The following is a 46,788-nucleotide window of genomic DNA, read 5'->3' as shown; positions in this document are numbered from 1 at the left end:
TCCTTTGTACTCACCCTCTCGGGCTTTCCTCCGGGCTTTCGTTCTGTTCTTGCGTTTCCGACTCTATCAGACTCTTTCGGGCCCGATTTCCTCGGCGCTTTCCAGGTCAAGCGTTTTTCGCGCTTTTCCCTTTCAGCGGTTCCGACCCTAGCAGTGATTTTCCGTCTCTCTGACCACTCGCCGTTTTGCCGGAAGGCATGCGGGAAGCAATCGAGTTCAGGCATCTGATACTGAAGTGGAAGGAGCCCGTCCATCCAGCGTTCGCGAGAAGTTCACACGACGCGCCGTGGCGGGAGTCACGACAGTACAGGCCGTGAGGTGCCCAAGCAAATCGATTCAGGCGTATGGTCTAGTCCACCGGTCTAGTCCACTAGTCTCCGTGCCGAAGGGCCAGTCCGGATCAGGACCAACATCGGGCGAACCCGAACATCTTGTGACTTATCCTTCTGAAGAGTACGCCGTTCGCGACAGGTAGTGACGGCGACACTGAGAGCTCCACCCCTGGGAGGCCCCCATGACCAGCGTGACGTCCCCACTTGCCGGGCGCGCCATCGGACTCGCGGCAGTGCCCGATCCGGTGTTCTCCGGCGCCATGGTGGGACCGGGCACCGCTATTGATCCCGTGCGCGAGCCCTCGGAGGCGGTGTCCCCCGTTGACGGTGTGGTCGTCTCCCTGCACCCGCACGCGTACGTCGTAGTCGACGGCGAAGGCCACGGTGTGCTCACGCACCTGGGGATCGACACCGTTCAGCTCAACGGCGAGGGCTTCGAGCTGCTCGTCAGCAAGGGCGACACCGTGAGCCGCGGCCAGGCCGTCGTCCGCTGGAACCCGCAGGCCGTCGAGGAAGCCGGCAAGTCGCCGATCTGCCCCGTCGTGGCGCTGGAGGCCTCTGCGGAGTCCCTCTCCGACGTCGTCGAGTCCGGGGACGTGAAGGCCGAAGAGGTCCTCTTCAGCTGGAAGTGACCTCGTCCGCCTTTACGGGCGATTCGGACATCCACCGCGGCGGCTGGGCCCGCCGCCCAATCGGAGACGGGTGAAATGGAGACAACGCTGCGAGGCGTCGGCGTGAGCCACGGTGTGGCGATCGGCGAGGTTCGGCACATGGGTACGGCGGTGCTCGAACCGCCGGCCAAGCAGATCACCGCTGCTGAGGCGGAGCGCGAACAGGGGCGCGCCCGCAAGGCCGTGGAGGCTGTATCGGCCGACCTGATCGCGCGCGGCCAGCTGGCCGGTGGCGAGGCTCAGCACGTGCTCGAGGCCCAGGCGATGATCGCGACGGACCCCGAGCTGATGGCGGACGTCGACCGGCGGATCGCCGTCGGCAGCACCGCCGAGCGCGGTATCTACGACGCGTTCGCCGCCTACCGGGACCTCCTCGCGGGGGCCGGCGAGTACATGGCCGGCCGGGTGGCCGACCTGGACGACGTACGGAACCGCATCGTGGCGCGCCTGCTGGGCGTGCCGATGCCGGGCGTGCCGGACAGTGACGAGCCGTACGTACTGATCGCGCGGGACCTGGCTCCGGCTGACACCGCTCTGCTCGACCCGGCCCTCGTCCTCGGCTTCGTCACCGAGGAAGGCGGCCCGACCAGCCACAGCGCCATCCTCGCGCGGGCGCTGGGCGTGCCCGCGATCGTGGCGCTTCCCGGTGCCGGGGAGATCGCCGAGGGCACGGTCATCGCCATCGACGGCAGCACCGGCGACCTGTTCGTCGAGCCCAGCGATGAGAAGCGGGCCGAGCTGGAGGCCGCGGCCGCCGAGCGGAAGGCGGCGCTGGCCGCGTCCTCCGGTCCGGGGGCGACCTCCGACGGTCACAAGGTGCCGCTGCTGGCGAACGTCGGCGGGCCGGCGGACGTGCCGGCCGCCGTCGAGGCGGGCGCCGAGGGTGTGGGCCTGTTCCGCACCGAGTTCCTCTTCCTGGACGACAGCAAGAAGGCTCCGTCCGAGGAGAAGCAGATCGAGTCCTACCGCAAGGTGCTCGAGGCCTTCCCCGAGGGCCGTGTCGTCGTACGTGTGCTCGATGCCGGCGCCGACAAGCCGCTGGACTTCCTCACGCCGGCCGACGAGCCGAACCCGGCGCTGGGCGTCCGCGGTCTGCGCTCCCTGCTGGACCACCCGGACGTACTGCGTACGCAGCTGACCGCGCTGGCCAAGGCGGCCGAGGGGCTGCCCGTCTACCTCGAGGTCATGGCCCCGATGGTGGCGGACCGGACCGACGCCAGGGCGTTCGCGGACGCGTGCCGCGCGGCGGGGCTGCGGGCGAAGTTCGGCGCGATGGTGGAGATCCCGTCCGCCGCGCTGCGGGCTCGCTCGATCCTCCAGGAGGTCGAGTTCCTGTCGCTGGGCACCAATGACCTGGCGCAGTACGCCTTCGCCGCCGACCGTCAGGTCGGTGCGGTGTCGCGGCTCCAGGATCCGTGGCAGCCGGCTCTGCTCGACCTGATCGCCATGTCGGCGGAGGCCGCCCGGGCCGAGGGCAAGAGCTGCGGCGTCTGTGGCGAGGCTGCCTCCGACCCGCTGCTCGCGTGCGTGCTCACGGGTCTGGGTGTCACCTCCCTCTCGATGGGTGCTGCGTCCATTCCCTACGTGCGGGCGACGCTTGCCAAGTACACCCTCGCCCAGTGCGAGCGTGCCGCTGCCGCGGCGCGTGCGTGCGACAGCGCCGAGGAGGCCCGCGTGGCCGCCCAGGCGGTGCTGTCCGGCGAGTAGCCGGTGCGTGTGTGCGATCCGAGGGGCCTTCGCCGGTGGCCAGGGCCCCTCGGCCGTGTGCGTATGTCCGTGTTCCGGTGCTCGGCCGGTCAGTGGTGCGGGCCCGGGCCGTCCACCTCGTATCCGGGGCAGTACTCGACGCCCGGTTCGGGGGCGACCGGCTCCCCGGTGTCGACGTCCGTGCAGTAGGCGTTGAACACGGCCGCGGCCGAGAGCACGGTGAGGCGGCCGCGGTCCAGCCGCCAGCCGTGGACCCGGTCCCGGCCGTCCTCGGTGGTGCTCCGCAGGACCAGTCCCCCGGATCCGCCCAGGGCGAGTCCGGCGGCGAGGACGGTCACGAAGTCCAGGCCGTCGCGGCCCTCGATCCGGGGCGGTGCCTCGGGGTCGGTGCCGGTCTCGGCGTGGAGGACGGCGACGAGTTGTTCCGCAGGGGTCGGGACGCTGCAGACGAGGTGGTGCCGGCCGGGGCCGGCTCCCGCCGTCAGCCGTCGCAGTGCGGCGGCTGCGCGCTCGAAGGAGGCGTGGCCGATGTCCTCGCCGCAGTCCGCGCAGGTGCCGGCGTCGGCCAGGAGCATCGACGCGTACTCCCAGGTGGCCTGGCGGACGGCCTCGTCCACGACGAGCGGGACGAGTTCGTCGATGGGCTGGCCCGCGTAAGGCAGGCCGGCGCCGCTGCCCGCCAGTTCCGCGGTGAAGCGGGTGCGGGTCTCCGCCGTGTCCGGATCGAGGCCGCTCTCCGTGCAGAAGTCGGCGTACTCCTCGGGATCGAAGAGGGCGACCGTGGTGTGGATGCCCTGGGCCGCGAGGGACCGCAGCAGGCCGTCGACGTGGTGGAGGTAGTCGAGGTGGTCGTCGAAGGCGAAGCTGCTGTAGTCGCGCATGGCCGCGAAATCCCCGGCGTCGGCGAGGAGACCGACGGTACTGGGGACCTCGCGGCGCAGCCTGCGGCGCCGGTCGGCGCCGGCGGTCCGCGTGGCCGTCTTACCGCTCGTCGTGCCGGCCGTCGCGCCGGTCGTCGTGCGGTGGTCGTTCTTCCTGTCGTTCTTCGGTGGCATGGCTCCCCCTGAGTGGTGCAATCACTTGCTCACTCAGAGTAGTCATCGCCACTGACAGTGGCCTCAGCCGCGGGTGCGGGCCAGCTCCTCGTAGAAGTGGAGGAGGTCGAGGTTGTCGACGGAGCCCGGGTTGACCGCCTTGGCCAGGGGCGCGCCCTGGAGGAGGCGCTTGACCGGGACCTCGATGCGCTTGCCGGTGAGGGTGTGCGGGATGCCCGGGACCTCGATGATCTCGTCGGGGACGTGGCGGGGGGAGAGTTCCTCGCGGATCGTCGCCTTGATCCGGGTGCGGAGGTCCTCGTCGAGGGTGGCGCCGGGTGCCAGGTGGACGAAGAGCGGCATCCAGTAGCCGCCGTTCGGCTCCTCCAGGCCGATGACCAGGGATTCCCTGATCTCGGGGAGGCGCTCGACGGCCTCGTAGATGTCCGCGGAACCCATCCGGACGCCCTGCCGGTTCAGGGTGGAGTCGGAGCGGCCGTGGATGACCACCGAGCCGTGGTCGGTGATCGTGATCCAGTCCCCGTGGCGCCAGACGCCGGGGAACATCTCGAAGTAGCTCTCGCGGTAGCGGCTGCCGTCGGGGTCGTTCCAGAAGCGGACCGGCATGGACGGCATGGGGTTGGTGACGACGAGCTCGCCGACCTCGCCGACGACGGCCTTGCCGGAGGGGTCCCACGCCTGGAGGTCCGTACCGAGGCAGGCGGCCTGGAGCTCGCCGATGTGCACGGGCAGGGTGGGGACGGCGCCCGCGAAGCAGCTGCACACGTCGGTGCCGCCGCTGACGGAGGCGATCCACAGGTCCTCGGCCACCTCGTCGTGGAGCCAGCGGAAGCCGTCGGGCGGCAGCGGGGAGCCGGTGGTCGCCACGCACTTCACGCGGGAGAGGTCGAAGTCGCGCGAGGGGTGGACCTCGGCCTTGCGGCAGGCCATGACGTATGCGGCGGAGGTGCCGTAGAGGGTGGCCCCGGTCCGCTCGGCGATCCGCCACTGGGCGCCCGTGTCCGGGTAGCCGGGGCTGCCGTCGTACAGGACGACGGTGGTGCCGGTGAGCAGGCCGGAGACGAGGAAGTTCCACATCATCCAGCCGGTGGAGGTGTACCAGAAGAACCGGTCTTCGGGGCCGAGGTCGCAGTGCAGGCCGAGCTGCTTGAGGTGCTCGAGGAGGATGCCGCCCTGGGACTGCACGATGGCCTTGGGCAGGCCCGTCGTACCGGAGGAGTACAGGACCCACAGGGGGTGGTCGAAGGGGACCGCCTCGAAGACGGGCTCGGTGTCGGCGGAGGTCAGCTCCGACCACGCGAGGGCGCCCTCGGGGGCCGGCGTACCGAGCAGCGGGATGTGGACGACGGCGCGCAGGGAGGGCAGCTCGGCGCGGAGCTCGGCGACGGTGTCGCGGCGGTCGTGCTCCTTGCCGCCGTAGCGGTAGCCGTCGACGGTGAACAGGACGACCGGCTCGACCTGCTGGAAGCGGTCGAGGACGCTGCGGGCGCCGAAGTCGGGGGCGCAGGAGGTCCAGACACCGCCGACGGCGGCGGTGGCGAGGAGGGCGACGACGGCCTCGGGGATGTTGGGGAGGTAGCCGCTGACCCGGTCGCCGGGCCGTACGCCGAGGGCGCGCAGCTCGGCGGCGAGGGAGCCGACCTGGCGGCGGAGCGCGGCCCAGGTGACGGGGGTGGGCTCGTGGGTCTCGTCGACGTACAGCAGGGCGGGGTCGCCGGCGCGGGCCGGGTCCTCGGCGGCGCGCAGGGCGTGCTCGGCGTAGTTGAGGGTGGCGCCGGTGAACCAGCTCGCCCCGGGCATGGAGCGGTCGGCGAGGACGGACGTGTACGGGGTGGTGAAGCGGACGTCGAACCATTCGGCGACGGCCTGCCAGAAGGTGTCGAGCGCGTCGACGGACCAGCTGTGCAGGGCGGGGTAGCCGCCGTCGGCCGGGGCCCCGAAGCGTTCGGCGGCCCAGGCCTGGAAGGCGGTGATCCGGGCCGCGGCGATCCGGTCGGGGCCGGGGGCCCAGAGGGGTTCCGGCTGCGTGGCTGAGGTCATGGGTCGGCTCCCGGTCAAGTCTGCGGCTCGCGCTTCGTGTGCGTACGGTGCCATCGCGCGGGGGGTGGGTGCGCGGCGGCTCACAGGGACGATGCCATGTGATCGACATCCGCACCAGAGTCGTCATCACCGCCCACGGGGTCGGCGGCATGTGGGCGGCCACCAGTCGCCGGCGGTCGGGCGGTGGCGGGGCGGGGCCGGGGCGGGGACGGCACGGAGGCGGTCGCCCGTGGGTGAACGGCAGTTGAACGCAGCGTCCTCGCTCGGGGGCCGGTGGCAAGGTGATCTCCATGAACGGTCGTGATCTGGTGCGTGCGGTGAAGGACATCGGTTCGGAGCGCGGACGGCGCGCCTGGCTCTCGGCGTGGCGCCACCGGAGGGCGGACGCGGTGGGGCTGCCGCGCCGGGGCCCGGAGCGGGCGCGGGTCCCGGGACTGCTGACCGGTACGGAGCCCCGGCCGGGCGGGGGCGTGCTGCGGTTCGCGCGTTCCGAGCTGCTGGTCCGGGTCAGCGTGGGCGGGGCGGTGTTCTGGGGGTGGGACGGGGCCGGGCCCGCGCCGTCGTACGCGGTGGTGGGCGAGGGCCCGGAGCCGGATCCGCGGGCCGTGCTGGAGCCGGACACCGGGGGCGGGTGGCGGGTGGTGTCGGAGCGGGTGACGGTGGCGGTGTCCCGGCACGGGGCGGTGGAGGTGCGCACCCGGGGCGGGACGGTGCTGCGGCGGGAGCTGCCGCCGCGCTGGTGGGAGCCGGTGTCCGCCGCCGCGGGGGCCGTGGGAACGGGAGTGGCCGGGGAGGCCGGGAAGGCCGGGGCAGGCGCCGGGAAGGCCGGGGCAGGCGCCGGGGCGCGGTGGTTCCAGCGGAGCGAGGTGCCGGCGGACGCCCGGTTCTTCGGGCTGGGCGGGCGTGCGGCGGGCCCGCGGCTGCGGGACGGGGTGTACCGGCTGTGGAACACGGACCCGAAGGGCGGGTTCGGGCCGGGTGACGATCCGCTGTACCTGACCATGCCGGTGCAGATGGTGGTGGCGGACGCCGGGACGCACCTGGCCTTCCACGACAACTCCTGGGACGGCCGGGTGGTGTTGCGCGAGGGCGAGGAGGGCGCGGGTTCGGGGGTGGACCGCCCGGGGGTGAGCGAACTGCGCATGGAGGGCGGGCCGCTGAGGTGCTGGGTGCTGGTGGGGACGCCGGCGCGGGTGTTGCAGGGCTGGTCGGGGCTGACGGGCGCGGCGGCGGTGCCGCCGGAGTGGGCGCTGGGGTACCAGCACGCGCGGTGGGGGTTCGGGAGCGCGGAGGAGGTGCGCCGGGTGGTCGGGAGCTATGCGGAGCGCGGGTTCCCGCTGTCGGCCGTGCACCTGGACATCGACCACTACGAGGGGCACCGGGTGTTCACCGTGGACCGGGAGCGGTTTCCGGATCTGCCGGGGCTGGCCCGGGAGTTGGGTGAGCGGGGGGTGCGGCTGGTCTCGATCGTCGATCCGGCGGTGAAGGCCGGCGACGCCCTGCACGAGGCGGGGCGTGCGGTGGGGCCGCGGGGTGCCTTCGTACGGGACGCGGAGGGGGCGGAGGTGCGCGGCGAGGTGTGGCCGGGCGAGTGCGCGTACCCGGACTTCACGGATCCGGCGGTGCGGGAGTGGTGGGGCGGGCTGTACGAGGAGCGGCTCGCGCAGGGGTTCGGCGGGTTCTGGCACGACATGAACGAGCCCGTGGCCTTCACCCCGTTCGGCGACATGACGCTGCCCCGCTCCGCGCGGCACTCGATGGACGGTGCGGGCGGGGACCACCGGGCCGGACACAACGTGTACGCGCTCGGGATGGCGCGGGCCGGCTGGGAGGGGCTGGTGCGGCTGCGGCCCGCCGAGCGGCCGTTCCTGTTCTCCCGGTCGGGGTGGGCGGGGATGCAGCGGTACGGGGGCACGTGGTCGGGGGACGTGGAGACGAGCTGGGAGGGGCTGCGGGCCTCGCTGGCGCTGGTGCTGGGGCTGGGGCTGTGCGGGGTGCCGTACTCCGGGCCGGACGTCGGCGGCTTCGGCGGGTCGCCCTCCCCCGAGCTGTACCTGCGGTGGCTGCAGCTGGGGGCGTACCTTCCGCTGTTCCGGACGCATTCGGCGATCTGGGCGGGGCGGCGGGAGCCGTGGGAGTTCGGGGCCGAGGTGGAGGAGCACGCGCGGCAGGTGATGGCGGAGCGGGAGCGGCTGCGGCCGTACTTCGTGACGCTGGCGCACCTGGCGCGGCGGACCGGGGCCCCGTACGTGCGGCCGCTGTGGTGGGGTTCGCCGGAGGAGCGGCGGCTGCGGGACTGCGAGGACGCGTTCCTGCTGGGTGACGCGCTGCTGGTCGCCCCGGTGCTGGAGTGCGGGGCGGACCGGCGGGCGGTGCGGCTGCCGCGGGGGCGGTGGTACGACACCGCGACGGGGGCGGCGCACGAGGGCCCGGGGCAGATCCTGCTGGACGCTCCGCGGGGCCGGATCCCGGTGCTGGCCAGGGCGGGCGCGGTGCTTCCCGTGGGGGGTGCGCCGGGCGGCGCGGGGCTGGAGGTGTGGGCGCCGGCGCGGGGGCGGACGGGCGGCGGGGTGGTGATCCGGGACCCGGGGCCCGGGTTCGAGGCGGGGCAGGTCGAGCGGTACACCTCGCGGTGGGCCGGGGACGAGGTGGTGGTGGAGGACGAGACGGGGGCACCGGTGGCGGGTGTGGTCGTGCGGGGGCTCCAAGGGCGTGGTTGAGACCGGTGGCCCGTCAGGCGGCCGTCCCGCCGGCGTTGCGGATCAGCTGCTGGAGCACTTTCAGTGTGGTGACGTAGTCCGTGTCGTCGATGCCCTCGTGGAGGGCGGCGCGGATCGCGGGGGCGTTGCGGGAGAGGTCGACGCGGGCCTGTTCGCCCGCCTCGGTGAGCCACAGCCGGTGGTCGGCGTCCCGGGTCAGCCAGCCGCGCTCCAGGAGCACTTCGGCCTCCGCTGCGAGATCGTCCTCGGGGCGGATGTAGGAGGTCATGGCCTCCCGCAGCTCGGGCAGGGTCATCCCCTCGCCGTCGGGGGAGATGTCGTTCGCCGACAGGTTGCGCAGCAGCCAGAACTGGGGCTGGGTGCAGCCCTTTTCGGCTATCCGGGCCCGGGTGTACGCGATGAGCGCCTCGTAGGCGACGCCGGTCCAGTACGCGGCGGGCTGTCCGGCGAGCTCGGCGTCGGAGATCTGCTGGGTCGTCATGGGATGTCCCCTCCTGCGTTTCGGTACGCGGCCTGCACGCCGTGCAGGTCATGGGGAGAACGTACGACCTCACGTGCGCTTGAGGGCAAGCCGGCCGGTCAGGTGTAGCGGCCCGCGAACCAGGCGTTGGCGGCCCGGGTGTGGAGGGGGAAGGCCAGTTCCGTGGGCGTGCGGAGGATGTGCCAGCCCGTGGTTTCGTCCGTGGGGGTCGAGGCGGGGAGGGTGGCGGCCGGGCGGAGGGGGAGGAGGCCGAAGAGGAGCAGGTGGCCGGCCGGGGAGCTCAGGGCGTCGGCCAGGGTGACCTCCGAGGCGGGGGCGGTGATGCCGGTCTCCTCGCGGAGTTCGCGGACGACCGCGTCGCGCCAGTCCTCGCCGAAGTCGATGAAGCCGCCGGGCAGGGCGATACCGCCGAGAGCCGGTTCGATGGTGCGGGTGATGGCCACGAGGCCGGTGCCGTCCGCGTCCTCGACCGGGAGCAGGGCGACGGCCACCGGGAGCGGGTTGCGGTAGGCGACTGCCCCGCAGGCGGCACAGGTGCGGGGCCACGTCCGGGTGGCGTAGGGCGCTCCGCAGGTGGAACAGTGTGAGTTGGTCAGGTGTGCCGGCATGCCGCGATGGTATGCCAAGGGGTATGCGGATGACGGCTGTTGTAGGTGCTGCGGGTGTTGCCGGTGTGCTGGCGCTGCTGGCCGGCGGGGACGTGCCCGCCGGGTTCGTGGCGCTGCGCGAGGTGGATCCGAGTGTCCGCCAGGACATGCGGTACGCGGGCGACCGGAACTTCACCGGCCGGGTGGTGGACGGGTACGAGGAGCCGGTGTGCCTGCTCGCCCGTCCCGCCGCCGAGGCGTTGCGCAGGGCGCAGCGCGGGCTGTTGCGGCGCGGGTACTCGCTGAAGGTGTACGACTGCTACCGGCCCCAGCGTGCGGTGGACCGGTTCGTGCGCTGGGCCGGGGACCTGGACGATCAGGCGACGAAGGCGGAGTTCTATCCGGCCGTGGACAAGAGCCGGCTGATTCCGGACGGGTACATCGCCGAGAAGTCCGGTCACAGCCGTGGGAGCACCGTCGACGTGACGCTGGTGCGGATCGCGGGCCGGGAACGCGGGGAGGTGGACATGGGGACCCCGTTCGACTTCTTCGACCCGCTCTCGCACACCGACGATCCGCGGGTGACGGGCGCCGCCCGTGCCAACCGGCAGTTGCTGAAGCGGGTGCTGGGCGAGCAGGGGTTCGTGAACCTTCCCGAGGAGTGGTGGCACTTCACGTACCGGCCCGAGGCGTTTCCCGACTCGTATTTCGACTTCCCCGTGGCCGCGAACCGGTGACCCGGCCCGCCCACCCGTGACACACTCCTGACGATGCGTCAGGTTTCTGGGAGGGGAGGGGTTGTGGCACTCACACGTACACCCGTCGTGAGCGGGTGGTTCACCGAATCCGCGGCGGACGGCGGCGGCTTCCGGCTGCTCGGCACCCGGTGTTCGGCCTGCACCGCGGTGTTCTTCCCGCGCGAGGACGCGTACTGCCGCAATCCGCGCTGCCCGGGCGGCGGGGAGATGGCCGAGGTGCCGCTGTCCCCGCGCGGACGCGTATGGTCCTACACCGACGGGCGCTACCGGCCGCCCGCGCCGTACGTGTCCGACCCGGCCGAGCCCTGGGAGCCGTACACCCTGCTCGCGGTGGAGCTCGAGGCCGAGGGGATGGTGGTGCTGGGGCAGGCGGCGCCCGGGGTGGGCGTCGCCGACCTGGCGGTCGGGATGGAGGTCGAGGTGGTGGGCGGCGTGCTGAACGAGGACGCGGCCGCCGGGACGGCCTGGACCACCTGGCGGTTCAAGCCGGTGGGAGGGGACGCGTGAGCGCCGACATCGCCGTCCTCGGGGCCGGGATGCACCCGTGGGGCAAGTGGGGCCGCAGTTTCGTCGAGTACGGGCGGGCCGCCGCCCGGGCCGCGCTGGCGGACGCCGGGCTGGACTGGACGGACGTGGGGTCGATCGTCGGCGCGGACACCGTGCGCTCCGGATACCCGGGCTACGTGGCCGGGGCCACCTTCGCCCAGGCCCTCGGCTGGCAGGGGGCCCGGGTGACCAGCGTGTACGCGGCCTGCGCGTCCGGTGCCCAGGCGATCGGGACGGCCCGGGCGCAGATCCTGGCCGGCCTGGCCGACGTGGTCCTCGTGGTGGGCGCGGACGCGGCGCCCAAGGGGTTCTTCGCCCCCGCGGGCGGCGACCGGCCCGACGATCCGGACTGGCTGCGCTTCCGCGTGCTGGGCGCCACCAACCCGGCGTACTTCGCCCTGTACGCACGGCGCCGGATGGCCGTGTACGGGGACACCCCGGAGGACTTCGCCCAGGTCAAGGTGAAGAACGCGGCGGCCGGGACGCTCAACCCGAACGCCCGCTACCGCAAGGCCGTGTCCGCCGAGGAAGTGGCGGCCTCGGCGGTGGTCGCCGATCCGCTCCGGCTGCTCGACATCTGCGCCACCTCCGACGGGGGCGCGGCGCTGGTGCTCACCAGCATGGACTTCGCGCGCTCGCGCGGGATCGCCGACCCGGTGCGGATCCGGGCCGTCTCGACGGTGACGCCCACCTATCCCCGTACGGTGCTGGACCTCCCGGACATCGCCACCGATTCGGCGGTGGCCGTCCGGCCCGCGGACGGCTCCTTCCGCGCCTCGATCGCGCGCGCCGCGTACGAGGAGGCGGGGCTCGGCCCGGACGACCTCTCGCTCGCCGAGGTGTACGACCTGTCCACCGCCCTGGAGCTGGAGTGGTACGAGGACATCGGCCTCTGCGGGGAGGGTGAGGGCGCGAAGCTCGTACGGGAGGGGGCGACGGCTCTCGGCGGGCGGATCCCCGTCAACGCCAGTGGCGGACTGGCCTCGTTCGGGGAGGCGGTGCCGGCGCAGGCCATCGCCCAGGTGTGCGAGCTGACCTGGCAGTTGCGCGGTACGGCCGGGGAGCGGCAGGTGCCGGGGGCACGGGCCGGGATCACCGCGAACCAGGGGCTGTTCGGGCACGGGTCGGCCGTGGTCGCGGTGCGCTGAGCGGGCGCGGGCGCCGGGGTGTTGCCGGAACGCTTGACGGCCCCCGGTGGCGGGTTCACACTCGCTCCACGGTCCCGTACGGCGCCAGGGACCCCCCATCCCCCCATGAGAGCTGCGGCCCGTACCCCAGTCGGCGGGGGTACGGGCCGCCTCCCTGTCAGGTTCCCGCGGTCAGGCTCCGGCGCCGTTCCCGGGCCACCGACATCGCGTGCTCGACGACGCCGACGAGGACGTCCTTGACGGATTCCCGGTCCCGCGCGTCGCACAAGAGCACCGGCACCCCGGGGTCGAGGTCGAGTGCCTCCCGTACGGTCACCACGGGGTGCCGGTCCGCGCCGTCGAAGCAGTTGACCGCGACGACGAACGGGATCTCACGGCGTTCGAAGTAGTCGACGGCCGCGAAGCAGTCGGCGAGGCGCCGGGTGTCCGCGAGGACCACCGCGCCGAGCGAGCCCTGGGCCAGCTCGTCCCACAGGAACCAGAACCGGTCCTGTCCGGGGGTGCCGAACAGGTAGAGGACCAGGTCCTCGCGCAGGGTGATGCGCCCGAAGTCCATGGCCACGGTCGTGGTGTTCTTGCCCTCCACTCCCCCGGTGTCGTCGATGCCGGCGCCCGGCTCCGAGAGCAGTTCCTCGGTCCGCAGGGGTTTGATCTCGCTTACCGCACTGACCAGGGTGGTCTTGCCCACCCCGAAGCCGCCCGCGACCAGGATCTTCAGGGTCAGCGGCTCGACCGGTGACACGGCGTGCATGGCACCGGTGCGGCTAGAGCGCCCGAAGGCCATCGATCACCTCACGCAGAATGGATTCATCGGGCAGTTCGGCCGGGGGTACCGGCCGGGTCACGTGGACCAGTTGGTCTTCGGTCAGGTCCCCGATCAGGACGCGGACGACGCCGACCGCGAGGTCGAGGTCGGCCGCGAGTTCGGCGACCGATTGCGGCCGGTCCCGGCACAGCTCCAGGATGTGGGCGTGTTCCGGCGACAGGGTCATGTCCCAGACCGGGTCGTCGGCGGCCGGTTCGGCGACGACGAGCGCGATCAGGTCCAGCCGGTGCTGGCCCGCGTGGCTGGTCCGGCCGCGGGTCATGGCGTACGGGCGCACGACCGGGCCCGCGTCGTCGTCGAACCAGTGCGCGTGGTCGGGCGTCGGGGCGTGGTCCCCGGCCGGGGTGGGGGCGGGGTGGTCCTGGCCTGGATCGCTCATGCCGTACGTCTCACCCTCCGGCTGGCAGCCCGGTGCGCGGGGCGGTGGCCAGGTGGTCGCCCACCCGCTTGACCATGAGGGTCATCTCGTACGCGACCTGGCCGACGTCGGATTCGGAGTCGGCGAGCACGGCCAGGCAGCTGCCGTCGCCGGCGGCCATCACGAAGAGGAAGGCCTCGTCGAGTTCGACGACGGTCTGGCGGACCCGGCCGGAGTCGAAGTGCCGTCCGACCCCCTTGGCCAGGCTGTGGAAGCCGGAGGCGACCGCCGCCAGGTGCTCGCTGTCCTCGCGGGTCAGGTCCTTGGAGCTGCCCGTGGGCAGGCCGTCGCCCGAGAGGACCACCGCCTTGCGGATGGAGCCGACCTTGTCGACGAGCTCGTCCAGGAGCCAGTTGAGCGGGCCGGAGCCGCGGCCCCTGGTGTCGTTGCCGGTCTGCGGTGCGGTCATCGACCGTCCCCTTCGTTCTCGTTCGCGGGACCGGTGGCGGCGGGGGTGCCTGCCCCGGTCTCGGACTTCTGCTGTGCGTGCTGGCTGCGGCCCGCCGTCCAGCCGCGCTGGAGGGCGGACATGCGCGTGCGTACGTCCTCCGCGTCACGGTCCCCGAAGGGGACGGCGGCGGTGCTGTCGGGGGCCGCGGCCGGGGCGTTCTTGAGCTGCGGCGCCAGGCTGGCCTGGCGGACCCTGCGGGGCAGCCCGGTGCCGGCCGGGGCGTCCCCGGCGGCGGCGGGGGCAGGCGCAGGTGCGGGGGCAGGCGCGGGGGCAGGCGCGGGGGCAGGTGCGCGCTTCGGGACCGCGGACACCGGGCGGGGGTCCACGCGGCGGCCGTGATCGGCGACCAGGGTCGGGGCGGGGCGGCGGCGCGGCAGCGGTACGGCTCCCGAGGAGCGGGGGCCGTCGGGACGGGGGGCCTCCACCCGCTGGGGGTCGAGCCGGACTGGGCCGGTGGGACGGTCCCGGTGGCGCTCGGCGTGCGGCTTGTCCGCCGGGCGCAGGCCCAGCAGGGCGCTGCGGGGGATGCCGTTGGGCGGGGTCTCGTCGTCCAGGGTGGCCATGACGGGACGGACGCCCGTGCCGGTGCCGGTGCCGTCCAGGGCGGCCGGATCCACGTCGAGGCCGTCCACCGCGTCCAGGCCGAGGACGTCGATCGGCGCCTCCAGCTCGACCGGGCCGCGCAGGTCGCCGGCGGGCAGGGAGCGGCCGGAGCCGGCGGGGACCGCCCGTTCCACGGCGGGCGCGGACCGCGCGGAGGGGATCGCGCCGGTCCGCCCGGCGGCCTTGGCGGCGGGGCCGTCGTCCAGCCGGATGCCCGTGCCGTTGGTCTCGGGGGCCTCGGTGAGCAGGGCCGCCGGGATGAAGACCACGGCGGTGGTGCCGCCGTACGGGCTGGGCTGGAGGACGACCTTGACGCTGTGGCGCCGGGCGAGGCGGCTGACGACGAACAGGCCGAGGCGGTCGGTGTCGGAGAGTTCGAACTCGGGGGTCTCGGCGAGGCGGAGGTTCGCGTCGAGCAGCGCCTCCGGGTTCATGCCGAGGCCCCGGTCGTGGATCTCCAGGGTGAAGCCGTTGGCGACGCGCTGGCCGAGCACCTGGACCGCGGTGTGCGGCGGCGAGAACACGGTGGCGTTCTCGAGGAGTTCGGCGACGAGGTGGGTGATGTCGGCGACGGCGGGGCCGGCGATGCCCAGGCGCGGCAGCCGGCGCACCTCGATGCGCTCGTAGTCCTCGACCTCGGCGACTGCGGCCCGTACGACGTCCATCAGCTGGACGGGCTTGCGCCACTGGCGGGAGGGGGCGGCGCCGGAGAGGATCACCAGGCCCTCGGCGTGGCGGCGCATGCGGGTGGTCATGTGGTCGAGGCGGAAGAGGTCGGCGAGCTCCTCGGTGTCCTCGGTGCGGCGCTCCATGCTGTCGAGGAGGGTCAACTGGCGGTGCAGGAGCACCTGGTTGCGGCGGGCCAGGTTGACGAAGACCTCGGAGACGCCGCGGCGCAGGTCCGCCTGCTTCACGGCGGCCTCGACGGCGGCGCGCTGGAGGGTGTTGAGGGCCAGGCCGACCTGGCCGACCTCGTCCTTCTCGTACTCCAGGCGGGGCGCCTCGGTCTCCACGTCCACGTGCTCGCCCGCGGCGAGGCGGCGCATCACGCTCGGCAGGCGGACGCCGGAGACCTCGTGGGCCTCCTTGCGGAGCCGGGAGAGGTCGCGGATCAGGTCGCGGCCGATGCGCACGGAGAGGACCAGCGAGACGACGAGGGCGATGAAGCCGAGGACGCCGGCCACCGCGGCCTGGACCAGGACGTCCATGGCGACGGGCTCGACGCGCTTCTGGTAGCGGTCGCCGGCTTCGGTTCCCATGGTGGCGAGTTCGTCGAGGACCTTGCCGGCGGCCTCGTCCCACTGGGCGGCGGTGACGCGCGGGTTCTTGCCCGCGCCGCCGCTGAGGAACCGTTCCTCCGCGTCGCGCAGCATCTTGCTGTCGGGGCCGCCCCAGTACTGCTCGAAGCGCCGGCGCTCGGCGTCGGGCAGGATCGCGAGGTTGAACTCGTACAGCAGCGCGCGGTTGGCGGCGAAGTCGGAGACGTGCCGCAGGTCGGCGGCGCTGACGTTGCGGGCGGCGAGGGCGGAGGCGATGACGGCGTCCTCGCGGGAGAGCGTCTCGCGGGCCCGGGTGATGCCGACGAGGGCGCGGCCCTGCTTGTCCATCTCCACGTTCTCCAGGGCGTGGAGATTCATGAGGAACTCGTAACAGGGGTCGACGAGCCGGCTGTAGAGGTCCAGTGCCTGACTCGGGTCGAGGGTGTTCTGGTCGACCGAGCGGCGCAGGGCGCTGATGCCGTGGAAGGCGGCGAGGATCGAGCGCAGACGCTGGGCGTTGTCGGCGCTCAGCTGCTCGATGACCTCGGGGTCGCGGGCGTTGGCGCCGATCTGTTCGACGGCCTGGTCGGTGGCGGCGCGGCGCTTGGCGAGTTCGGTGGTGGCCGCGGAGGCGGTGGGGTCGCCGACGACGACGAGGGTCTGGCGGCGCTCCTTCTGGATGACGCGGACGACGTCCTCGATGGGGTAGCCCACCTTGTCGATCACGTAGGCGACGTCGAGGAGTTGGACGGCCTGACGACCCGTGATGACCGTGGCGAAGGACCAGAGTGCGGTCAGCGAGACGAGCGGCACAAGGAGCAGCGCGACGATCTTCCGGCGGATGGACTTCCCGCGAAAGCGCATGGCCTCCCCAGCCTCCCCCAGCTCATCCCCGATGTCGGGGGGTCGGTGTTCCGTCGGTGTTCCGTGGGCGTTCCGTCGTTTTAAACCGGCGTGAGCCTACTACTGCCGCGCAGCGGGTTCGAAGGCGTGTCCGGACGTTTTCGGCCGGACCTCCGGACGAAGATCACGAGTTGTCCGATAATTCCGGTCAGGAGCGGCCCGATATGTGGCACATGACACTTGGTGGGGCGTCAGTTCCCGCACCTGCATGGATGGCTGGAATTATTCGTTCCGCGATCATTGGGGCGGGGGGACGGATCCGCGGTCCGGAAAGGCCCGGTGCGGGAATCTCTGTGCGGCGCCGTACGTCTTCTGTTCAGGGGGACACGTCGGGGTAGACGTGTGGGGGTAGGCGTGCGGACCGCGCGGTGGGGAGTGAGCGGACCATGAACAGGTATCAGGACGGCGGGACCGAGGACGGCGGGACCGAGGACGGCAGGGGCGGGAACCGGCGCGGGCTGTGGGTGGAGGAACCGGCCCGGCGGCGCCGGATGCCCGATCCGGTGCGCGCGTCCGCGGTGCGGGCGGTGCTGATCGTGTCCCTGACCCTCATCCAGGCGACCGTCAGCTTCTTCTTCACGCTCACCGGGTCCTGGCTGGCCTTCCCGATGGTGCTGGGAGCGGTCGCGGGGACCATCGTGGCCACGTGGGGCGTGCTGGACGTGTGGATCACCCGGCAGATGTGGAACCAGCGGTACGGGGTGGTGTCGGAGCCGAGCAGCACGGCGCGGCGCCGCCGCCGCGAGGAGCGCCGGGCCGCCAAGGCCGCCCGCGCGGAGCGGAAGGCGGGCCCGGCCCGAATAACCCGCGAGGACGGCCCCCTCGCGGCCTTCGGCCGGCGCTGAGGGGGCCGCCTCCGAGGGGTGCCGCCGGGGCGGTGCCGGGCGACGCCGGGCGGCGCCCGCCTCAGCTCCGGCGGAACATGCGGGTCGCCGTGATCTCGCCGTGGATCGTCTCCTGCTCCGGGGACTGCTGCGGGAGACCCGGGCGGAGGTGTTCCTCGACGCTGATGTACTTCAGCCCCGCCCGCAGGTCCGCGTCGTTGCGCAGCCGGATGACCAGCGGGAACTCGGCGAGGGCCGTGGTGTCGAACAGGCCCGTCGTGTAGAGCAGCTGGACGCCGAGCGCGTCGGACACCGCCCGCTGGAGCTCCAGCAGGTAGGTGGCGTTCGCACGGCCGATCGGGTTGTCGAGGAACAGCGTGCCCGCGTGGCGGTGCTTGTCACGGCCGCGGTCGTTGCTGCGCAGCGCCGCCATCGTGCAGTACAGGGCGATCGCGGCGGTCAGCAGCTGCCCGCCGGAGAACACGTCGCCCATCTGCCCGACCGGCACGCGCTCGGCGCGCAGGACCGCGTCCGGCTTGAGGATCTCCACGGAGATGCCCTTGGGTTCCAGCGCCGCCTGGACGCCCCTCAGCAGCAGGGACATGCCGTCGCGGCGGCCCTCGCCGAAGGAGGCGGTGCTGTTCTTCTTCACCGCCGCACGCGTGGCCTCGTCGATGACCTCGCCGAGCCGCTCGGTGAGCGTGGCCTGGTCCGGCTCCTCGAAGCGAATCCGCAGGAACTCCTGCCCCGACCACTCCCCCAGGCCCTCCGGCAGCTGGGAGAGGCGCTGCGCCGAGCGGAGGGTGGCCAGGGCCGATTCCACCAGGCCGCGCAGCCGGTCGACGATGCTGTCGCGGTTGCGCTCCAGCTGCGCCAGTTCGTCGGTGAGCACCCGCAGCCGCGGGGCGAAGGCCGCGGCCCAGGCCGCCGCGTGCTCGGGCAGGGCGGAGGCGGGCAGTTCCCGGATCTGCTGGCGCGCGGGGGTGCGTACCTGCTCGTACCGGGTGGCGTTGGCGTGCCGCACCAGGATGTCGCTCGCCTCGCGCACGGCGGACTCGGCGGCCGAGAGGTCGGCGGCGCAGGCGCGCAGCGAGCGGCGGGCCTCGGTGGCCGACTGGCGGGCCTCCTCCAGGGTGCCCGCGTGGGGTGCGGGCTCCTGCTCGTCCTCGGCGTGGGTGTGGTCGCGCAGGAGGTCGCGCAGCAGGGCGGCGGTCTCGTCGAAGCCGCCGGCTCCGTCCTCGGCGGCGCGGTGGGCGCGCAGCAGGTCGGCGTGGGCGGCCCGGGCGGTTTCCACCGCGGCGCTGTGGGCGGCGAGCTGGGCGGTGGCCGTGCGCAGCAGGACCTGCGCGTGGTCCACGTCCCCGGGGACCAGTTCCTCGGGCAGTTCGGTGTGCGCCCCGCCCTCGGCGGGGGCGTGGCGTTCGGCCTCGCCGCGCAGGCGGCCGAGCTGCTCGCTGGCGGTGGAGGCCCGGCTCTCCAGCATCTGGACGAGGGACTCCGCGCGGGCGGCGGCCGCCTGGCGGGAGGGGCCGTCGGCTCCGTCGGGGCTCTCGAGGAGCTGGGCGGCGCGCGTACGGACCTTGTTGGTGAGCCGGTCCAGTTCGGCGAGGGCGGCGCTCTCGTCGCTCTCGGCGCGGGCCTGTTCGGCGCGCAGGTCGGCGCCGACGCCGACCTTCTCGTACAGCTGGGAAGCGGCGCGGTAGGCCTCGCGGAGGTCGGGCAGCGGCGCCTTGGGCGCGCCGTCGTCCTCGGGGAGCGGCTCGGGGGCGCCGGCGATGTCGGCGCGCTCGGCCCGCAGGGCGCGAGCGGTGCGGCGGGCGTCGTCGGCGGCGCGCTGGGCGGCGCGCCGGTCCTCGTCGGCGGCGCGGGCACGGTCCAGGCACACCTCGGCGCGGGCCTCGGATTCGGCGGCTTCGTCGGCGAGTTCGCGGAGCCTGGCCTGCCAGCCGGCGCGTTCGCGCAGGCGGAAGGCGAGCCCGGCGAGGGCGTCGGCGACGCGGCGGGCCCGCTGGGCGGTGTCCTGGCGCTCGTCGCGCACGCGGGCGGCGTCGGCGGCGGCCTCGTCGGCCTCGGCGCGTACGGTACGGGCCTCCGCGAGCTCGGCGTCGGCCTCCTCGGCGAACGCACGGGCGGCCGCGGCCTGCTGCGCGAGCTCGGCGAGCCGGCCGGGCGGGCAGCCGGTGCGCCAGGAGGCGAGGCGGGCGGCAAGCTCCCGGTCCCCGGCCAGGCGCGCCGCGAGGTCGCGGATCTCGGTGTCCCTGGCCGTGGCGCGGGTGCGCAGCGCCTGGCGCTCCTCGTCGGCGGCGTGCTCGTCGTGCATGGCCGGGTTCGGCGGTACGAGGAACACCGCGTCGTCGTCGGTGTGCGGGACGGGGGCCAGCAGGGCGGCGGCCGTACCGACGGCGACGGTGGAGCGGGGCAGCAGGGCCGCGGCGGAGAGGACCTCGCGGGCGCGGCTGTGGGTGTCGGGGTCGGTGATGACGACGCCGTCGACGAGTTCGGGGCGGGCGGCGAGGACGGCGGCGTGGTCGGCGGGGTCCACGGACTGGGCGAGATAGCGCCAGCCGGGGAGGGCCGGGATGCCGTGTTCGCCGAGGTACTCGACGGTGGCGAGCACGTCGGGGCCGGGTGGCAGCAGGCCGCCGTCGCCGAGCGCCCCGAGGATGCGGGCGTCGTCGGCCGCGGCGGTGCGCAGTTCGAACAACTGCCGTTCGGCCGAGGCGACTCCGTCGGTCAGCAGCTGGTGGAGGTCCTCGGCGTTCCGGTCGAGGTCCTCGGCGGTGAGCCGGCCGCCGGTGGCGGGGTGGTCGTGGGCCGCGGCCGGGAGTCCTGCGTGCGGGTCGGTGCCCGGCGCGGTCCGGCTGCCGGGGGCCGCGCCGCGGGGGCCCGGAACCGTGGCGCCGGGCGCGGACGGGAGGCCCAGGAGGGCGGCCAGGCGGGGGGATTCGGCGAGGGAGGCGGCGGCGCGGTGTTCCGCGTCGTAGGCGGCTTCGGCGGCGTCGGCGGCGTCCGCGGCGCGGGCGGCGGTGAGTTCGGCGCGGGATTCCGCGGCGGCGCCCTCGCGGGCGGCTTCGGCGGCGGCGCGCGCGGCCTCGCGGGACTCGTCCCAGGCGGCGACGGCGGTCTTCTCGGCGTCGGTGGCGGCCAGGGCGGCCCTGGCCGGGTCCGCGTCGGGCGCCGAGTCGTCGAGCCAGCCGGCGCGGACGGCCTCGGCGGTCTCCTGCTGGACCTCGCCGAGGCGCGAGCGGAGGTGCTCGGCCTCGCTGCGGGCCCGCTGGGCGGCCGTCGCGGCGGCGGTGGCGTCGCGGTGTGCGGCCTCGCCGGTGGCCTGCAGGGCCGCGGAACGCTCTTCCTCCTCGTTGGCCACCCGTTCGCCGTGCTCGGCGGCGGTGTGCAGGGCCCGTACGAGATCGGCGGCGGCCGTGGCGCGGGCGGCCAGCGCCGGGGCCGCGTCGCGCTCGGCCTCCAGGATCGCCGCGGCGACCCGGGCGGAGCGGTCGGCGGCGGCGCGGTGGCGCAGGACGGTCTCGGCGGCCTGCCACGCGGAGTGCAGCGTGCGCGCTTCGAGGAGTTCGCGGCGCTGGGCGGTGGCGGCCTTGTCGGCGACGGTCAGGGCCAGCGAGGCGTGCCGGTAGGCGAGTTCGGCGGAGACGGCGGCACTGCGGGCGCGGGCGGTTTCGGCGGCGGTGACCTCGTGGGCGGCGCCGGTGACGCGCTGGGCGAGGTCGGCGGCGCGGCCGCGCTCCTCGGTGGCGCGGGCGGACAGCCGCCGGGCGAGGGTGCGCGTGCGGCGTTCGGCGCCCGCGTGGACGTCGCGCAGCCGGGAGCGGGTCTCGGCGGCCTCGACGATGCGTCCCAGGAGGTCCGCCGAGCCCGCGGTGAAGTCGCGTTCGGCCATCAGCTCGGCGCGGCGGCCGAGCTTGTTGCCGAAGCCGTGGACGAGGTCGGCGAGGCCGTCGGTGTCGCGGGTGTCGGTGACGGCGCGCAGCAGCAGGTCGGTGAAGTCGGAGTCCTTCTTCACCGCGAACAGGCCTGCGGCCTCGCCCTCGTCCGCGTTCATCTCGCGCTGGTAGCGGAAGAGTTCGGGGTCGAGGCCGAGTTCGGTGAGGTGCTCGTTCCAGCGGTCGTGGATCTCCTCGAAGTACACCTCGAGGTGCGGGTACGCCTTGCCCGACTCGGTGAGGGCGTCGCGGAAGCCCTTCATCGTGCGGCGGCGGCCCTGGGCGCCGGACGCGCCTTCGACGGGCGGGCGTACGGCGGTGGCCTCGGCGACGGGCAGGCTGTCGAGGCTCAGGCCGGGGCCGGGGCGGAAGGAGTACCAGGCTTCGGCGAACTTGCGCGGGTCGTTGGAGACCTGGCGGCCGCGCCATTCGCTGACCTTGCCGACGACCACGCACTCGCCGGTCTGGGTGTGCTGCCACTCCAGGGCGACGTGGCCGCAGTCGTCGGCGAGGAGGAACTTGCGCAGCACGCCGGAGCTGGCGCCGCCGAGGGTGTTGCGGTGGCCGGGCAGCATCACCGAGAAGATCAGCTTGAGGAGGACGGACTTGCCGCCGCCGTTCTCCAGGAAGAGCACGCCGGCCGGGGCCGGGCGGCGCGGCGGGCCGGTGGGCTCGTCCTCGAAGAACTCCGCCTGGGCGGGCGCCGGGTGGGGCACCGGCTCACCGACTCCGCGCAGGTCGAGCACGGTGTCGGCGTAGCGCGCACCGGCGGGCCCGATGGAGTAGAGGCGGATCCGGGACAGCTCGTACATGGCGGCGGACTCTCGTTGCTTCTCGGTGGTCTCGGGGTGTTCCCGGTACGGAAGGGCGGGTGGCTCAGGCGTGGAACGGCAGGCCGGCGTCGGCCGCGAGTTCCAGGTCGTCGCCCTCGGGCGGCGGCAGCAGGGTGGCGGAGCCGTCGCTGACGGGCACCACGCCCAGTTCCAGGAGTTCGGCCATGGCCGCGCTGCCCGCCATGTCGCGGACCTGGAGCTGGTAGCGGGGCGTGGTGCGGTACGTGCCTCCGGCGTCGTCCCCGGTGCGCTGGAGGAAGCCGGATTCGGTGAGGAAGGCGGCGGCCTTGCCGACGATGCCGGTGGTGGAACCGGCGAGGCGGCGGGCGTCCTTGGTGGCGCCGGTCGCGCTGCGGCGGGCGTAGACGCGCCAGGCGGCCTCCAGGCCGGGGGCGTCGGAGGCGGGGTCGGTGTTCTCGCCGAGCTCTTCGGCGCGCTCCTCGAGGCGGCGGCAGGTCTGCCGGACGAAGGCGTCGACGCCGTTGACGGTGACGCGGCCGATGTAGCCGTCGTCGGCGAGGTCCTCGGGGCGCGGGAAGGCGAGGGCCGCGACGGCGAGGTGGGCGAGGCCGTGCAGGAAGCGGTCGGCGGAGTCGGCGGTGGTGCGGCGGGCGTAGTCGCCCATGCGGACGGCGAAGACGGAGTCCTCGCCGGCGGCCACGGCCATGCCGGCGCGCGGGGACACCTCCAGGACGACGAGGCCGAGGCCGGTGGCGACGGCGTCGGCGAGCCGGCCGAAGGCGGGGTCCTCGCGGTAGCGGCGGAGCAGTCCCGCGTACTCGGCGTCGCGGGCGGGGAGCAGCTTGGGCTGCAGTCCGTACGCGACGAGCCGGGCCGCGTCGGCGGCGTCCGCCGGGGTGACGGCCGGGGCCGCGGCTGCGGGCGCGGCGGAGGCGGGAGCCGCGGGCTCGCTCCACGCGGGGTGCTCGGCGTGGTGGTCGCTCACGGGCGGGTCTCCTCGGCGGTGCGGGGGGTGATGTCGGCGGGCGGGGCGATGTCGACGGCAATGCCGTGGCTGCCTTCGGCAGCGGCGCTGCGGGTGGGCTCGGCGGCCGTGACGGGGCTGCCCTCGGCGGCAGTGCGGCGGGTGGCCTCGGCGGCGGTGCCGGGGGTGCCCTCGGCAGCAGTGCGGCCGGCGCCCCCGAGGGCGGTGCCGGGAGTGCCTTCGGCAGCGGTACAGCGAGTGCCCCCGGCAACGGTGCGGCGGGTGGCCTCAGCAGCGGTGCCGCGAGTGCCCCCGGCAGCAGTGCGGCCAGCGCCCCCGAAGGCGGTGCCGGGGCTGCCTTCGGCAGCGGTACAGCGAGTGCCCCCGGCAGCAGTGCGGCGGGTGGCCTCAGCGGCGGTGCCCCGGGTGCCCTCGACAGCAGTGCGGCCAGCGCCCCCGAAGGCGGTGCCGGGGCTGCCTTCGGCAGCGGTACAGCGAGTGCCCCCGGCAACGGTGCGGCGGGTGGCCTCAGCGGCGGTGCCCCGGGTGCCCTCGACAGCGGTACGGCGGGCGCCCCCGAAGGCGGTGTCGGGAGTGCCTTCGGCAGCGGTACAGCGGGTACCCCCGGCAACGGTGCGGCGGGGGGCCTCAGCGGCGGTGACGCGAGGGCCCTCGGCGGCAGTGCCGCGGGTGCCCTCGGCGGCGGTGCCGCGGGTGCCCTCGAGCGCGGCGCCGGGGATGGCCTCGGCACCGGTGCGGCAGGTGCCCTCGGCGGCCGTGCGGCGGGTTGCCTGAGCGGCGGTGCCGCGAGTGCCCCCGGCAGCGGTACGGCGAGTGCCCTCGACACCGGTGCGGCAGGTGCCCTCGAGCGCGGCGCCGGGGATGGCCTCGGCACCGGTGCGGCGGGTGGCCTCGGCGGCGGTGCCGGGGGTGGGCTCGGCGGCCGTGCCGCGGGTGGGCTCGGCGGCGGTGCCGGGGGTGGGCTCGGTAGTGGTGCGGCGGGTGGGGTCGGCTGCGGTGTTCATGCTGCCTCCGTGCGGTCCGCGGCCATGCCGGCCGCGTCGAGGAGGGCGGTGCCGACGATCAGGTCGGCGCCGCCGAACTCGGGGTCGTCGAGCTGGGTGCCGTCGTCCACCGCGAACAGCAGCCGCTCCTCGCCCTGGCGGTAGGCCGTGCCGACGGCCGGGCTCGCCGCGTGGACGGCGAGCAGGGCCACCAGGTACGGCAGCTCGGGGTCGCTGCGGCGGGCCTCGGCCAGCAGGCCGGACAGTCGGCGCGGGGCGTCGTGCGGCAGGTCCAGGAGCTCCATCGCGGCGGCGAGCTGCTCCTCGCTGAAGCGGCTGTCGTCCGGGGTCGCGATGAGGTCCGGCTCGGGCATCTCCGCGCCGAGGTGCTCCCGCTCCACGGGCGGGGTGAGCAGTATGTCGACCAGGTCGCCGATCCGTACCGAGACCGGGGTGCGCAGTCCGGCCCCGGAGGCGAAGAAGGCGTCCGTGACCCGGCGGGCCTGGGCGACCGGCAGCGGCAGCAGCGGGGCCACGAGCTGTCCGTACAGGTCGATGCCGGAGCGCGGCGCGGGGGCGGCGAAGGCCTGGCGGTCCTGCTCGGCGCGGAAGAGCGGCCCGGCGTCCAGCAGCCGGGACTGGAGCTGGGTGTGGCGGCGGATGCAGTCCTTGACGATGTCGACGAGCTCGGCGGCGCGCCGCTTGCTCTCGGGCTCCTCGGCCTCGTCGCGCGCCTTGCGGATGTTGGTCAGGATCGCGTTCTCGTGGCGGTAGCGGTCGGCGACGTGGTCGAGGGCCTCCTCGATCATGTCGGGGACGGACTGGAGCCAGTCCACGGCCCGCACGTTGCGCCGCGTCGCGTCCAGGGTGCGGCGCAGGGTTTCCGCGTACTGCACGGTGCGGTACCGGGCCTGCTCGGCGGCGAGTTGGGCGTCCGCCAGCCGGCCCCGGCTGATCAGCACCTCCAGCTTGACCTCGGCCGCGATCTGCGCGCTCGTCACGTCGGTGTCGAGGGCGCCGACCAGGACGTTGACGGCCTCGTCGGTCGTGCGCAGGTAGACCGCGCCGCCGTAGCCGGGCACTTCTTCGATCAGCTTGAAGTCGTAGTCGCGCCGGACGTAGACGCCGTCCGGGCCGAACGTGCCGTATATCGCGCGGAAGCCGCGGTCCACGCTGCCGACGTTGATCAGGTTCTCCAGCACCCAGCGGGCCACCCGCTCGTGCTCGGCGGCGGGCCGGGACGGGGCCTGTGCGGCGACGCGCGGGAGGAGCCTGGCCACTATCTGCTCGTGGTCGGCGCCCGTGTCGAAGTCCATGTTGAGCGTGACCAGGTCGATCGCGGCCAGCGCGACCTCCGCCATCGCGTAGACCCCGTACTCGCCCGCCAGGTTGGCCTTGCGTACGTCGAGGTCGTGCAGCGGGGCGGTGCAGGCGAGCGCGCGCAGCCGCCGGGCCAGGCCCTCGTCGGCGGCCGGGCCCGGCGCCGGGGACGGAAGGGTCTTCGCCGGGGCAGGGAGAGTCACGGACAAAGACTAGGCGCTGACCCTGACAACATCCCAAACGGCATGGTTCGGCCGGATCGTCCCCGCCTACCGGGATGACGACGGCGGGCCTGTTCTACGCTCACCGCATGGCTTCCATGATCACATCCTCCGAGGCGGCGATCGACCTCAACGCCGATCTCGGCGAGGGCTTCGGACGCTGGACGCTCACGGACGACGAGGCCCTGCTCTCCGTCGTCACGAGCGCCAACGTCGCCTGCGGTTTCCACGCCGGGGACCCGTCCATCATGCGCCGGGTCTGCGAGCTGGCGGCGGAGCGGGGCGTACGGATCGGCGCGCAGGTCTCCTACCGCGACCTGGCGGGCTTCGGACGGCGCTCCATGGACGTGCCGGCCGGCGAGCTGGCGGACGAGGTGGCCTACCAGATCGGGGCGCTGGAGGTGTTCGCGCGCGCGGCCGGCTCCCGGGTGTCGTACGTGAAACCGCACGGCGCGCTCTACAACCGCACGGTGCACGACGCCGAGCAGGCCGCCGCGGTGGTCGCGGGGGTCCTGACGGCCGGGGGCGCCCTGCCCGTACTCGGCCTCCCGGGCTCCCTGCTGCTGGAGGCCGCCGCAGAGTCCGGGCTGGTCCCCGTACCGGAGGCCTTCGCCGACCGCGCCTACACGCCCGCCGGGACGCTGGTGCCGCGCACCGAGCCGGGGGCGGTGGTGCACGATCCGGACGCCGTGGTGGCGCGGGCCGTACGGATGGCTGCCGAGGGGACGGTCGCTGCGGCCGACGGCTCCGCGGTCCTCGTCGCCGCCCGCTCGCTGTGCCTGCACGGGGACACTCCGGGGGCCGCGGACCTCGCGCGCCGGGTCCGGGCGGCGCTGGGCGCGGCCGGGGTCCGGGTGGAGGCCTTCGCGTGAGGCCGCTCGTGGTCGGCGGGGAGGCGCTGCTGATCGAGGTGGAGTCGGCCGCCGAGGTGGCCGCGCTCCACGCCGAACTGCTGCGCCGCCGGGACGCGGGCGAGCTGGGTCCCGTACGGGACCTGGTGCCGGCGGCGCGGACCGTGCTCCTCGACGGCGTACGGGACCCGGCCGGGCTGGGCGCCCGGATCACCGGCTGGGAGGTGCCTCCGCTGGCGGAGTCGGACGGGCCCCTGATCACCGTCCCGGTGCGGTACGACGGGCCGGACCTTGCGGAGGTGGCCGGGCTGTGGGGCGTGGCCCCCGGGGCCGTCGCGGAGATCGTCGGCGACACCGTCTTCCGGGTGGCGTTCTGCGGGTTCGCGCCCGGCTTCGGCTATCTGACCGGCCTCCCGGAGCGCTTCCACCTGCCCCGGCGGGCCACGCCCCGGACCGCCGTCCCGGCCGGCTCGCTGGCCCTCGCCGGGGAGTACGCGGGGGTGTACCCGCGCTCCTCCCCCGGCGGCTGGCAGCTGATCGGGTCCACGGACGCGGTGCTCTGGGACCCGGAACGGGAACCGGCGGCTCTGTTCGCCCCCGGCGTCCGGGTGCGGTTCACGGAGGCGGGCCGATGAGCGGGGCGGTGAGCGGGCCGGTGAGCGGGCTGCTGGTGGTACGTCCGGGAGCCCTGACCACGGTCCAGGACCGGGGCCGCGCCGGCCACGCGCATCTGGGCGTCCCGCGCTCGGGGGCGCTGGACACGGCGGCCTTCGCACTGGCCAACCGGCTGCTCGGCAACGCCCCGGACGCCGCGGCGCTGGAGACGACCCTCGACGGGGTCGGGCTGCGGGCGCTGGCTCCGGTCACCGTGGCGGTCACGGGTGCGCCCTGTCCGGTACGGGCGGCCGGCCGGCCGGTGGCGTGGGGAGCCGCCGTCAGGCTGCCGGCCGGTGCGGAGCTGGAAGTGGGCCGGGCGGAGTCGGGGCTGCGCAGCTACGTCGCGGTGCGGGGAGGCCTGGCCGTCCCGCCGGTCCTGGGCAGCCGCTCGACGGACCTCCTGTCGGGGCTGGGGCCGCCGGTCCTGTCGGCCGGGACGCTGCTGCCGGTGGGCTCCGGCCCGGCGGACCAGCTCCCGGGGGCGGACGACTGCCCGCTGCCCGGGGCGCCTTCGCAGCTGCTGCTCCCGCTCCGGCCGGGGCCGCGGGCGGACTGGTTCACCGAGGGCTCGCTGGCCGGGCTGTGGCGTTCGGTGTTCCGGGTGTCGCCGAGGTCGAACCGGATCGGCCTGCGCACGGAGGGCGGGGCACCGCTGGTCCGCGCCCGGGAGGGCGAACTGCCCAGCGAGGGCATGGTGCTGGGCGCGGTCCAGGTCCCGCCGGACGGCCTGCCGGTGGTGTTCCTCGCCGATCATCCGGTGACGGGCGGCTACCCGGTGGTGGGCGTGGTCCCGCCGGGCCCGGCCCTGGACGCGGCGGCGCAGGCCCGGCCGGGGACCCCGGTCCGGTTCCTCCGGTCCCGTTGACCCGATGACCCGATGATGCCCCGTTGCCCCGTTGCCCCGTTGCCCCGATGAAACGCTTGCGGGGGCTTCGGCCAAGTACTGGGTGAGGGGGCCGACCGGGTCCCCTGCGCAGGGGAGGAACCGGGTGCACAGCCCACGACACGAGACCGGGCCACCGGATCTCACCACACCCGAGGGGTTCGGGGCGTTCTACGAGGACCACATCGACGCCGTGCTCGGCTTCGTCACCCGCCGGGTCGCCGACCCGCACCTGGCGGCGGACCTGACGGCGGACATCTTCCTCGCCGCGATGGGATCGGCCGGCACGTACCGGGGCCACAGGGGAGCCCCGGTCGCCTGGCTGTTCGGGATAGCCCGCAACGTCCTGTCGGGCCACGCCCGCGGTCTGGCCCGCGAGAGCGGCGCGCTGGCGCGGCTGAGCGGCCGCCGCCTGCTCGACGACGAGGACGTGGCGGCGCTGGAGGAACGGATCGACGCCCAGCGCGCCTTCCACGACCTGGCCGAGCGCCACGCCGCGCTCTCCGAGCCCCTGCGCGCCGCCCTCGACCTCGTGGTCATCGACCAGCTCACCCCGGCCGAGGCCGCCCAGGCCCTCGGCGTCACCCAGGCAACGATCCGCGTCCGCCTGCACCGGGCCCGCCGCGCCCTGCGCCCGTCGGGCTCCTTGGGCGAGTCACAGTTGGAGGTAGCCCGATGAGCAGCAGGCCCCACGGGTTCGAGGACCGGCTGAAGGCCGCGCTCCTGGCCCGCCTCCCGGAGGCCGCGCCGGCAGCCCCCGCGCGGTCCTTCGCACGGCGGTACGGCATTCCGCTCGCGGTGGGCGTCGCCACGGCCGCCGTGGTCGCCGTCATGACCCTGACGGGCAGCACCCACACCGGCTCGCTGCCCGCCGGCACGCCGAGCCCTTCTGCCACGGACGCGCCCAGGATCACGAAGGAGCCGGACGGGTCGCTGCGGTTCGCTCTGCCCCGGCAGGAGCAGGTCCCAGCCCTGGTCGACCGGCTGAAGGAACTGGGGGTCGAGGCCGTCGCGGTCCAGCCGGTGCCGGAACGCGAGTGCGTGTCGTACCGGGGCTGGAGCCGCGTCCCGCAGGCCGATCCCGCGGCCGGCCTGTCGCCCGGCGGTGACGGACGCACCCTCAAGGTCAACCCGAAGGCGGTCCCCCCGGGACACACACTCGCGCTCACGTGGACGTACTACCCGCCGTGGTGGGAGGGGCGGCAGGGACTCGCCTTCGGAATCCTGCGGAACGAGCACGCCCCCTACTGCTCGGTCGACCACACGGAGGCCGCCCTGGAGGCTCAGCGGTTGGGGCCCCGCACCCCGCCCCCCGGCGTGACCCCGCCCACCGGCGTACCGCCCACCATGTCGCCCTGATCGCGCTCCGCGGCCGCACGCACGCCGCCACAGCACGCGGCCCGGCCCTCTTCCAGGGGGCCGGGCCGCGTGTGTGTCGGGCAGGGGGTCGGCGGAGCTACACGGCCGACTCCGGGGTGATGCGGCTGCGGACGGCCGACTGGACGTCCTCCTCCTCCGCCGGGTCGGCGGCCAGGCGGCGCAGCCGGGGTGCGACCCGGGCGTCGGCGGTCTCGGCGTGGAGGGCGGCCACCTCGCGGGTGGTCTCCTCGCAGTCCCACAGGCATTCGACGGCGAATCCGGCCGCGAAGGAGGGGTCGGTGGCGGCCAGGGCCCGCGCGGCGCGGCCGCGCAGGTGGGACGAGGCCGTCTCGCGGTAGATGTGACGCAGTACGGGGGCCGCGCAGGCGATCGCGAGGCGGCCCGCGCCGTCCACCAGGGCGTACAGTGCGCGGGTGTCGGGGCCTTCGCCGCGGACGGTGGAGCGCAGGGCTTCGAGGACCAGGCCGGCGTCCTCGGCTCCGCCCCGGGCGGCCAGGACGGCCGCTGCGGCCGCGCCGAGGGCGTCGGGCCGGTGGACCCAGCGGCGGGCGCGTTCGACGGCGCCGGGGCCGCACATGCGCTCGTACGCGGCCACGGCGGGCTCGTCGGCGGCGGCTTCGATGAGGTCCAGGACGGCCGGGTTCTCCGGTTCGGCGAGGACCAGGTGGTGCAGGGCGGTGGCGCGGGCGGCCTCGCCGCACGCTCCGGCCGCCGCCGCGAGGATGGCGGGGCGGTCCTCGGTCTGGGCCACGGCGGCCAGACAGCGGGCGGCGGGCACGTGCAACGGGGTGCCGCGGCGCAGCCCGTCGGCGGCCCAGTCGAAGACGGCTTGCACGCCCCAGCCGGGCCGGGGGCCGCTGGGGGTCAGCTGGCGCTGCCAGCGGTCGAAGGAGCCCTGCCGGCGGGCGGCGCGCAGGCGCTCCCCGTGGCGCGGTGACTCCTCCCACAGGCACCAGGGCCTGGGTTCGTACGCGTCGCGGATGGCGGCGGCCAGCCGCGCCTCGCCTTCCGCCGTGGCGGGGAAGCGGGCGATGACCGGCTCGGCCAGGGACCGCAGTCCCTCGTCGTCGTCGCGCAGGGCGAGCTCGTCGAGGGCCCAGGCCCAGTTGGCTCCCGAGGCGGCGTACCGGCGCAGCAGCATGAGCGCGTCGTCACGGCCGTAGGAGGCGAGGTGGCCCAGTACGGACAGGGCGAGGCCCGTCCGCTCGTCCGCTTCGTCGAGGAGGTCCTCGGCGGCGAACAGGTGGGCCTCGATGGCGCCGAGGGGGCCGTCGAGATCCAGGTACAGCCGGGCGTAGTACAGGGAGCGGTTCTCGACCTGCCAGTCCTGGCGCGGGTCGCGGATCACGCACTGGTCGAGGGCCGCCAGGGCCTCCGCCCTGGGCGCCGCGAGGGCGTGCAGCGTGCCGTCACCGCGGCCCCGCTGGAGCATCCCGAGCAGCGTGCCGCTCGGCGCTATGACTGGTTCGAACATGGGAATGGCCTCAAATCAAGCTGGGGACGCAACCGGGAATCGGGATTCACAGGGCCGCGTAACAGCATGTGAGGACGTCCGCCGTCAGGTTCCGCTCGATGTAGACCATTGCCTTCTCACTCTCGTCGGTGCTTCGCGGCCATGGCGGCCGGTGCGGCAGGGGGTGGGTGGTGGACACCCTTCGTGTCCAGCCCGCTCCTGCCCGTCCGTCATGTTCGCGAATCGAATCCGACGCCATGATGACCCAGCCGGTTTGTGCGCCGCGACCACATTTACGGCCGCCGTGACCAACCTGTGAGGTCGGACACCGGCCGGACCCGGCCGCCGCCGGGCAAAAAGCGGACTACTTGGCTCCGAAGAGTTCCAGCAGGTCGGCCTTGGCGAACATGCGCGCCGTGTCCACGGCGGAGGGGGTTCCGGCGGTCGGATCGGCCCCGCCGTCGAGCAGGGCGCGGATGACGGCCCCCTCGCCCTTGAAGACCGCTCCGGCGAGGGGGGTCTGGCCGCGGTCGTTGGCGCGGTCGGCCTCGGCGCCGCGGGCCAGCAGGGCCGTGACGGTGTCGGCGTGGCCGTGGTAGGCGGCCAGCATGACGAGGGTGTCGCCGCGGTCGTTGGTGAGGTTCGCCGGCACTCCGGCGTCGAGGTACGCGGCGAGCGTCGCGGTCTCGCCCTGCCGGGCGAGGTCGAAGATCTTGGTGGCCAGTTCGATGACGTCCTCGTCGGGGACGTCCTGGGAACCGGGGCCGCCTTCGGTGTGCTCGCTCATCGTTCGTACCGCCTTTCACTCGCTGCCGGCATGGGGTTCGCCCCGGCGGACCCGGACGGGGACCGGGACCGGGACCGGGACCGGGCCGGCCGGGCAGGGGGGTGTACGGCACTGCGTCCGCACGGGTGAATCGTCAGAGTAGCGCCCGGACCTGGACATGCCGGGGCCGGGACCGAGGCAATGATCACCCTTGCCCCCCTTCACACCGGACGCGCCAGCCGGAGTGACCCGGTCCAGTGAAAAACGCGCGCATTCACCCGTATGCACCTTTTGTCGCATTGATACTTGCTGTGAGCCTGGAAGAACTGATGGTGACTGTCCCCACCCACCAGGAGAACCTCTCATGGTCCTTTCCATCTCAGGCGTGGTCCTGCTCGGCATCATCTGCTTCCTGTTCTTCAAGAAGGACGGGATGAAGCTGACCCACGCGTTCGTCTGCTCGCTGTTCGGCTTCTTCCTCGCCGGCTCCGCCATCGCTCCGAGCATCACCGCGAGCACGGCGAGCCTCGCGAGCCTGCTCGGCGGGATCAAGCTCTAGGCCCGCCGGGACACGGCGACACCAGCCGCACCCGAAGTACCCGAACACCCACAACTCCAGGAGACGCCCGTGGCCCGGCGCCCACTTCCCCGCATCCTCAGCAGCGGCACCGCGTCGCTGGCACGGGGCCGCGACCTCGCTCGCACGGCCGCCGACAGCGCCACGGACGTCCTCCATCCGCTCCTCACCATCGGACGCGGCCTGCGCATCCTGGCCTCGGCCGGGCGGCGCAAATGGTCCGAAACCCCCAAGGACAAGCGTGGTCCCGCGCTGTTCCTGGGGGCCGCCTGCGTCCTCGTGGTCGCACTCGTCCCCTACGGTCCGCTCCTCGCCCTGATCACCCTCATGGCGGCGGCGGCCTGGCAGGGACGCGACCGCACCCCGGTGAAGACCGGGCCCAGCGATGCCGAGACCGAACGGCTCGGCTCCCTCTACGAAGCACTCGTGCCGTACTTCTCCACCCCGGAGGACCCGAGCCCCCTCTTCGCCCACGGCGGCGACTGGGACAAGGCCTTCAGCGGCTACGAGTTCGACGAGGCGGGCCGCATCACCCGGCTCCACATCCGCTACCCGGCCTACTTCACCGATGGCGAGGCCGCCTCACGGGCCCGGATCGAGGCACTGCTGCACGCCAAGTCCGGGCGCGGACGGGAGTATCTCTTCGAATGGGACGAGGAGGGCAACCAGCTCGACCTGAGCGTGCTGGCGGCGCTGCCGACGGGCATCGCCGCCCAGCCGTTCGTCACCTCCCCCGGTGAGACCGTCCTCGGTTTCACCGACGCCGGCAGCGTCCAGCGCACCCTGCCCGTCCTGGCGGGCGACGAGCCCCGGGACGTGCCCCCGGTCATCTGGCGCACCGGCCCCCGCGCCACCGAGCCCCACCTGCTGGCCGTCGGCCAGCCCGGCAGCGGCACCTCCACACTGCTGCGCTCGATCGCCCTGCAGGCCCTGCGGCACGGGGGCGACGTACTGATCGTCGAAGGCGGCGGCAGCGGCGAGTACTCCTGCCTGACCGGCCGCAGCGGCGTCATCGCCGTGGAATGCGGGCCGGTCGGGGCACTGGCGACGCTGGAGTGGGCCGCGAAGGAGACCGAGCGGCGCCTCATCGCCACCCACCGGGCCCGCGAGGCGGGCCGCCCCGCACCCGAGGACGCCCGCCGCCCCCTGTGGATCCTGCTGGACCGGCCCAGCGTCCTGGCGCACCTCGCGGCCGCCGAGGGCGGGCCCGATCCGCTCGCCCAGCTCCAGGTGCCGCTGCGGCACGGGCGGGCCGCGCACGTCACCGTGGCGGTGACCGAGCAGTTCGACCACCTGGAACTGCTGCACGACGCCGTCTGGCAGCACACCCGCGCCCGCGTCGTGCTCGGGCCCGCCGCGATCCAGCAGGTGGCCGACGTCCTGGGGCTGCCGCCGCACACCACCCCGCCGTCCCAGGTCCCGCCGGGCCGCGGATACGCCCGGCTCGGCTCGGGCCCGGTGCACCGGCTCCAGGTGCCCGCCACCCCGGACCCGTACGACGACGCCGCGCATCCGGCGTTCCGCCAGGCCGTACTGGAGCTCCTGCCGGAGCGGCTCACGCCCGGCGGGGGCGGCGGGCGGGGTCCCGAGCCCGGCTCGCCGGCCAAGCCGATGCAGCCGCCGGCGCAGGGCTCGGCCGTCGACGCGTCCGGGATTCCGGCGATGCCGGCCGAGACGCCGTAGGCGGGCCGCGTGCGGGGCGGGGCCGGGGGGTTACGCCACGAACGTCCGCGGCGGCTCCGCGCCGCTGCCGCCCGCGCCCGTGCCGACCAGGGCCGCGGCCGCCGCCAGCCGGGCGGCGGCCTCCTCCGCCACCGGGCCGCCCACGGTGAACGGCAGGCGGACATAGCCCTCGAAGGCTCCGTCCACGCCGAACCGGGGCCCCGAGGGGACCCGTACGCCGACCCGCTCCCCGACCTCGGCCAGCCGGGAGCCCGACAGACCGCCCGCGCGTGCCCACAGCGTCAGCCCGCCCCGCGGAACCTCGAACTCCCAGTCCGGCAGCTCCCGGCGCACCGCCGCGACCAGCGCGTCCCGGTTCTCCCGGGCCTGCTCCCGGCGGATGCCGACGGCCTCCTGCCACCCGCCGGTCCGCATGAGCCAGTTCACCGCGAGCTGTTCCAGCACCGGCGTGCCCAGGTCGGCGTAGGCGCGGGCGGCGACCAGGCTCCGGATCACGTCGGGGGCCGCGCGGACCCAGCCGATCCGCATGCCCGCCCAGAAGGCCTTGCTGGCGGAGCCCACGGTGATGACCGTGCTGCCGGCCGGGTCGAAGGAGCAGACCGGGCGGGGCATCTCCATGTCCGGGTCGAGGCGGAGCTCCAGCATGGTCTCGTCGACGACCAGGACGGTGCCCGCGGACCGGGCGGCCTCGACCATGGCCCGTCGCTGCTCCTCCGAAGCCAGGGCTCCGGTCGGGTTGTGGAAGTCGGCCACGACGTAGGCGAGGCGGGGGGCGGAGTCGCGCAGCACCTGCCGCCACACGTCCATGTCCCAGCCGGTCAGCCCGTCGGCCATCGCGACGGGTACGAGCCGCACCCCCGCCGCGCGCATGAGCTGCAGGATGTTCGCGTAGGAGGGTGACTCGACGGCGATCCGCTCGCCGCGCCCGGCGAACAGGCTGCAGATGGCGTCGATCGCGCCCATCGCACCGGTGGTGACCATGATCTGCTCGGGCATCGTGGGGATGCCCGCCTCGGTGTAGCGGTCGGCGAGCATCCGGCGCAGCGCGGGCAGGCCGGCCGGGTAGTCGCCGTGCGTGTGCGCGTACGGCGGCAGCTCCTCCAGGGCGCCCTGGACCGCCTTGGTGAGCCAGGGCTCGGGGGCGGGCAGCGCGGCGCAGCCGAGGTCGATCATGGAGCCGAGGGACTCGGGCGGCAGCGGTTCCAGGCCGCGGGCGGGCAGGGGGTTCCCGGCCGGTACGGAAGTCCAGCTGCCCGCGCCCCGGCGGGACTCCAGGAACCCCTCCCCCCGCAGGGCCTCGTACGCGGCGGCCACGGTGGTGCGGCTGAGCGAGAGCGCGCCGGCCAGCTCGCGCTCGGCGGGGAGCCGGGCGGCGACCGGAACGCGGCCTTCGAGGACGAGGAGCCTGATCCCGTCGGCGAGCGTGCGGTACGCGGGCAGCTTGCGGGAGCCGGGCACGGCGGGGCGGCCCTGCTGGGAGGTGATCAGGCGGGCGAGTTGCGCGGCACCGACCGCTGAGGTCCATTCGGCCATTGCGTCCGGTCCACCTTCGTCGGATTGGCCTCGACTGGGCGTGCCGGAGGCCGGGATTGGATTGAAGTCCGTGGGGACAGAGTGTCACGCGCCGGTCCACCTGCGCCAGCGGGCCTGCCCGGCGGGGGCCTGTCCGGCGGGGGCGCGCTCGGCACCCGTTCACCTCGCGGACCACCGGCACCCCTCGCCCCGGGGGATTCGGGGGATACTGCGGCCGTGACGCACGTACGCCTTCGCCATCCCTATCTGGACCACCCGGCTCCGATCCCCTTCGCACACCGGGGCGGGGCCTCGGACGGGCTGGAGAACACCGCCGCCGCCTTCCGGCGGGCCGCCGACGCGGGCTACCGGTACTTCGAAACCGATGTGCACGCCACGGCCGACGGGAAACTCGTCGCCTTCCACGACTCCACCCTGGACCGGGTCACCGACGGACAGGGCCGGATCGCCGAGCTCCCGTGGAAGCGGATCCGCGAGGCGCGGGTGGGCGGCAGCGAGCCGCTGGCGCTCTTCGAGGACCTGCTGGAGGAGTTCCCGGACGCCCGCTGGAACATCGACGTCAAGGCCGAGTCCGCGCTGCACCCACTGGTGAACCTGATCGCGCGGGCGAGGATCTGGGACCGGGTGTGCGTGGGCTCCTTCTCCGAGAACCGGGTGGCCCGGGCGCAGAAGATCGCCGGGCCCCGGCTGGCGACCTCGTACGGCGTGCGCGGGGTGGTCGGCCTGCGGCTGCGCTCGTACGCGATCCCCGCGGCGCTGCGCGTGGGGGCGGTGGCGGCCCAGGTTCCGGAGACCCAGGCGGGCATCCGCGTGGTCGACCGGCGCTTCGTGCGGACCGCGCACGAGCGGGGCCTGCAGGTGCACGTGTGGACCGTGAACGAACCGGAACGCATGGAGTCTCTCCTCGACCTGGGAGTCGATGGCATCATGACCGACCGGATCGACATCTTGCGCGCGGTGCTGGACCGGCGCGGGGCCTGGGCCTGACACGTCCGCGGGTCCCCGTGCGCGGTCCGTGGACCGCGCGGTACGGGGACCAGCGAGGGGGCACTCATGAGTGCGCAGACGTCAGACGAAGCGGAATCCGGGGCCGAGGACGGCAGATCGGGCGTCGCGGCCAAGGCCGCGCGCAAGCGCGAGCAGCAGGGCTGGTACTTCTACGACTTCGCCGTCTCGGTGTACTCGGCGAGCGTGGTCACGGTGTTCCTCGGGCCGTACCTGACCGAGATCGCCAAGGCCGCCTCGGATGCCGAGGGCTTCGTGCACCCGCTGGGCATTCCGGTGCGGGCCGGATCCTTCTTCGCCTACTCGGTCTCGATCTCGGTGATCCTGGCCGTCCTGCTCATGCCGCTGGTGGGGGCGGTCGCCGACCGGACCGGCCGCAAGAAGCCGATGCTGGCGGCGGCCGCGTACACGGGCGCCGCCGCGACGGCCGCCATGTTCTTCCTGGGCGGTGACCGCTACCTGCTCGGCGGACTGCTGCTGATCGTGGCGAACGCCTCCCTGTCCGTCTCGATGGTGCTCTACAACGCCTACCTGCCCCAGATCTCCACGCCGGACGAGCGGGACACCGTCTCCTCGCGCGGCTGGGCCTTCGGATACACCGCCGGCTCCGTGATGCTCGTGGTGAACCTGGTCCTCTACATGGGGCACGACTCCTTCGGCCTGTCCTCGGGCGAGGCGGTACGGATCTGTCTGGCCTCGGCGGGCCTGTGGTGGGGGGCCTTCGCGCTGATCCCGCTGCGCAGGCTGCGGGACCGGGCCGTGGTCCGGGACCCGGGGGCGGGTCCGGCCGTCAGCGGCTGGAAGCAGCTCGTCGCCACGCTGAAGGACATGCGGCGCTATCCGCTGACCCTGTCGTTCCTGCTGGCGTACCTGATCTACAACGACGGCGTACAGACGGTGATCTCCCAGGCCTCCCTCTACGGCAAGGAGGAGCTGCAGCTGGAGCAGTCCACGCTGATCGGGGCGGTGCTGCTCGTACAGGTCCTGGCGGTGGGGGGCGCGCTGGGGATGGGGCGGCTGGCCCGGATCTACGGCGCCAAGCGCACGATCCTGGGCTCGCTGGCCGCGTGGGCGGTGACGCTGGCAGTCGGATACTTCCTGCCGGCCCGCACCCCGGTGTGGTTCTTCGCACTGGCCGCGATGATCGGGCTGGTGCTGGGCGGCAGCCAGGCGCTGTCGCGCTCGCTGTTCTCGCACCTGGTGCCGGCGGGCAAGGAGGCGGAGTACTTCTCGGCGTACGAGATGAGCGACCGGGGGCTGAGCTGGGTGGGACCGCTCGTCTTCGGCCTCACCTACCAGGTCACGGGCAGCTACCGGGACGCGATCATCTCTCTGGTGGCCTTCTTCGCACTGGGTTTCGTGCTGCTGGCCAGAGTGCCGGTGCGGCGCGCGGTGGAGGCGGCAGGCAATCCTGTACCGCAACGGATCTGAGAGCGGGTCCGCGCGTGCGCCCGCCCCGGATCCACGAACGAATTCCGAACGGATTTAGACGTTGAAGCAAAGGGCCGGTAGTGTACGCCTTTGGCCTGCCAGGCGGACCGTTACTGCGCGCATAAGAAGTGTAGACGTTGGGTGACATCTGCTGCCAGATGTGACAAAACGGGCATTGGTGGGTACAACAAGGGGCGGCACGACGGGCGACGCGTGACCCGGAGCGGGAATCTATACCGCCGACCGGACGTTGACCGGATGACGACGACAGCGACACCTGTCCTGTGGGCGACAAGCCCGGGAGGCACGATTCATGAGTGAGCGAGCTCTCCGCGGTACGCGCCTCGTGGTTACCAGCTACGAGACGGACCGCGGCATCGATCTGGCCCCGCGCCAGGCGGTGGAGTACGCATGCCAGAACGGACATCGATTTGAGATGCCGTTCTCGGTTGAGGCAGAAATTCCGCCGGAGTGGGAGTGCAAGGCGTGCGGCGCCATGGCACTCCTGGTGGACGGGGACGGGCCCGAAGAGAAGAAGGGCAAGCCTGCGCGAACGCACTGGGACATGCTCATGGAGCGGCGCACCCGCGAGGAGCTGGAGGAAGTGCTGGCCGAAAGGCTTGCGGTCCTTCGTTCCGGCGCCATGAACATTGCCGTGCATCCGCGGGACAGCCGCAAGTCCGCCTGACAGCCGGACGAGACAACAGCCGAGGGGCCCCGCCACACCGTGTGTGGCGGGGCCCCTCGGCTGTTCGGTCCGGCTGTTCGGTCCGGCTGTTCGGTTCTCAGGGGGCGAGCGGCGGGCGGTAGCCCGTGTCCGGGCCCGTGTGCTGCCCGGGCCCGTCCTCGCGGATGACCTCGCCCTGGACGACCTTGCCGTCCGGGTAGTGGATCCGGGCCTGCTGGAAGGCGTCGCCGAAGCTCCCGGCGCGCGCCGAGGCCATCTTCCGCTCCAGGGAGCGGGCCGTCCTGCGCCCGATCCACACGCGGACGGGGGGAAGCAGGCAGAACAGGCCGACCACGTCGGACACCAGGCCCGGCATGATCAGGAGCAGGCCCGCCAGCATGGTGAGGCCATTGCCCTGGCCCGGCTGCTGCGGGGTGGGCGGCACGCCCTGCTGGGCCTGCTGGAAGGTGTCGGTCAGGTTCTTGAAGGCACGACGCCCCGCACGCTTGATGACCACCACGCCCAGGACCATCCCGCCCGCGAGCAACGCGGCTACGGTGAGCCCGCCGGCCGCGCCCGCGACCAGGCCGAGCAGCCAGATCTCCAGGATCAGCCAGGCGGCGACCGCCAGGGGAAGGAACGTACGGGCGGGTGAGCGCCGCTGCCGGGGGGCCGTCGAAGGGGGAACGCCGGTCGTCATACTCCCCAGTGTGCCTGGACCTGCGTAAGAGCAGCCTCAGCCGGAGGTACCGGGCGTCCCTTAGGGGGCGCCGTCCGGCCGGTCAGGCCCTGCCGGTGCCCTGGCCCTCGTCCTTGGCCGTGCCCTTGGCGGACTTGCCGAGCAGCTTGGCCGCCTGGGCCTTGAGGCCCCACTGGGTGACCCGCCACAGGGCCTCCACCACGATGTCCTTGCTCATCTTGCTGTCGCCGAACTCGCGCTCGACGAAGGTGATCGGCACCTCCACGACGCGGAAACCCTTCTGCACGGCCCTGCGCGCCAGGTCGACCTGGAAGCAGTAGCCCGCGGAAGCCACCTGGTCGAGCCCGAGGCCCTCCAGGGTCGCGCGGCGGAAGGCCCGGTAGCCGCCGGTCACGTCGCGGATCGGGACGTCCAGCATCAGCCGGGAGTACGTCGAACCGCCGCGCGAGAGGAACTCGCGGCTCTTGGGCCAGTTGACGACGCGGCCGCCCGGCACCCAGCGGGAGCCCAGCACCAGGTCGGCGCCGGCCAGCGCGGTGAGCAGCCGCGGCAGCTCCTCCGGCTGGTGGGAGCCGTCGGCGTCCATCTCGACGATCACTCCGTACCCGGCGTCCAGGGCCCAGACGAAGCCGGCCAGGTAGGCGGCGCCGAGCCCCTCCTTGCCCTTGCGGTGCAGGACGTGCACGTGGTCGTCGCCGGCCGCGAGCTCGTCGGCGAGCTTGCCGGTGCCGTCCGGGCTGTTGTCGTCCGCGACCAGGATGTGGGCCTCGGGCACCGCCGCGCGGACGCGGCCGACGATCAGCCCGATGTTCTCCGCCTCGTTGTAGGTCGGAATGATCACCAAGGCCGTACCGAGCGGTCCGTAGGTCCGCTGTCCGCCGTCGCTCACTGAGTCCCCTTTTGTGCTCGTGCACGTCCTGTAGGTCTGGTCGCAGTCAATGACTTTAGAACAGTGATCGGGGCCCGCGGTCCTTCGGGCCGGTCGGACTCCCGCTGGCTGCGGGCCGCCGTGACCGTTGTCTACTGGACCGCCGGGCCCCGAACTGGGGCCACCCTCCCCCAACTGCCGCTAGGGGTGCCCCCACCGGCGAAACCTTCCCTCGCCCCCGAGGCGCGGGCGCGCTGAGCAGACGGATCCGTCCGGCACGGACGTCCTGATGGTGGACCCGGCCGAACCTATCCGGGTCCGGGCGCCCGCACCGAACCCAGGCCCACCGGATCACCCCTGTGGGCGTACGAATACCTCCCGCCCGCCGACCACGGTCGCCAGGCACACCGGCAGCTCCGCGCCGGGGCTCAGATCGGGCAGTCCCGGGGTGCCGGAGCGGGGGTCGGTGGACCAGCGGGCCACCCGGTCGTCGGGGGCCTGGACCACCAGTTCGTCGGTCTGCCACACGGCGTAGTCGGCCGGGGCGCCGGGAACCAGGACCCCCGCGTCGTCGCGGCCCAGCGCCCGCCAGCCGCCCCGGGTGTGGGCCGTGAAGGCGGCCCGGACGGAAATGCGGTGCTCGGGGGTCCGGTGGAAGGCGGCCGCCCGGACGGTGCCCCACGGATCGAGCGGGGTGACGGGCGCGTCCGACCCGAAGGCCAGCGGAACACCGGCCTTGAGCAGGGCCGCGTACGGGTTCAGGGTGCGGGCGCGCTCGGCGCCCAGCCGGTCGGCGTACATACCGTCCTCGCCGCCCCAGGCCGCGTCGAACGCGGGCTGCACGGACGCGGTCAGACCCAGCTCGGCGAAGGCGGCGATGGTGGCGGGGGTCATCATCTCGGCGTGCTCGACGCGGTGCCGGGCGGCGCGGACACGGGCCAGACCCACCTTCTCCGCCGCGGCCCGGACACCCTCCACGACGGCGGTGATCGCCGCGTCGCCGATGGCGTGGAACCCGGCCTGCAGGCCCGCCTCGGTGCAGGCCGCGACGTGCTCCGCGACCGCGCGCGCGTCCAGGTAGCCGGTGCCGGTGTGCGGGGCGTCGGCGTACGGGGCGTGCAGGCACGCGGTGTGCGAGCCCAGGGCCCCGTCGACGAACAGGTCCCCGGCGGCGCCGACCGCGCCCAACGCCTTGGCCTGGTCGAGGTCCCGGTCGGCCCAGTACCCGAACACGCGCGGGCCGGGCCGCTGCGCCGCCAGCGCCAGCAGGGCGGTGAAGTCCTCGGCGGAGGAGATGCCGGGCCCCCCGCACTCGTGCACGGACCCGATGCCCAGCGAAGCGGCCCGGTCCAGGGCGGCCCGCTGCGCCTCGGCGCGCTGGGCGGGGGTGACGGCTGCCAGCGCGGCGGCGCGCACGGCGTGGTGCGCATCGCGCGTCAGCGGCTCGTCCCCGTCGGGGGTCACTCCGCGGACGAGGTCCAGCAGGGCGGTGGTGACCACCGCCGAGTGCACGTCGATGCGGCTGAGGTAGAGCGGGCGGCCGGCGGCGGCCTCGTCGAGCTCGGCACGGCGCGGCGCGCGCCGCTCGGGCCAGCGGGCGGCGTCCCAGCCGTGCCCGAGGAGCACCCGGTCGGCGGGACGGCTCGCGGCGTACGCGCGTACGAGGTCCAGCGCGGCGGAGAGGGAGGGCGCGGCGGAGAGGTCCAGCCCGGTGAGCGCGAGGCCTGCGGAGGTGGTGTGGACGTGGGCGTCGGTGAAGGCGGGCGTGACGAGCGCCCCTCCCAGGTCGACGACCTCGTCCACGCCCTGCGCGAAGGCGTCGGCCGCGCCCTCGGAGCCGACCCAGGCGATGTGACCGCGCTCGACCACCATCGCCGTGGCGAAGGGGTCCGCGGGGCTGTGTACCTCGCCCCCGCGGAGGAGGACGGTCCTGGTCGGTGCTCCGGCGGCATCGGCGGAGTGGGCGGTGCGGTCAGTCATGCGGACCAGTCTCGCGCGTCACCCCGCCCCGCCCGACCGCCGGGTCCCCGCAGCGGCCCCCTCCGGGATTGCTAGACCCGGGGCGGGCGCGCCTCGTACGGAGTGGACAGGACCACCGTCGTGCGCGTCGAGACGTGGGCCAGGGCGCGCAGGCGGCCCAGGAGGTCCTCCAGCTCCAGGGGCGTCGCGACGCGCACCTTGAGGATGTAGTTCTCGTCGCCCGCGACGCTGTGACAGGCCTCGATCTCGGGAACCCCGGCCAGCCGGTCGGCGATGTCGTCCGGGGCGCTCGGGTCGAACGGCTTGACCGAGATGAACGCCGTCAGCGGCAGGCCGACGGCCTCGGGGTCGACCACGGCCGCGTAGCCGCGGATCACACCACGCTGTTCCAGCCGGCGTACCCGCTGGTGGACGGCCGACGTGGACAGTCCGGTGGCCTTGCCCAGATCCGTGTAGCTCATCCGCCCGTCCCGCACGAGCAGATCCACGATCTGGCGGTCCAGCTCCTCCATTGCGCTCATAGCCGCTCAACCTAAGGCCCAACGCCACTCCAGGCACAGTGCTGTCCATCCACTGGAGGCATCTGCGCCGGGCATGTGACCAAAGCCACAAGCGTATGCGGGCGTCCTGGGGGCTGTTGTGGTTACTCGTGCCGCGCGACGGGAAGTGCTTGGTGTGGCCGAGGCCGAAGAACCTGCCCGCCCGGCCCACCCAAGGGGGAGTACATCCATGCTGAACAACAAGCGCGCCGGTCGCACCGAACCGGAGCCTCTGGAACCGCTCGATCCGGGCGAGGACCCGTACGCCGAGGACGCCGAATTCCTCGACGACGCCGAGGGTTTCGAGATCCACCACGCAATCTGCCCCGACTGCGGCCAGTCGATCGCCCTCGTCGCCGACGAGGAGCACCTGCCGCAGCACGCCCTCTGCCTGACCCCGTGGAACCCCTTCGGGCTCACGGTGTGCGCGGGCACCGGGCGGCCCGTGGGCGACGCCCTGCCCACCGTCGGCATGATCCAGCCGGTGGGGACGCAGGAGCTGGAGCCCGTGGTCCTGCTGAGCCTGCCGCAGGGGCTCGACTGGCGGACGCAGCCCTTCTCGCACGTCGGCGGTCCGGGCTCGCGTCCGGTGCGCGTGCCGGGCCCGCTGCTGCCGCAGACGCGCGGGCAGCACGCGCAGGCGGCCTGACCCGGCGTTCTGCTACCAGTACGTTCCCTGCACCATGGCGGCCAGACTGGCATGGTGCAGGATCAGGCTGTCCGGATCCGAGGGGATCTCGACCTCGCCGAAGTGCGCCTGCCGGTAGGCGATGCGCAGCATCACGATCCCGTGCCGCAGCGCCGCGTACAGCGTGTGGAACTCCATGTCGCGCGGGGTGTGCCCGGTGAGTTCCGCGTAGCGGCGTTCCAGGTCCTCGCGGCGCAGGAAGTCCGGCAGGCCGGGCTGGCCGAAGCCGACGGTGAGGTCCTGGAAGAACCGGTGCAGGTAGACGGTCCAGCCGAGGTCCACCTCGCGCGGGGCGTACGCCGCCATCTCCCAGTCCAGTACGGCCACCGGCGTGAAGCCGTCGTAGATGACGTTGCCGATGCGCGCGTCACCCCAGTTGAGGACCGCCGGACCCTCGTCCTGCGGCCACAGCTCCTCGAGACGGGTGAACGCCCGCTCGATCAGCGGGGACGGGGCGAGTCCGCCCACCACCCAGGAGTAGTAGGCACGTTGGGCGTCCACGTGTCGGCGCAGTGAGCTGCCGGTGCCCTCCGGCAGCAGGAACTCCGCCTTCTTGCTGGGGAATTGGTCGTGCAGGCGGGCCAGCAGGGAGATGCTCGCCTCCTGCAGCTCGGCGCGTTCGGCGTCGGTGGCGGAGTGCAGCCAGTTGCCCTCGTAGGTGTAGGGCATGACGTCGGGCGGGACCCGGCCCTCGGCGCGGGCCATCACGAAGAACGGTGCCCCGAGCGGCCCCGGATCCTCCTCCAGCCACTGCACGCGCGGGACGGGCAGGTCCGTGTGCTCGGCGACCAGGCGCATCACGCGGTGCTGGCGCGGCATGTCGTAGGTGGGGAAGACGGTGTAGGCGGCCGGGTCGGCGGCGAGTCTCAGCGCGCAGGCGCGCAGCGGGGTGTCCGGGTGCTCTATGTCGAAGAGAAGGGTCTCGCTGGACATGCCGTTGGACCCGGGGACGGAGACGTCGGTGACCTTCGCGCCGGGGAGTTTGGTGTCCAGCCAGGCGGCGAGCCGCCGGCCGAGCTCCTCGGGCTCCCGGGTGGAGGTACGCGGACGTGGTGCGGTGGCCATGGATGAGCCCCTTTCGGCCTACTGGGCGACGGAGGAGTAGTCGGCGAAGCCGCTGGGGTCGTGGCGGCCGAAGCTGCCGTGCTCGAAGATGCCGTGACCGACCTGTCCGTCGAGGGTGAAGCGGGCCGAGTGGTCGGTGACGCCGAAGGCGGCCATGGGGTGGGCGGCGGGGTCGGAGAGGTCGTAGACGCGGCGATCGGTCCAGCCCCGCCCCTGCCAGGTGCCGTGCTGCCAGTCGGCGGCGGGCGGGTAGCCGGCGCCGACGGCGAGCGGGGAGGAGTTCAGGATCCGCACGCCGAGCTCGAGGGGTTTGCGGGCCGGGTCGGTGAGGTGGACGACGGCGCTCTCGGGGTGCCGGGTTCCGGGCCGGTAGCGGATCTCCGTGTGCGGCCAGCCGAGTTGTACGTCGTGGCGGCCGCTGCCCTCGGGGAAGACCTGGACGGCCTCGCTGAGGGTGCGGTGTCCGTCGGCGTCCTCCTGGGCGATGACCATGACGAACCGGTCCTCGAAGCGGACGGGTATCCAGAGCCAGTGGAAGCCCTCGGGGCGGTACTCCTCGGCGGCCCGGCCGCCCTCCTCGCCGGGGATCGGGCGCACGCCCCAGCTGCGGTCGCGGGTTCCGGTCCACTCCCCCGCGGTGACGGTGAACTCCTCGCCCCTGGCGCGGATGGTGCCGGTGACGTTGCCCGCCTGAACGAAGCGGCGCCCTTCCAGGATGAGCCGGTCACCGCGCCGCTGGGTGTGGTGCGGCTCCCACACGGCGGGGAACTCGGCGGTCCAGGTGAGGTCGTACGAGAGCCCGTCCGGGTCGCCGCCCGGATCGGCGGCGCAGCGCAGGGTCAGCTGCCGGAGCGGCACGTCGACGGTGAGGGAGAACGGCCCCACCGAAAGGTTCATCCGGTCGTCGGAGAGCGCGTCGGAGGCCCGCACGGCGAGGAGTTCGTCCCCGACACGGAGGGTGGCGTAGGCGTCGATCACTCCGGCGTTGGGGTAGACCCCGAGGCCGAGGATGAGGACGGCACGGCCGGCGTGGTCGAAGACGTGGAAGATGCAGCGGTCGTAGGCGTTCCGGTCGCCGCTGACGACGTGCTTCATCGACAGGGGCGCCTGGTGGATGGGGTACTCGTCGAGAGCGACGGGCCGATCGGCGGACATGGCGGACCTCCGGGAGAGCGGGCGAAGGCGGGGGTGGGGGCGGGGGGCGGGGGCGCGGCGGGTGGGTGCGGCTAGAGCGGATATGACGGTACGTCAGAATGGCGAGCCTGGGCCAGACTTCTGGCACAACCTGACAGGGCGGCACGGTTGGGCGGGGGCTCGGGGGGGCTCGGGGGTGCTCGGGGGCTTCGGGGGGCCTGATGCCCTCGAGGCTCATCAGGGAGGGTTTGGGGGTTTCCCGTCAGTCCCACTGTCTCTCCGGGTCGGGCCGCCCTATCAAGGGCGCTCCTTCGTCGCGTCGCTGCGCGATGGCCTTCGGCCACCCTTGACAGGCCGTCCCGCCCCGGAAAGCCAAGGACTGTCGGGAAGCCCCCAAAAGAACGGTCCACTGGTTCACGATCACGGGCAGGGGGCATCAGCGATCCAGGGCCTGGGCACGGGTGCCACACCCCGCCCGGCCCGACCGGAAAGCGAAGGCGAGGCGCTGCCTACGCGCCCGATCGCTACGCGCTCCTCCCTCTCAGCGTCCGGCGGCCGTCTGGGGTCCACCCCGCACCGGAGGGTGAAGACAAGCCCCGGGGAGCGGGTGGGCGCGCCCGATCGCTACGCGCTCCTCCCGTCCCGGCGTCCGGCGGCCGTCTGGGGCTGGACATAGGCCGCCCACGGTCGCCACGGATGCCCTCTCGCGCGACAGCGGGCGGTTTGTCCCAATTTATTCGGGAGGGGGAGGTGAACGGATCAGCTGGCGGAGTCTGATGGCGGAAATACCGGCGCCAGACTCCGGTAGGGCGCTTCCTGCGCCTACGGCCACCCGCAGGGGCGAGGAGAGGGGCCGAAGCGCCCCATTCGGTGCGCGTTGGGCCCCAGACGGCCCCCGGACGCCGAGACGTGAGAAGCGCGTAGCGATCTGACGCGCCTACCCGCTCCCCGCGGGCTTCTCGTCACCCTCTGGTGGGGGTTGGACCCCAGACGGCCGCCGGACGCTGAGACGTGAGGAGCGCGTAGCGATCTGATGCGCCAACCCGCTCCCCACGGCCTTCTCGTCACCCTCTGGTGCACGTATCAGCCCCAGACGGCCGCCGGACGCTGAGACGGGAGGAGCGCGTAGCGATCTGGAGCGCTGGCGGCGCCCCGCCCCCCGGCTTTCCGGCTGGCCCGGGTGGGGATGGGCCACCCGTGGCCAGGCCCTGGATCGCTGATGGGCCCGGGTGGTCCTCGTGGAACCAGTGGACCGTTCTCTTGGGGGCTTCCCGACAGTCCTTGGCTTTCCGGGGCGGGACGGCCTGTCAAGGGTGGAGCGCAGCGACATCGCGAAGCGACGCGACGAAGGAGCG

At 73.9% G+C, this 46,788-nt stretch carries 40 protein-coding genes; 19 read left to right on the top strand and 21 right to left on the bottom strand.

The window, feature by feature from the left end; all coding sequences use genetic code 11:
* The 3 genes from ACZ6I1_RS31350 to ptsP all read left to right on the top strand — a co-directional run.
* Positions 1-228, top strand: a 228-nt coding sequence (locus ACZ6I1_RS31350) for a hypothetical protein (RefSeq protein ID WP_469292280.1), incomplete at its 5' end; no start/stop codon positions are given.
* A 286-nt stretch (positions 229-514) separates the two neighbouring features.
* Positions 515-964 carry a PTS sugar transporter subunit IIA gene (locus ACZ6I1_RS31345; protein ID WP_469292279.1) on the top strand — a complete coding sequence of 150 codons (450 nt, stop codon included), beginning with the start codon at positions 515-517 and terminating at the stop codon, positions 962-964.
* Positions 965-1,039: 75 nt separating this feature from the next.
* A complete protein-coding gene (gene ptsP, locus ACZ6I1_RS31340; RefSeq protein WP_469292278.1) occupies positions 1,040-2,710 on the top strand; it encodes a phosphoenolpyruvate--protein phosphotransferase in 1,671 nt (556 codons plus the stop codon).
* A gap of 89 nt (positions 2,711-2,799) precedes the next feature.
* Here ptsP and ACZ6I1_RS31335 read toward each other — a convergent pair whose 3' ends face one another.
* Positions 2,800-3,765, bottom strand: coding sequence for a hypothetical protein (locus tag ACZ6I1_RS31335; protein ID WP_469292277.1), 966 nt, complete (start codon positions 3,763-3,765; stop codon positions 2,800-2,802).
* Positions 3,766-3,828: 63 nt separating this feature from the next.
* Positions 3,829-5,805 (bottom strand): acetoacetate--CoA ligase, encoded by a 1,977-nt coding sequence (locus ACZ6I1_RS31330; RefSeq protein WP_469292276.1) that lies wholly within the window; start codon positions 5,803-5,805, stop codon positions 3,829-3,831.
* Positions 5,806-6,095: 290 nt separating this feature from the next.
* Between ACZ6I1_RS31330 and ACZ6I1_RS31325 the strand changes: the two genes are divergently transcribed.
* Positions 6,096-8,525, top strand: coding sequence for a glycoside hydrolase family 31 protein (locus tag ACZ6I1_RS31325; RefSeq protein ID WP_469292275.1), 2,430 nt, complete (start codon positions 6,096-6,098; stop codon positions 8,523-8,525).
* Positions 8,526-8,538: 13 nt separating this feature from the next.
* Here ACZ6I1_RS31325 and ACZ6I1_RS31320 read toward each other — a convergent pair whose 3' ends face one another.
* Together ACZ6I1_RS31320 and ACZ6I1_RS31315 are read right to left on the bottom strand one after the other, a co-directional pair.
* Positions 8,539-9,006, bottom strand: a complete 468-nt coding sequence (locus tag ACZ6I1_RS31320; protein WP_469292274.1) for a MarR family transcriptional regulator — start codon at positions 9,004-9,006, stop codon at positions 8,539-8,541.
* A gap of 98 nt (positions 9,007-9,104) precedes the next feature.
* Positions 9,105-9,614: an NUDIX domain-containing protein gene (locus tag ACZ6I1_RS31315; RefSeq protein ID WP_469292273.1), complete on the bottom strand. Its 510-nt coding sequence runs from the start codon at positions 9,612-9,614 to the stop codon at positions 9,105-9,107.
* Between the two features lie 29 nt (positions 9,615-9,643).
* Here ACZ6I1_RS31315 and ACZ6I1_RS31310 point away from each other — a divergent pair, with 29 nt between their 5' ends.
* From ACZ6I1_RS31310 to ACZ6I1_RS31300, 3 genes are all read left to right on the top strand, one after another.
* Entirely contained in the window at positions 9,644-10,330 is a 687-nt protein-coding gene (locus ACZ6I1_RS31310; RefSeq protein WP_469292272.1) for a M15 family metallopeptidase, read from the top strand.
* Positions 10,331-10,393: 63 nt separating this feature from the next.
* A complete protein-coding gene (locus ACZ6I1_RS31305) occupies positions 10,394-10,858 on the top strand; it encodes a Zn-ribbon domain-containing OB-fold protein (protein ID WP_469292271.1) in 465 nt (154 codons plus the stop codon).
* On the top strand, positions 10,855-12,045 hold the full coding sequence (locus ACZ6I1_RS31300) for a lipid-transfer protein (RefSeq protein ID WP_469292270.1): 1,191 nt from the start codon (positions 10,855-10,857) through the stop codon (positions 12,043-12,045). The genes ACZ6I1_RS31305 and ACZ6I1_RS31300 overlap by 4 nt, the downstream gene beginning before the upstream one ends.
* 157 nt (positions 12,046-12,202) lie before the next feature.
* Here the strand turns inward: ACZ6I1_RS31300 and ACZ6I1_RS31295 are convergent, their stop codons facing one another.
* Genes ACZ6I1_RS31295 through ACZ6I1_RS31280 form a run of 4 tightly spaced genes read right to left on the bottom strand, consistent with a single transcriptional unit; the run spans position 12,203 to position 16,466 of the window.
* The gene (locus ACZ6I1_RS31295; RefSeq protein ID WP_469292269.1) at positions 12,203-12,829 is read right to left on the bottom strand and encodes a GTP-binding protein; all 627 of its coding nucleotides are present in this window, start codon (positions 12,827-12,829) and stop codon (positions 12,203-12,205) included.
* Positions 12,810-13,250 carry a DUF742 domain-containing protein gene (locus ACZ6I1_RS31290; protein WP_469292268.1) on the bottom strand — a complete coding sequence of 147 codons (441 nt, stop codon included), beginning with the start codon at positions 13,248-13,250 and terminating at the stop codon, positions 12,810-12,812. Before ACZ6I1_RS31290 ends, ACZ6I1_RS31295 begins: the two co-directional genes overlap by 20 nt.
* Before the next feature lie 10 nt (positions 13,251-13,260).
* Positions 13,261-13,698 carry a roadblock/LC7 domain-containing protein gene (locus ACZ6I1_RS31285; protein ID WP_069919225.1) on the bottom strand — a complete coding sequence of 146 codons (438 nt, stop codon included), beginning with the start codon at positions 13,696-13,698 and terminating at the stop codon, positions 13,261-13,263.
* Positions 13,695-16,466, bottom strand: a complete 2,772-nt coding sequence (locus ACZ6I1_RS31280) for a nitrate- and nitrite sensing domain-containing protein (RefSeq protein ID WP_469292267.1) — start codon at positions 16,464-16,466, stop codon at positions 13,695-13,697. The genes ACZ6I1_RS31285 and ACZ6I1_RS31280 overlap by 4 nt, the downstream gene beginning before the upstream one ends.
* Before the next feature lie 425 nt (positions 16,467-16,891).
* Between ACZ6I1_RS31280 and ACZ6I1_RS31275 the strand changes: the two genes are divergently transcribed.
* Complete coding sequence (locus ACZ6I1_RS31275; RefSeq protein ID WP_469292266.1) at positions 16,892-17,350, top strand: hypothetical protein; 459 nt, start codon at positions 16,892-16,894, stop codon at positions 17,348-17,350.
* A gap of 61 nt (positions 17,351-17,411) precedes the next feature.
* On the opposite strand, the gene ACZ6I1_RS31270 is transcribed toward ACZ6I1_RS31275, so the two are convergent.
* The 4 genes from ACZ6I1_RS31270 to ACZ6I1_RS31255 all read right to left on the bottom strand — a co-directional run bounded on the left by ACZ6I1_RS31270 (position 17,412) and on the right by ACZ6I1_RS31255 (position 25,555).
* Positions 17,412-22,082, bottom strand: a complete 4,671-nt coding sequence (locus tag ACZ6I1_RS31270; protein ID WP_469292265.1) for a hypothetical protein — start codon at positions 22,080-22,082, stop codon at positions 17,412-17,414.
* Positions 22,083-22,146: 64 nt separating this feature from the next.
* Entirely contained in the window at positions 22,147-23,049 is a 903-nt protein-coding gene (locus ACZ6I1_RS31265) for a hypothetical protein (RefSeq protein WP_469292264.1), read from the bottom strand.
* Positions 23,046-24,053, bottom strand: coding sequence for a hypothetical protein (locus ACZ6I1_RS31260; protein WP_469292263.1), 1,008 nt, complete (start codon positions 24,051-24,053; stop codon positions 23,046-23,048). Before ACZ6I1_RS31260 ends, ACZ6I1_RS31265 begins: the two co-directional genes overlap by 4 nt.
* Complete coding sequence (locus tag ACZ6I1_RS31255) at positions 24,050-25,555, bottom strand: hypothetical protein (RefSeq protein WP_469292262.1); 1,506 nt, start codon at positions 25,553-25,555, stop codon at positions 24,050-24,052. Before ACZ6I1_RS31255 ends, ACZ6I1_RS31260 begins: the two co-directional genes overlap by 4 nt.
* Positions 25,556-25,671: 116 nt before the next feature.
* Here ACZ6I1_RS31255 and ACZ6I1_RS31250 point away from each other — a divergent pair, with 116 nt between their 5' ends.
* The 5 genes from ACZ6I1_RS31250 (at position 25,672) to ACZ6I1_RS31230 (ending at position 29,323) form a co-directional block, all read left to right on the top strand.
* Complete coding sequence (locus ACZ6I1_RS31250; protein ID WP_469292281.1) at positions 25,672-26,445, top strand: LamB/YcsF family protein; 774 nt, start codon at positions 25,672-25,674, stop codon at positions 26,443-26,445.
* Complete coding sequence (locus ACZ6I1_RS31245; RefSeq protein WP_469292261.1) at positions 26,442-27,059, top strand: 5-oxoprolinase subunit B family protein; 618 nt, start codon at positions 26,442-26,444, stop codon at positions 27,057-27,059. The genes ACZ6I1_RS31250 and ACZ6I1_RS31245 overlap by 4 nt, the downstream gene beginning before the upstream one ends.
* Entirely contained in the window at positions 27,056-27,946 is an 891-nt protein-coding gene (locus ACZ6I1_RS31240) for a 5-oxoprolinase subunit C family protein (protein ID WP_469292260.1), read from the top strand. Before ACZ6I1_RS31245 ends, ACZ6I1_RS31240 begins: the two co-directional genes overlap by 4 nt.
* Positions 27,947-28,070: 124 nt before the next feature.
* Positions 28,071-28,643, top strand: a complete 573-nt coding sequence (locus ACZ6I1_RS31235; RefSeq protein WP_469292259.1) for an RNA polymerase sigma factor — start codon at positions 28,071-28,073, stop codon at positions 28,641-28,643.
* Positions 28,640-29,323, top strand: coding sequence for a hypothetical protein (locus ACZ6I1_RS31230; protein ID WP_469292258.1), 684 nt, complete (start codon positions 28,640-28,642; stop codon positions 29,321-29,323). Before ACZ6I1_RS31235 ends, ACZ6I1_RS31230 begins: the two co-directional genes overlap by 4 nt.
* A gap of 97 nt (positions 29,324-29,420) precedes the next feature.
* Here ACZ6I1_RS31230 and ACZ6I1_RS31225 read toward each other — a convergent pair whose 3' ends face one another.
* Entirely contained in the window at positions 29,421-30,818 is a 1,398-nt protein-coding gene (locus ACZ6I1_RS31225) for a HEAT repeat domain-containing protein (protein ID WP_469292257.1), read from the bottom strand.
* Positions 30,819-31,161: 343 nt separating this feature from the next.
* Positions 31,162-31,584 carry an ankyrin repeat domain-containing protein gene (locus ACZ6I1_RS31220; RefSeq protein ID WP_469292256.1) on the bottom strand — a complete coding sequence of 141 codons (423 nt, stop codon included), beginning with the start codon at positions 31,582-31,584 and terminating at the stop codon, positions 31,162-31,164.
* Positions 31,585-31,927: 343 nt separating this feature from the next.
* Here ACZ6I1_RS31220 and ACZ6I1_RS31215 point away from each other — a divergent pair, with 343 nt between their 5' ends.
* Both ACZ6I1_RS31215 and ACZ6I1_RS31210 read left to right on the top strand, forming a co-directional pair.
* On the top strand, positions 31,928-32,122 hold the full coding sequence (locus ACZ6I1_RS31215; protein ID WP_030031218.1) for a hypothetical protein: 195 nt from the start codon (positions 31,928-31,930) through the stop codon (positions 32,120-32,122).
* A 69-nt stretch (positions 32,123-32,191) separates the two neighbouring features.
* Positions 32,192-33,823, top strand: a complete 1,632-nt coding sequence (locus tag ACZ6I1_RS31210; RefSeq protein ID WP_469292255.1) for a P-loop NTPase family protein — start codon at positions 32,192-32,194, stop codon at positions 33,821-33,823.
* 30 nt (positions 33,824-33,853) lie between these two features.
* Here ACZ6I1_RS31210 and ACZ6I1_RS31205 read toward each other — a convergent pair whose 3' ends face one another.
* The gene (locus ACZ6I1_RS31205) at positions 33,854-35,356 is read right to left on the bottom strand and encodes an SCO1417 family PLP biosynthesis transcription factor (protein WP_469292254.1); all 1,503 of its coding nucleotides are present in this window, start codon (positions 35,354-35,356) and stop codon (positions 33,854-33,856) included.
* Between the two features lie 216 nt (positions 35,357-35,572).
* Here ACZ6I1_RS31205 and ACZ6I1_RS31200 point away from each other — a divergent pair, with 216 nt between their 5' ends.
* The 3 genes from ACZ6I1_RS31200 to ACZ6I1_RS31190 all read left to right on the top strand — a co-directional run bounded on the left by ACZ6I1_RS31200 (position 35,573) and on the right by ACZ6I1_RS31190 (position 38,480).
* Positions 35,573-36,343: a glycerophosphodiester phosphodiesterase gene (locus tag ACZ6I1_RS31200; protein WP_469292253.1), complete on the top strand. Its 771-nt coding sequence runs from the start codon at positions 35,573-35,575 to the stop codon at positions 36,341-36,343.
* 66 nt (positions 36,344-36,409) lie between these two features.
* Positions 36,410-37,792 carry an MFS transporter gene (locus ACZ6I1_RS31195; RefSeq protein ID WP_469292252.1) on the top strand — a complete coding sequence of 461 codons (1,383 nt, stop codon included), beginning with the start codon at positions 36,410-36,412 and terminating at the stop codon, positions 37,790-37,792.
* 313 nt (positions 37,793-38,105) lie between these two features.
* The gene (locus tag ACZ6I1_RS31190) at positions 38,106-38,480 is read left to right on the top strand and encodes an RNA polymerase-binding protein RbpA (protein WP_007262928.1); all 375 of its coding nucleotides are present in this window, start codon (positions 38,106-38,108) and stop codon (positions 38,478-38,480) included.
* Between the two features lie 97 nt (positions 38,481-38,577).
* Here ACZ6I1_RS31190 and fxsA read toward each other — a convergent pair whose 3' ends face one another.
* The 4 genes from fxsA to ACZ6I1_RS31170 all read right to left on the bottom strand — a co-directional run bounded on the left by fxsA (position 38,578) and on the right by ACZ6I1_RS31170 (position 42,519).
* Positions 38,578-39,159, bottom strand: coding sequence for an FxsA family membrane protein (gene fxsA, locus ACZ6I1_RS31185; protein ID WP_469292251.1), 582 nt, complete (start codon positions 39,157-39,159; stop codon positions 38,578-38,580).
* An 82-nt stretch (positions 39,160-39,241) separates the two neighbouring features.
* Positions 39,242-40,048 (bottom strand): polyprenol monophosphomannose synthase, encoded by an 807-nt coding sequence (locus ACZ6I1_RS31180; RefSeq protein WP_469292250.1) that lies wholly within the window; start codon positions 40,046-40,048, stop codon positions 39,242-39,244.
* Between the two features lie 330 nt (positions 40,049-40,378).
* On the bottom strand, positions 40,379-42,007 hold the full coding sequence (locus ACZ6I1_RS31175; RefSeq protein ID WP_469292249.1) for an amidohydrolase: 1,629 nt from the start codon (positions 42,005-42,007) through the stop codon (positions 40,379-40,381).
* Between the two features lie 71 nt (positions 42,008-42,078).
* A complete protein-coding gene (locus ACZ6I1_RS31170) occupies positions 42,079-42,519 on the bottom strand; it encodes an Lrp/AsnC family transcriptional regulator (RefSeq protein ID WP_030011705.1) in 441 nt (146 codons plus the stop codon).
* Between the two features lie 217 nt (positions 42,520-42,736).
* Between ACZ6I1_RS31170 and ACZ6I1_RS31165 the strand changes: the two genes are divergently transcribed.
* Complete coding sequence (locus ACZ6I1_RS31165; protein WP_469292248.1) at positions 42,737-43,195, top strand: hypothetical protein; 459 nt, start codon at positions 42,737-42,739, stop codon at positions 43,193-43,195.
* Positions 43,196-43,207: 12 nt separating this feature from the next.
* Here ACZ6I1_RS31165 and ACZ6I1_RS31160 read toward each other — a convergent pair whose 3' ends face one another.
* Both ACZ6I1_RS31160 and ACZ6I1_RS31155 read right to left on the bottom strand, forming a co-directional pair.
* Complete coding sequence (locus ACZ6I1_RS31160) at positions 43,208-44,299, bottom strand: phosphotransferase family protein (RefSeq protein WP_469292247.1); 1,092 nt, start codon at positions 44,297-44,299, stop codon at positions 43,208-43,210.
* Positions 44,300-44,317: 18 nt separating this feature from the next.
* Positions 44,318-45,454, bottom strand: a complete 1,137-nt coding sequence (locus ACZ6I1_RS31155; RefSeq protein WP_469292246.1) for an Rv3169 family protein — start codon at positions 45,452-45,454, stop codon at positions 44,318-44,320.
* Positions 45,455-46,788 lie beyond the last annotated feature (1,334 nt).

The organism is Streptomyces sp. NPDC046303 (genome assembly GCF_055588085.1).
This window is presented reverse-complemented; position numbering and strand designations above follow the sequence as displayed.

Excerpts from the sequence above, each read along its gene's own strand:
- ACZ6I1_RS31330 (WP_469292276.1), bottom strand. The coding sequence starts at position 5,805 with ATGACCTCAGCCACGCAGCCGGAACCCCTCTGGGCCCCCGGCCCCGAC.
- ACZ6I1_RS31170 (WP_030011705.1), bottom strand. The coding sequence starts at position 42,519 with ATGGAGGAGCTGGACCGCCAGATCGTGGATCTGCTCGTGCGGGACGGG.
- ACZ6I1_RS31345 (WP_469292279.1), top strand. The coding sequence starts at position 515 with ATGACCAGCGTGACGTCCCCACTTGCCGGGCGCGCCATCGGACTCGCG.
- ACZ6I1_RS31220 (WP_469292256.1), bottom strand. The coding sequence starts at position 31,584 with ATGAGCGAGCACACCGAAGGCGGCCCCGGTTCCCAGGACGTCCCCGAC.
- ACZ6I1_RS31225 (WP_469292257.1), bottom strand. The coding sequence starts at position 30,818 with ATGTTCGAACCAGTCATAGCGCCGAGCGGCACGCTGCTCGGGATGCTC.
- ACZ6I1_RS31325 (WP_469292275.1), top strand. The coding sequence starts at position 6,096 with ATGAACGGTCGTGATCTGGTGCGTGCGGTGAAGGACATCGGTTCGGAG.
- ACZ6I1_RS31275 (WP_469292266.1), top strand. The coding sequence starts at position 16,892 with ATGAACAGGTATCAGGACGGCGGGACCGAGGACGGCGGGACCGAGGAC.
- ACZ6I1_RS31290 (WP_469292268.1), bottom strand. The coding sequence starts at position 13,250 with ATGAGCGATCCAGGCCAGGACCACCCCGCCCCCACCCCGGCCGGGGAC.
- ACZ6I1_RS31205 (WP_469292254.1), bottom strand. The coding sequence starts at position 35,356 with ATGGCCGAATGGACCTCAGCGGTCGGTGCCGCGCAACTCGCCCGCCTG.
- ACZ6I1_RS31320 (WP_469292274.1), bottom strand. The coding sequence starts at position 9,006 with ATGACGACCCAGCAGATCTCCGACGCCGAGCTCGCCGGACAGCCCGCC.
- ACZ6I1_RS31260 (WP_469292263.1), bottom strand. The coding sequence starts at position 24,053 with ATGAACACCGCAGCCGACCCCACCCGCCGCACCACTACCGAGCCCACC.
- ACZ6I1_RS31230 (WP_469292258.1), top strand. The coding sequence starts at position 28,640 with ATGAGCAGCAGGCCCCACGGGTTCGAGGACCGGCTGAAGGCCGCGCTC.
- ACZ6I1_RS31335 (WP_469292277.1), bottom strand. The coding sequence starts at position 3,765 with ATGCCACCGAAGAACGACAGGAAGAACGACCACCGCACGACGACCGGC.
- ACZ6I1_RS31165 (WP_469292248.1), top strand. The coding sequence starts at position 42,737 with ATGCTGAACAACAAGCGCGCCGGTCGCACCGAACCGGAGCCTCTGGAA.
- ACZ6I1_RS31195 (WP_469292252.1), top strand. The coding sequence starts at position 36,410 with ATGAGTGCGCAGACGTCAGACGAAGCGGAATCCGGGGCCGAGGACGGC.
- ACZ6I1_RS31240 (WP_469292260.1), top strand. The coding sequence starts at position 27,056 with ATGAGCGGGGCGGTGAGCGGGCCGGTGAGCGGGCTGCTGGTGGTACGT.
- ACZ6I1_RS31295 (WP_469292269.1), bottom strand. The coding sequence starts at position 12,829 with ATGGCCTTCGGGCGCTCTAGCCGCACCGGTGCCATGCACGCCGTGTCA.
- fxsA (WP_469292251.1), bottom strand. The coding sequence starts at position 39,159 with ATGACGACCGGCGTTCCCCCTTCGACGGCCCCCCGGCAGCGGCGCTCA.
- ACZ6I1_RS31175 (WP_469292249.1), bottom strand. The coding sequence starts at position 42,007 with ATGACTGACCGCACCGCCCACTCCGCCGATGCCGCCGGAGCACCGACC.
- ACZ6I1_RS31190 (WP_007262928.1), top strand. The coding sequence starts at position 38,106 with ATGAGTGAGCGAGCTCTCCGCGGTACGCGCCTCGTGGTTACCAGCTAC.
- ACZ6I1_RS31155 (WP_469292246.1), bottom strand. The coding sequence starts at position 45,454 with ATGTCCGCCGATCGGCCCGTCGCTCTCGACGAGTACCCCATCCACCAG.
- ptsP (WP_469292278.1), top strand. The coding sequence starts at position 1,040 with ATGGAGACAACGCTGCGAGGCGTCGGCGTGAGCCACGGTGTGGCGATC.
- ACZ6I1_RS31280 (WP_469292267.1), bottom strand. The coding sequence starts at position 16,466 with ATGCGCTTTCGCGGGAAGTCCATCCGCCGGAAGATCGTCGCGCTGCTC.
- ACZ6I1_RS31160 (WP_469292247.1), bottom strand. The coding sequence starts at position 44,299 with ATGGCCACCGCACCACGTCCGCGTACCTCCACCCGGGAGCCCGAGGAG.
- ACZ6I1_RS31315 (WP_469292273.1), bottom strand. The coding sequence starts at position 9,614 with ATGCCGGCACACCTGACCAACTCACACTGTTCCACCTGCGGAGCGCCC.
- ACZ6I1_RS31250 (WP_469292281.1), top strand. The coding sequence starts at position 25,672 with ATGATCACATCCTCCGAGGCGGCGATCGACCTCAACGCCGATCTCGGC.
- ACZ6I1_RS31285 (WP_069919225.1), bottom strand. The coding sequence starts at position 13,698 with ATGACCGCACCGCAGACCGGCAACGACACCAGGGGCCGCGGCTCCGGC.
- ACZ6I1_RS31215 (WP_030031218.1), top strand. The coding sequence starts at position 31,928 with ATGGTCCTTTCCATCTCAGGCGTGGTCCTGCTCGGCATCATCTGCTTC.
- ACZ6I1_RS31270 (WP_469292265.1), bottom strand. The coding sequence starts at position 22,082 with ATGTACGAGCTGTCCCGGATCCGCCTCTACTCCATCGGGCCCGCCGGT.
- ACZ6I1_RS31310 (WP_469292272.1), top strand. The coding sequence starts at position 9,644 with ATGACGGCTGTTGTAGGTGCTGCGGGTGTTGCCGGTGTGCTGGCGCTG.